Origin of the sequence: Pseudomonas sp. YQ_5 (assembly GCF_043103305.1) — a bacterium.
Lineage (GTDB): Bacteria > Pseudomonadota > Gammaproteobacteria > Pseudomonadales > Pseudomonadaceae > Aquipseudomonas > Aquipseudomonas putida_Y.
The window spans coordinates 1-48,398 of sequence record NZ_JBICJS010000008.1 but is presented as its reverse complement, the minus strand read 5'-3'; the positions used below and the strand labels follow the sequence as shown (position 1 = coordinate 48,398).

The 48,398-nt window shown below is 62.5% G+C and carries 41 protein-coding genes, 1 pseudogene and 1 riboswitch; of the genes and pseudogenes, 24 read left to right on the top strand and 18 right to left on the bottom strand.

Annotated elements, in window-relative coordinates:
- Positions 1-182: 182 nt before the first annotated feature.
- Together ACF8EA_RS01490 and gshB are read right to left on the bottom strand one after the other, a co-directional pair.
- Positions 183-1,088 (bottom strand): energy transducer TonB, encoded by a 906-nt coding sequence (locus ACF8EA_RS01490; protein WP_021783752.1) that lies wholly within the window; start codon positions 1,086-1,088, stop codon positions 183-185.
- Positions 1,089-1,179: 91 nt separating this feature from the next.
- Positions 1,180-2,133, bottom strand: coding sequence for a glutathione synthase (gene gshB / locus ACF8EA_RS01485; RefSeq protein WP_392520995.1), 954 nt, complete (start codon positions 2,131-2,133; stop codon positions 1,180-1,182).
- A 238-nt stretch (positions 2,134-2,371) separates the two neighbouring features.
- Between gshB and ACF8EA_RS01480 the strand changes: the two genes are divergently transcribed.
- The 7 genes from ACF8EA_RS01480 to ACF8EA_RS01450 all read left to right on the top strand — a co-directional run bounded on the left by ACF8EA_RS01480 (position 2,372) and on the right by ACF8EA_RS01450 (position 11,985).
- Positions 2,372-2,773, top strand: a complete 402-nt coding sequence (locus ACF8EA_RS01480) for a PleD family two-component system response regulator (protein WP_010955560.1) — start codon at positions 2,372-2,374, stop codon at positions 2,771-2,773.
- Between the two features lie 48 nt (positions 2,774-2,821).
- Positions 2,822-3,187 carry a twitching motility response regulator PilH gene (gene pilH / locus ACF8EA_RS01475; RefSeq protein ID WP_392520994.1) on the top strand — a complete coding sequence of 122 codons (366 nt, stop codon included), beginning with the start codon at positions 2,822-2,824 and terminating at the stop codon, positions 3,185-3,187.
- Positions 3,184-3,738, top strand: coding sequence for a chemotaxis protein CheW (locus tag ACF8EA_RS01470; protein WP_392520993.1), 555 nt, complete (start codon positions 3,184-3,186; stop codon positions 3,736-3,738). The genes pilH and ACF8EA_RS01470 overlap by 4 nt, the downstream gene beginning before the upstream one ends.
- A 47-nt stretch (positions 3,739-3,785) precedes the next feature.
- Complete coding sequence (locus ACF8EA_RS01465) at positions 3,786-5,810, top strand: methyl-accepting chemotaxis protein (RefSeq protein ID WP_392520996.1); 2,025 nt, start codon at positions 3,786-3,788, stop codon at positions 5,808-5,810.
- A gap of 12 nt (positions 5,811-5,822) precedes the next feature.
- On the top strand, positions 5,823-10,763 hold the full coding sequence (locus ACF8EA_RS01460; RefSeq protein WP_392520992.1) for an Hpt domain-containing protein: 4,941 nt from the start codon (positions 5,823-5,825) through the stop codon (positions 10,761-10,763).
- Entirely contained in the window at positions 10,756-11,229 is a 474-nt protein-coding gene (locus ACF8EA_RS01455) for a chemotaxis protein CheW (protein WP_021783758.1), read from the top strand. Before ACF8EA_RS01460 ends, ACF8EA_RS01455 begins: the two co-directional genes overlap by 8 nt.
- A 138-nt stretch (positions 11,230-11,367) precedes the next feature.
- On the top strand, positions 11,368-11,985 hold the full coding sequence (locus ACF8EA_RS01450) for a hemolysin III family protein (RefSeq protein ID WP_021783759.1): 618 nt from the start codon (positions 11,368-11,370) through the stop codon (positions 11,983-11,985).
- Between the two features lie 143 nt (positions 11,986-12,128).
- Here the strand turns inward: ACF8EA_RS01450 and ACF8EA_RS01445 are convergent, their stop codons facing one another.
- The 3 genes from ACF8EA_RS01445 to ACF8EA_RS01435 form a co-directional block, all read right to left on the bottom strand.
- Positions 12,129-12,848: a 16S rRNA (uracil(1498)-N(3))-methyltransferase gene (locus ACF8EA_RS01445; protein ID WP_392520991.1), complete on the bottom strand. Its 720-nt coding sequence runs from the start codon at positions 12,846-12,848 to the stop codon at positions 12,129-12,131.
- A 133-nt stretch (positions 12,849-12,981) separates the two neighbouring features.
- Positions 12,982-14,388, bottom strand: coding sequence for an adenosylmethionine--8-amino-7-oxononanoate transaminase (locus ACF8EA_RS01440; protein WP_392520990.1), 1,407 nt, complete (start codon positions 14,386-14,388; stop codon positions 12,982-12,984).
- Between the two features lie 79 nt (positions 14,389-14,467).
- Positions 14,468-14,959, bottom strand: coding sequence for a hypothetical protein (locus tag ACF8EA_RS01435; RefSeq protein ID WP_392520989.1), 492 nt, complete (start codon positions 14,957-14,959; stop codon positions 14,468-14,470).
- 210 nt (positions 14,960-15,169) lie between these two features.
- On the opposite strand from ACF8EA_RS01435, the pseudogene ACF8EA_RS01430 reads away from it, so the two are divergent.
- From ACF8EA_RS01430 to ACF8EA_RS01420, 3 genes and pseudogenes are all read left to right on the top strand, one after another.
- Positions 15,170-16,801 (top strand): annotated as a pseudogene (locus tag ACF8EA_RS01430) (flavin monoamine oxidase family protein); the annotation flags it as partial.
- A gap of 208 nt (positions 16,802-17,009) precedes the next feature.
- Positions 17,010-17,561 carry a cytochrome b gene (locus tag ACF8EA_RS01425; protein WP_103469610.1) on the top strand — a complete coding sequence of 184 codons (552 nt, stop codon included), beginning with the start codon at positions 17,010-17,012 and terminating at the stop codon, positions 17,559-17,561.
- A 32-nt stretch (positions 17,562-17,593) separates the two neighbouring features.
- The gene (locus ACF8EA_RS01420) at positions 17,594-18,172 is read left to right on the top strand and encodes a YceI family protein (RefSeq protein ID WP_003249350.1); all 579 of its coding nucleotides are present in this window, start codon (positions 17,594-17,596) and stop codon (positions 18,170-18,172) included.
- 140 nt (positions 18,173-18,312) lie between these two features.
- Here ACF8EA_RS01420 and ACF8EA_RS01415 read toward each other — a convergent pair whose 3' ends face one another.
- From ACF8EA_RS01415 to ahcY, 5 genes are all read right to left on the bottom strand, one after another.
- Positions 18,313-20,205, bottom strand: a complete 1,893-nt coding sequence (locus tag ACF8EA_RS01415; RefSeq protein WP_101196365.1) for a DEAD/DEAH box helicase — start codon at positions 20,203-20,205, stop codon at positions 18,313-18,315.
- Between the two features lie 218 nt (positions 20,206-20,423).
- Positions 20,424-21,212 (bottom strand): ABC transporter substrate-binding protein, encoded by a 789-nt coding sequence (locus ACF8EA_RS01410; RefSeq protein WP_274118730.1) that lies wholly within the window; start codon positions 21,210-21,212, stop codon positions 20,424-20,426.
- A gap of 168 nt (positions 21,213-21,380) precedes the next feature.
- Positions 21,381-22,457: a hypothetical protein gene (locus ACF8EA_RS01405; protein ID WP_274103390.1), complete on the bottom strand. Its 1,077-nt coding sequence runs from the start codon at positions 22,455-22,457 to the stop codon at positions 21,381-21,383.
- A gap of 93 nt (positions 22,458-22,550) precedes the next feature.
- On the bottom strand, positions 22,551-23,396 hold the full coding sequence (gene metF, locus ACF8EA_RS01400) for a methylenetetrahydrofolate reductase [NAD(P)H] (protein WP_021783767.1): 846 nt from the start codon (positions 23,394-23,396) through the stop codon (positions 22,551-22,553).
- A 165-nt stretch (positions 23,397-23,561) separates the two neighbouring features.
- The gene (gene ahcY / locus ACF8EA_RS01395; RefSeq protein ID WP_021783768.1) at positions 23,562-24,971 is read right to left on the bottom strand and encodes an adenosylhomocysteinase; all 1,410 of its coding nucleotides are present in this window, start codon (positions 24,969-24,971) and stop codon (positions 23,562-23,564) included.
- A 20-nt stretch (positions 24,972-24,991) separates the two neighbouring features.
- Positions 24,992-25,088, bottom strand: a riboswitch (S-adenosyl-L-homocysteine riboswitch).
- 178 nt (positions 25,089-25,266) lie between these two features.
- Here ahcY and ACF8EA_RS01390 point away from each other — a divergent pair.
- Positions 25,267-25,668, top strand: a complete 402-nt coding sequence (locus ACF8EA_RS01390; RefSeq protein ID WP_021783769.1) for an acyl-CoA thioesterase — start codon at positions 25,267-25,269, stop codon at positions 25,666-25,668.
- 111 nt (positions 25,669-25,779) lie between these two features.
- On the opposite strand, the gene ACF8EA_RS01385 is transcribed toward ACF8EA_RS01390, so the two are convergent.
- Positions 25,780-27,015, bottom strand: a complete 1,236-nt coding sequence (locus ACF8EA_RS01385; protein ID WP_135192825.1) for a sodium:proton antiporter — start codon at positions 27,013-27,015, stop codon at positions 25,780-25,782.
- Between the two features lie 192 nt (positions 27,016-27,207).
- Between ACF8EA_RS01385 and ACF8EA_RS01380 the strand changes: the two genes are divergently transcribed.
- Positions 27,208-28,041: an EamA family transporter gene (locus ACF8EA_RS01380; protein WP_084850243.1), complete on the top strand. Its 834-nt coding sequence runs from the start codon at positions 27,208-27,210 to the stop codon at positions 28,039-28,041.
- Between the two features lie 28 nt (positions 28,042-28,069).
- Positions 28,070-28,456 carry an MAPEG family protein gene (locus ACF8EA_RS01375; RefSeq protein ID WP_338444330.1) on the top strand — a complete coding sequence of 129 codons (387 nt, stop codon included), beginning with the start codon at positions 28,070-28,072 and terminating at the stop codon, positions 28,454-28,456.
- 110 nt (positions 28,457-28,566) lie between these two features.
- Here ACF8EA_RS01375 and ACF8EA_RS01370 read toward each other — a convergent pair whose 3' ends face one another.
- Positions 28,567-29,718, bottom strand: a complete 1,152-nt coding sequence (locus ACF8EA_RS01370; protein ID WP_021783773.1) for a murein transglycosylase A — start codon at positions 29,716-29,718, stop codon at positions 28,567-28,569.
- A 119-nt stretch (positions 29,719-29,837) separates the two neighbouring features.
- On the opposite strand from ACF8EA_RS01370, the gene ACF8EA_RS01365 reads away from it, so the two are divergent.
- The gene (locus ACF8EA_RS01365) at positions 29,838-30,296 is read left to right on the top strand and encodes a cytochrome c (protein WP_021783774.1); all 459 of its coding nucleotides are present in this window, start codon (positions 29,838-29,840) and stop codon (positions 30,294-30,296) included.
- Between the two features lie 124 nt (positions 30,297-30,420).
- On the opposite strand, the gene ACF8EA_RS01360 is transcribed toward ACF8EA_RS01365, so the two are convergent.
- The 4 genes from ACF8EA_RS01360 to ACF8EA_RS01345 form a co-directional block, all read right to left on the bottom strand.
- Positions 30,421-30,813, bottom strand: coding sequence for a DUF1090 domain-containing protein (locus ACF8EA_RS01360; protein ID WP_084850245.1), 393 nt, complete (start codon positions 30,811-30,813; stop codon positions 30,421-30,423).
- A 132-nt stretch (positions 30,814-30,945) separates the two neighbouring features.
- The gene (ligB, locus tag ACF8EA_RS01355; protein ID WP_392520988.1) at positions 30,946-32,646 is read right to left on the bottom strand and encodes an NAD-dependent DNA ligase LigB; all 1,701 of its coding nucleotides are present in this window, start codon (positions 32,644-32,646) and stop codon (positions 30,946-30,948) included.
- Between the two features lie 238 nt (positions 32,647-32,884).
- On the bottom strand, positions 32,885-34,075 hold the full coding sequence (metK, locus tag ACF8EA_RS01350) for a methionine adenosyltransferase (protein WP_003249375.1): 1,191 nt from the start codon (positions 34,073-34,075) through the stop codon (positions 32,885-32,887).
- A gap of 18 nt (positions 34,076-34,093) precedes the next feature.
- On the bottom strand, positions 34,094-35,086 hold the full coding sequence (locus tag ACF8EA_RS01345) for a metalloregulator ArsR/SmtB family transcription factor (RefSeq protein ID WP_338444324.1): 993 nt from the start codon (positions 35,084-35,086) through the stop codon (positions 34,094-34,096).
- Positions 35,087-35,338: 252 nt separating this feature from the next.
- Here ACF8EA_RS01345 and tkt point away from each other — a divergent pair, with 252 nt between their 5' ends.
- From tkt to ACF8EA_RS01300, 9 genes are all read left to right on the top strand, one after another.
- The gene (gene tkt / locus ACF8EA_RS01340) at positions 35,339-37,336 is read left to right on the top strand and encodes a transketolase (RefSeq protein WP_338444322.1); all 1,998 of its coding nucleotides are present in this window, start codon (positions 35,339-35,341) and stop codon (positions 37,334-37,336) included.
- A gap of 151 nt (positions 37,337-37,487) precedes the next feature.
- On the top strand, positions 37,488-38,549 hold the full coding sequence (gene epd, locus ACF8EA_RS01335; protein WP_021783779.1) for an erythrose-4-phosphate dehydrogenase: 1,062 nt from the start codon (positions 37,488-37,490) through the stop codon (positions 38,547-38,549).
- Positions 38,550-38,561: 12 nt separating this feature from the next.
- Positions 38,562-39,725 (top strand): phosphoglycerate kinase, encoded by a 1,164-nt coding sequence (locus ACF8EA_RS01330; protein WP_392520987.1) that lies wholly within the window; start codon positions 38,562-38,564, stop codon positions 39,723-39,725.
- On the top strand, positions 39,725-39,976 hold the full coding sequence (locus ACF8EA_RS01325; RefSeq protein WP_021783781.1) for a hypothetical protein: 252 nt from the start codon (positions 39,725-39,727) through the stop codon (positions 39,974-39,976). Before ACF8EA_RS01330 ends, ACF8EA_RS01325 begins: the two co-directional genes overlap by 1 nt.
- A 78-nt stretch (positions 39,977-40,054) precedes the next feature.
- Positions 40,055-40,384 (top strand): MliC family protein, encoded by a 330-nt coding sequence (locus tag ACF8EA_RS01320; RefSeq protein WP_103469613.1) that lies wholly within the window; start codon positions 40,055-40,057, stop codon positions 40,382-40,384.
- Positions 40,385-40,484: 100 nt separating this feature from the next.
- The gene (gene fba, locus ACF8EA_RS01315) at positions 40,485-41,549 is read left to right on the top strand and encodes a class II fructose-bisphosphate aldolase (protein WP_021783783.1); all 1,065 of its coding nucleotides are present in this window, start codon (positions 40,485-40,487) and stop codon (positions 41,547-41,549) included.
- A 211-nt stretch (positions 41,550-41,760) separates the two neighbouring features.
- Positions 41,761-43,887, top strand: coding sequence for a putative bifunctional diguanylate cyclase/phosphodiesterase (locus tag ACF8EA_RS01310; RefSeq protein WP_392520986.1), 2,127 nt, complete (start codon positions 41,761-41,763; stop codon positions 43,885-43,887).
- A 39-nt stretch (positions 43,888-43,926) separates the two neighbouring features.
- Positions 43,927-44,427, top strand: coding sequence for a M48 family metallopeptidase (locus tag ACF8EA_RS01305; RefSeq protein WP_003249394.1), 501 nt, complete (start codon positions 43,927-43,929; stop codon positions 44,425-44,427).
- 12 nt (positions 44,428-44,439) lie between these two features.
- Positions 44,440-44,736, top strand: coding sequence for a helix-turn-helix domain-containing protein (locus tag ACF8EA_RS01300; RefSeq protein WP_003249396.1), 297 nt, complete (start codon positions 44,440-44,442; stop codon positions 44,734-44,736).
- 33 nt (positions 44,737-44,769) lie between these two features.
- On the opposite strand, the gene ACF8EA_RS01295 is transcribed toward ACF8EA_RS01300, so the two are convergent.
- Positions 44,770-45,222 (bottom strand): GNAT family N-acetyltransferase, encoded by a 453-nt coding sequence (locus ACF8EA_RS01295; RefSeq protein ID WP_338444320.1) that lies wholly within the window; start codon positions 45,220-45,222, stop codon positions 44,770-44,772.
- A gap of 154 nt (positions 45,223-45,376) precedes the next feature.
- Here ACF8EA_RS01295 and ACF8EA_RS01290 point away from each other — a divergent pair, with 154 nt between their 5' ends.
- A complete protein-coding gene (locus tag ACF8EA_RS01290; protein WP_338444319.1) occupies positions 45,377-46,114 on the top strand; it encodes a transporter substrate-binding domain-containing protein in 738 nt (245 codons plus the stop codon).
- Between the two features lie 30 nt (positions 46,115-46,144).
- On the opposite strand, the gene yccS is transcribed toward ACF8EA_RS01290, so the two are convergent.
- On the bottom strand, positions 46,145-48,328 hold the full coding sequence (gene yccS / locus ACF8EA_RS01285; RefSeq protein WP_392520985.1) for a YccS family putative transporter: 2,184 nt from the start codon (positions 48,326-48,328) through the stop codon (positions 46,145-46,147).
- Between the last annotated feature and the right edge of the window lie 70 nt (positions 48,329-48,398).

The following is a 48,398-nucleotide window of genomic DNA, read 5'->3' as shown; positions in this document are numbered from 1 at the left end:
CGCATCGCGAGCTGCGCTCGCTCCTACGTTTGTTTCGGGCCAGTAACGCCAGTGACAGGCGCGCGCGACCGCCTGGCCGATACGACACAATATCGCGATATGCCCCAAAGCGCCCGCGCGCAAATCCCCCCAGAAATAATTGGCCCGAAACAAACGTAGGAGCGAGCATAGCTCGCGATGCCTCAGTTACTGGACAAACGGTCCCCACGGGCAAAGCGCCAGGTGCGGATGATCTCCAGCCGGTCAAACTCGGCCAGATCCCCGGTAAACGGTGCAAACGGCGCCGCCAGCCGCACGATGCGCTGCGCAGCCTGGTCCAGCACTGGCTGCCCGGATGACTCCAGCACCAGCACCTCGTACAGCGAGCCATCGCGGTTGATCGACACCATCATGCGCAAGTTGCCGTAGATCTGCTGCCGGCGCGCTTCGTCGGGATAGTTCAGGTTGCCCACGCGCTCGACCTTCTTGCGCCACTCTTCCTTGTACCAGGCGCCCTTGTCGCGCATGGTCGACGCGGCGTTCAGGCGATGGATGCGCGGGCGCTTGGCGTACATCTGCTGCTCGTTGGACAGCTCCGCCTCCAGGCTGGCGATCTGGCTGGACAGCTGCGAACTGTCGAAGTCTGGTGCCGGTGCGGCTGGCTTGGGCTGTGCTTTGCTTTCCTTGGGTTTGGGTTCGACCTTGTGCGGCTTGGGCGCCGTAGTCACCACCGCCGACTTTTTCGGGGTAGGGGGTGGAACCACCTCGGGCCTGGCCGCAGGCGGTGGGGTGATCTTGTTGATCTTGCTGTCCTGGAAAGGCGCCAGTTCGGTGGTCTTGGGCACCGCTTTCTTGTCCAGGGTGCCGCTGCCTTGCTGGTTGTCCTGGGCCTGGAAGTCAGCCTTCTCGGGCGGCTTCTCGCTCTTGAAGGTGGCCAGGGTGATGTCCATGGTGTGGCGGATTTCGGCAGGCTTGACCACGGTGAAACCCACGCCGAGGATCAGCGCCAGGTGCACCAGCGCAGCCAGGAACAGGGTGAAGCCGAGCCGGTCCGCAGGGCGAACACGGGGAGGCAGCAGGTCGGCAGGGACGTCAGCGGGCAGCGTCATCAGGTATCCAGCAACCGCAGGGCGGGGCAGCAGCTCAGTCGAATAGGACCGGCATCATACCCCACTCTACGGCTTTACTTCGCGTTGGCTGTCAGCGTGCCTTGAGCTTGCGATCAATGGCATCCATCAGCTTGCCACCGATATCGGTGTTGTAGGCGGCATCGATTTCGCGAATACAGGTGGGGCTGGTGACGTTGATTTCGGTGAGGTAGTCGCCGATCACGTCCAGGCCAACGAACAGCAGGCCCTTCTCGCGCAGCGTCGGGCCGACCTGGGCGGCGATCCAGCGGTCGCGCTCGGTCAGTGGGCGGGCTTCGCCACGCCCGCCAGCGGCCAGGTTGCCACGGGTTTCGCCGCTGGCCGGAATACGTGCCAGGCAATAGTCCACTGGCTCGCCGTCGATCATCAGGATGCGCTTGTCGCCGTCCTTGATTGCCGGCAGGTAGGCCTGGGCCATGATTTGCTGGGTGCCCAGCGCGGTCAGGGTTTCCAGGATCACCGACAGGTTGGGGTCGCCCGCCCGGTGACGGAAGATCGACGTACCGCCCATGCCATCCAGTGGCTTGAGGATTACGTCTGGATGCGTGGCAGCGAATTCGCGAATGATGTCCGGGCGGCGGCTGACCAAGGTTGGGGTGGTGCATTGCGGGAACAGCGTGGCGAACATTTTTTCGTTGCAGTCGCGCAGGCTTTGCGGGCGGTTTACCACCAGTACGCCTTCGGCCTCGGCTTGCTCCAGCAGGTAAGTGCTATAGACAAACTCCATGTCGAAGGGCGGGTCCTTGCGCATCAGGATCACGTCCAGTTCGGCCAGCGGGCTGTCCTGCTCCTCGCCCAGTTCGAACCAGCGCGCCGGGTCGGCAAACACCTTCAGCGGGCGCATGCGGGCGCGGGCCTTGCCTTCGCCCTGATACAGGTCTTGCTGTTCCATGTAGAACAGGCTCCAGCCGCGTGCCTGGGCGGCCAGCAGCATGGCCAGCGAGCTGTCCTTCTTGTAGGAGATGGACGCGATGGGGTCCATCACAATGCCGAGGCGAACGCTCATGGGGGGTCCTCTTGGCGGCAGGTGGCCGCGGTGGATCGAAAGAAAAGTGGCTCAGGGTGGCGCCGCGAACGCCGACGGTCAAGGGGCGCGGCAGATGGAATGGCCACCCGGAGTATGCTAAAAATGCAGCTGCAAGCCTTGAGCTACAAGCCTCAAGAAAAGAGCATCCATGCGCCGAGCTGCTTTCTTGCAGCTTGCCGCTTGCAACTTGCGGCTTCAATCCTATTGGTAGGCGTCTATGGAACAACCCCTGAAGGTGATGGTGATCGACGATTCCCGCACGATCCGCCGCACCGCGCAGATGTTGCTCGGTGAAGCGGGCTGCGAGGTGATCACCGCCAGCGATGGCTTCGATGCCCTGGCCAAGATCGTCGACCATCAGCCCAGCATCATTTTCGTCGATGTGCTGATGCCACGCCTGGACGGCTACCAGACCTGCGCGGTAATCAAGCACAACAGTGCCTTCAAGGACACCCCGGTTATCCTGCTGTCGTCCCGCGATGGCCTGTTCGACAAGGCCCGCGGCCGGGTGGTCGGTTCCGATCAGTTTCTGACCAAACCGTTCAGCAAGGAAGAACTGCTCGACGCGATCCGCGCCCATGTGCCCGGGTTTGCCGCACCTCAACAACACGCACCCTGACCGAGCCCCCGCCATGGCGCGGTCCTACTTTCCTGATGGGGAAACAGCATGGCCCGAGTTCTGATTGTCGACGACTCGCCGACAGAGATGTACAGATTGACCGAATGGCTGGAAAAGCACGGCTACCAGGTGCTCAAGGCCAGCAACGGTGCCGACGGCGTGGCTCTGGCCCGGCAGGACAAGCCCGACGCGGTGTTGATGGACATCGTCATGCCTGGCATGAACGGCTTCCAGGCCACCCGCCAGCTCAGCAAGGACCCGGACACCAGCGCTATTCCAGTGATCGTGGTAACCACCAAGGACCAGGAAACCGACCGTATCTGGGCCACGCGCCAGGGTGCCCGTGACTTCCTGACCAAACCGGTGGAAGAGGACGCGCTGATCGCCAAGCTCAAAGAAGTGCTGGGGGCTTGACCACCCGCCCGCAAGGCGCGTCGCTGACCGCCTTTGAGTTGTTGCTGGACATCGACCGGCGCTGCCGCCTGCTGGTCGCCGACCAGCCGCCGCAGGACAACCGCGTGCAGCAGTGGAGCGGCATTGGCTTTCGCATTGCCGGGCAGTGGTTCGTCGCGCCCATGGTCGAAGTGGCCGAGGTGCTGCGCGAACCGCGCAGTAGCCGCGTACCCGGCGTGCAGCCGTGGGTGTGCGGGGTGGCCAACCTGCGTGGCCGGCTGTTGCCGGTGATGGACCTGAGCTGCTTCTTCGGCCTGGGCCACGCCGCACCGGGCAAGCAGCGGCGAGTGCTGGTGCTGGATCACGACGACCTGTTCGTCGGCTTGCTGGTCGACGAGGTGCTGGGCCTTCAGCACTTTGCCCTCGACAGCCTGCAGCTGTCGCCGCCGCAGCCGCTGATCGCTGCCGCTGCACGCTTTGTGCAGGGGTATTTTCCGCGTGAACGTAACTGGGCGATCTTCAGCCCCTTTGCCCTGGCCCAGGCGCCGGGCTTTCTCGATGTGGCGTTATAGGACCTGCGAACGTGAACAAGCCTGCCACCCCCGTCACTGCCACCACCGTGAGCCCACGTACCCGCAGCATCGCGCAGATCACCGTGCTGTTCCTGATACTGATCCTCTCGATCATCTTGCTGTTTGCCAACTTTGCTTACCTGAATACCCAATCCAACTACGACAAGCAGTACATCGGCCATGCCGGCGAGCTGCGCGTGCTGTCGCAGCGTATCGCCAAGAACGCCACCGAGGCGGCCACCGGCAAGGCCTTGGCCTTCAAGCTGCTGTCGGATGCGCGCAATGATTTCGAGCAGCGCTGGGGCTACCTGCGCCAAGGGGACAAGTCCACTGGCCTGCCGCCTGCGCCGCCTTCGGTGCGTGACGAGATGGAATCGGTACGCCGCGACTGGGAAAACCTGCGCAAGAACACCGACATCATCCTGGCCAGCGAGCAGACCGTGCTGTCGCTGCATCAGGTGGCAGCGACCCTGGCCGAGACCGTGCCGCAGTTGCAGGTGGAATATGAAAAAGTGGTCGAGATCCTGCTGCAGAGCGGTGCCCCGGCCAGTCAGGTTGCAGTGGCTCAGCGCCAACTGTTGCTGGCCGAACGTATTCTTGGCTCGGTCAACACCGTCCTGGCTGGTGACGACAGCGCCGCCCAGGCGGCCGATGCCTTCGGCCGTGACGCCGGGCGCTTTGGCCAGGTGCTGGAGGGCATGCTCAATGGCAATGCGACGATCCAGGTAACCCGTGTAGAAGACGCCGACGCCCGCGCACGGCTGGCCGAAATCGCCGAGTTGTTCCAGTTCGTTGCCGGTTCGGTGGACGAAATCCTCGAAACCTCGCCCGAACTGTTCCGTGTGCGGGAGGCTGCGGGCAACATCTTCAGCCTGTCGCAAACCCTGCTCGACGAAGCTTCACACCTGGCGAACGGTTTCGAGAACCTGGCTGGCGGGCGCACCCTCGACACCGTTGGCGGCTATGCCCTGGGGCTGCTGGCGCTGGCCTCGATCATCCTTATCGGCCTGGTCATGGTGCGTACCACCAACCGCCAACTGCGCGAGACCGCAGAAAAGAACGAACGTAACCAGCAGGCCATCATGCGCCTGCTCGACGAAATCGAAGAGCTGGCAGATGGCGACCTGACGGTGACCGTATCGGTGACTGAAGACTTCACCGGCGCCATTGCCGACTCGATCAACTATTCCGTGGACCAGTTGCGCGATCTGGTCGCCACCATCAACCACAGTGCAGTGCAGGTCGCGGCCGCCGTGCAGGACACGCAGAACACCGCGCGGCAACTGGCCAAGGCCTCCGAGCACCAGGCCGCACAGATCAGCGAGGCGTCCGAGGCGGTGGGTGACATGGTCGAGTCGATTGACCGGGTTTCGGCGCATGCTTACGAATCGGCCAAGGTGGCCGAGCGTTCGGTGGCCATTGCCAACAAGGGCAACGAGGTGGTGCACAACACCATCAACGGCATGGACAACATTCGCGAGCAGATCCAGGACACCGCCAAACGGATCAAGCGCCTTGGCGAATCCTCTCAGGAAATCGGCGACATCGTCAGCCTGATCGACGACATTGCCGATCAGACCAACATTCTTGCCCTGAACGCTGCCATCCAGGCTTCGTTGGCCGGGGAAGCCGGCCGTGGGTTTGCCGTGGTTGCCGACGAGGTGCAGCGCCTGGCTGAGCGCTCATCGTCTGCCACCCGCCAGATCGAGGCGCTGGTGCGTACCATTCAGGCCGATACCAACGAAGCGGTGATCTCCATGGAGCAAACCACCGCCGAAGTGGTGCGTGGCGCACGCCTGGCCCAGGATGCCGGGGTGGCGCTGGCCGAGATCGAAGGGGTGTCGCAGAACCTCGCCGACCTTATCCACAGCATCTCCGACGCTGCCCAGTTGCAGACCTCGTCCGCCGGGCAGATCTCCCACACCATGGCAGTGATTCAGCAGATCACCGCGCAAACCTCCGCCGGCTCCGGCGCCACCGCCGACAGCATCCGCCACTTGGCCCGCATGGCGAGCGAGATGCGCCGTTCGGTGTCCGGATTCACCCTGCCGCCACCTACCGAGCCGCGTTGAGGAATAGTGACCATGGCGTCTGCAGTAAGCCCCGAGCGTCACGAAACAGTGGCGCTGGCCTGGACCAAGGCCGCCATTCTCGATTGCCTGGGTCAGGCACGGCAGGCGCTGGAGCGCTTTGCTGGCGAGACGGACGACCTTTCGATGATGGCTTTCGTGGTCGACAACCTGCATCAGGTGCACGGCTGCCTGCGCATGCTCGAACTGCGCGGCGCCACGCGCCTGGCCGAGGAGCTGGAGCTGTTCGCCAAGGCGTTGGCCGACGGCCAGGTCAGCCCCCGGGGTGATTGCCTGGGGGCGTTGTTCCGCGGCCTGGAGCAGTTGCCCTCGTATCTTGAGCGATTACGCGGTGCCCGCCACGACCTGCCGCTGGTGATGCTGCCGTTGCTCAACCAGCTGCGTGCCTGCCGTGGCGAGGAACCGCTGGCCCAGGCCAGCCTGATGACCGGTGCCGCCCAACGCTTTGCAGGTGACGATGACCTTGCCAACCTCGACCTGTCGCTGGGCAACTGGCGTGACCAGTTGCAGGCCGGGTCGGGGCGCGATGCGCTGCGTTCGGTGGTGACTGCACTGTGCGATGACTTGATGCGCATCAAGGAGCGCCTGGACCAGTACGGGCGCGGTGACCGTCAGCATCGCGAGCAGCTCGATGCGCTACTGGCACCGTTGCGCCACGTGGCTGACACCCTGGCGGTACTGGGCTTTCAGCAACCGCGGCGGGTTATCATCGACCAGGTGCTGGCATTGCAGGCATTGGCTCAGGGCGAGCGGGCGGTGGACGACGCGGTGTTGATGGATGTGGCGGGGGCTTTGCTGTACGTGGAGGCCTCCCTGAACGGCATGGTCGGCCCTTTGGAGGAAAACGGCCAAGGCAGCCTGCCGGGCTCGGACCTGGCCGAGATACGCCAGCTGGTGCTGAATGAATCGCTGAACGTGCTGCAGCAGGCCAAGGATCTGATCGGCGATTACCTGGAGTCCGACTGGCCCCGGCAACGCCTGCAGCCCTTGCCGGGGCTGTTGCAGCAGATCCGCGGGGCACTGGCCATGTTGATGCTGCCGGCCGTGGCCGAGCTGTTTGTCGGCTGCGCAAGCTATGTGCAGCGTTGGTTGCAGCACCTGGAAGAAGAGCCGCCGATTGATGAGCTGACGCACTTGGCCGAGGCACTGAGCGCTGCCGAATGCTACCTGCAATGGCGGGCGGCCGACCCGTTGGCCGATGGCCAACCCTTTATCGAGATGGCGCGGGCCAGCTTGGCGGCGCTGGGTGTGCAGTGCGCGGTGGTTGGGGCCAGCGCAGACCTGGACGGCAGTGGCGACGGCATCGATGACGAGCTTCGCGAGGTGTTCCTTGATGAAGCGGGTGAGCTGCTGCCGGAAATCGAGCGCCACTGGCTGCGCTGGCGTGCCGACAACCAGCAGCGCGAGGCGCTGGGCGAAGTGCGTCGCGCGCTGCATACACTCAAAGGCAGCGGCCGCATGGTGCATGCCGAGGCGGTGGCTGAACTGGCCTGGGGCGCCGAGCACCTGCTGAACCGGGTGCTCGAGGGCCGCAGCGTACTCAGCCCGGAAGGGGTTGTAGCGCTGCAGCAGGTGTTCGTTCACTTGCCTGACCTGATGGCCGACTTTGCTGCCGGCCAGCTGCCGCAACTGACTGAAATCGAGCAATTGGCCGGGCACTTGCACAGCCTGGCCGAAAACGATGCCCCGGCGGCTGCCGGTGTCGATGGCCTCGATCCGCGGTTGCTGGGCATTTTTCGCACCGAGGCGCAGGGTCATCTGGCCAATCTTGAGGTTTATCTGCAAAGCGCCGGCGGCCACGACACCCCGGTCAGCGATGACTTGCAGCGTGCCTTGCACACGCTCAAAGGCAGTGCCGCCATGGCCGGGGTGATGCCGGTCGCAGAACTGGCCACTGCCTTCGACCGTCTGGCCCGTGAGTACAAGGGGCATCAACTGCCACTGCAAATGGCCGAGATGGAGTGGCTGGAAGCTGCGCGCTCGTTGTTCCATCTGGGTTTGGCGCAACTCGATAGCACACCGCTGGCCGCCATCCCCGGCGCTGCGGAACTGATCGAACAGGTCGGCCAGGCAGTGGACGGCCGCCTGGCCAGCCTGCATGAAGACCCGCACCATGCCGGCCGGCGCAAGCATGATCCGCAGTTGATCGCCAGCTTCCTGGCGCAGGCCATGGACATTCTGCTCGATGCAGAGACGTTGTTGTCGCGTTGGCAGCAACAGCCTGCCCAGCGTGACGCACTGGATAATCTGCTCGACCAGATGACCACCCTGGGGCACGCCGCGCATCTGGCCGACCTGTGGCAGATGGATGAGGTGTGCGAGGCGTTGCTGGACCTGTATGGCGCTGTGGAGGAGGGCAGCCTGCCTGCCGATGCCCGCTTCTTCAGCCAGGCGCAGCGGGCCCAGGAGACCCTGCTGGACATGCTCGACGAAGTGGCCGCCGGGCAGGATATTCCGCCGCGCCCGGAGCTGGTCGACAGCCTGCGCAACTTGCTGGACCAGGCCCTGGCGCCGGATGCCACCGGCCTGGTGGGCATCGATACGGTCACACCACTGCACCCGGACATGGACCTGTCCGACACCTTGGGGTTGCCACACCCGCCGTTGCAACCGGAGGTGGCCGAGCCGCTTGCCGAGAAACCGGAAAGCCCCGGCGAAGAGCTGCTGGAAGTGTTTCTGGAAGAAAGCTCGGACATCGTCGAAAGCGCCGCGGCGGCCTTGGCACGTTGGCAGGCCGACCCGCGCAGCAGCGTCGAGGTGGACAACCTGATGCGCGACCTGCATACCCTCAAGGGTGTGGCGCGTATGGTCGAAATTACCCCGATCGGTGACCTGGCCCACGAACTGGAGTTTCTCTACGAGCTGTTGGCTGCCGGCAGATTGCCGCCAAGCGCGCCACTGTTCGCCCTGCTGCAGAACTGCCACGACCGTCTGGCGCATATGCTTGACGCTGTGCGCCTGGGGCAGCCGCTGCATGCCGCTACAGCGCTGATCGACTACATTCGCAACTTCAGCAGTGCGGCACTGACCGACAGTGCCGCGGGCCAGGGGCCGCCAGAAGCTGCAACCGCCGAAGCACCGGCAGCAGCGCCAGAGCGGGCACCAGGTGACATGGTCAAGGTCGACGCCGAGCTGCTCGACGACCTGGGTAACCTGGCCGGCGAGCACTCGATCATTCGTGGGCGCATCGAGCAGCAGGTCAACGACGCGCAGTTCGCCCTCAACGAGATGGAAACCACACTCGAGCGCATGCGTGATCAGTTGCTGCGTCTGGATGTGGAGACCCAGGGGCGAATCTCCAGCCGGCAGCAGTTCGAAGGCGATGCCTATGACGACTTCGACCCTCTGGAAATGGACCGCCACTCCCAGCTGCAGCAGCTGTCACGGGCCCTCTTCGAGTCTGCCTCGGACCTGCTCGATCTGAAGGAAACCCTGGCTCAGCGTGCTCAGGAGGCGTACAGCCTGCTGCAACAGCAGGCGCGGGTGAACAGCCAGTTGCAGGAGGGCCTGACCGCCACCCTGATGGTACCGTTCGAACGCCTGGTGCCGCGCTTGCAGCGCGTGGTGCGTCAGGTGGCCAGCGAGCTGGGCAAGCAGGTGGAGTTGGTGGTTGGCAATGCCGAGGGTGAACTGGACCGCAGCGTACTTGAACGTATGGTGGCGCCGCTGGAGCATATGCTGCGCAACGCCGTTGACCACGGGCTGGAAAGCCGCGCAATGCGCCTGGCCGCCGGCAAGCCGGAGCAGGGCACCATTCACCTCAATTTGCTGCATGAGGGCGCCGATATCGTCATCGAAATGACGGATGATGGTGCCGGCGTGCCACTGGAAGCGGTGCGGCACAAGGCCATCAAACGCGGCCTGCTGGACCCGCAGGCACAGTTGAGTGACCACGAGATCCTGCAGTTCATCCTGCGGCCAGGCTTTTCCACCGCCGAAAAGATCACCCAGATTTCCGGGCGCGGGCTGGGCATGGATGTGGTGCACGAGGAGGTCAAGCAACTGGGTGGCTCGATGAGTATCGAGTCGGCGCAGGGCAAGGGGGCGCGCTTCCTGATCCGCCTGCCGTTCACCGTGTCGATCAACCGTGCGCTGATGGTGCACCTGGGCGAAGAGCAATACGCCATTCCGCTCAATACCATTGAGGGCATCGTCCGCGTGCCACCTGCCGAGCTTGCGGCGTGCTACCAGCTGGACTCGCCCCGCTATGTGTATGCCGGCCACGAATACGAGCTGCGCTACCTGGGCGAGTTGCTGCAAGGCCTGCCGCGCCCGGCGCTGCTGGGGCAGAGCGTACCGTTGCCGGTGCTGCTGGTGCATTCCAAGGAGCAGTCGTTCGCCATTCAGGCCGACAGCCTGTCGCCCAGCCGCGAGATCGTGGTGAAAAGCCTGGGGCCGCAGTTTGCTGCGGTTGCCGGGCTATCGGGGGCGACATTGCTAGGCGATGGCCGGGTGGTACTGATTCTTGACCTGCTGGGCCAACTGCGCGGCCAGCAGCGACGGCTGGCCCGCCTGCCCGGTGGCGGCAGCCAACGCCAGTTGCTTGGCCCGGCACCGCGCCGTCCCTTGCTGGTGATGGTGGTGGACGATTCGGTAACCGTACGCAAAGTCACCAGCCGCCTGCTGGAGCGCCATGGCATGAGCGTGCTCACGGCCAAGGATGGCGTCGATGCCATGGCCCTGCTGGAAGAGCACCGGCCCGACGTGTTGTTGCTGGATATCGAGATGCCGCGCATGGACGGCTTTGAGGTGGCCACACGTATCCGCCGTGACGCGCGGCTCAAAGACTTGCCGATCATCATGATCACCTCGCGCACCGGGCAGAAGCACCGGGACCGCGCCATGGCCATCGGCGTCAACGAATACCTGGGCAAGCCGTACCAGGAATCGCTGCTGTTGCAGAGCATCGCACATTGGAGCCAGGCCCATGCTTGAACTGATTTCCGGCCAGCGCAGCAGCCTGACCGGGCTGTTGCTGCCATTGGGGGACCGCACGCTGGTGTTGCCCAACGTGGCGGTGGCCGAGCTGAGCGGGCAACGTAATCTGGTGTGCCAGCACGGCGACCCCGCCTGGCACCTGGGGTGGATCGACTGGCGTCAGCAACGCCTGCCGCTGATCGGTTTCGAGGCCGCGTGCGGTGGTGAGACGCCGTGCGGGGAGCGGGCTCGCGTGGTGGTGCTCAATGCCTTGGGCGATACCGGTTTGCGGTACCTGGCGCTGTTGCTGCAGGGCATTCCGCGCTCGTGCAAGCTCGACAGCCAGCTGAACTATGTGGATGTGGCGCTGGGCAGGCTGGAGCTGGCGGCGGTGCAGGTGGGTGAGCAGGTGGCGCGGGTGCCGGACCTGGTCGCATTGGAAAGGCTGGTGCGTGACGCGGATCTGCAACCTGATCTTGAGTAGGATGTGAGGCACAGGGCCTCTTCGCGGGTAAACCCGCTCCTACAATGGCTGCGCTCCGTTGTAGGCGCGGTTTTACCCGTGAAGTGATCATCAGCATCACTTCAGGAACCCAGCCCACCTCAGGAGGTCTGTGTTTGCATGTATTACGGTGAACGCTTCAACGCCTGGACCCACTTGGTCGGTGCTGTCCTCGCTGCTATTGGTGCCATCTGGCTGATCGTGGTCGCGGGCATGCAAGGCGACCCGTGGAAGATCGTCAGCTTCTCCATCTACGGCGGCACGCTGCTGTTGCTGTACAGCATTTCCACCCTGTACCACAGCACCCGTGGGCGGGCGAAAGTGATCATGCGCAAGCTCGACCATCTGTCGATCTATCTGCTGATTGCCGGCAGCTACACGCCGTTTTGCCTGGTCAGCCTGCGCGGCCCTTGGGGATGGAGCCTGTTCGGCGTGGTCTGGGGGCTGGCGATCATCGGCATGTTGCAAGAGATCAAGCCGCGCTCCGAGGCGCGGATCCTGTCGATCATCATCTATGCGGTAATGGGCTGGATCGTGCTGGTGGCAGTCAAGCCACTGCTGAACTCGCTGGGCACTGCCGGCTTCGCCTGGCTGGCTGCCGGCGGCGTGTTCTACACCGTCGGCATCATTTTCTTCGCCTTCGACAGCCGTTTCCGCCACTGGCATGGCATCTGGCACCTGTTCGTGATCGCTGGCAGCCTGATGCACTTCGTGGCGGTGTCGCTCTACGTACGCTAGGCCCTGCATGAAAAGCCTTGATACTCGGTGATGCTGCGTTGAAAACAGCCTCGGAATGCTCATTTACAACCCGTAAACTCCGCTTCCTCGGCTGTTTTCGCCTTGCCTGACCTTCGTCTCAAGGCTTTTCATGTAGACCCTGGTTAAAAATCGCCCCACAACTGCTGTGCCACCGACAGCGCCACCACTGGCGCGGTCTCGGTGCGCAGCACGCGTGGGCCAAGGCGGGCTGCGTGGAAGCCGGCGGCTTTGGCCTGCTCCACTTCGGCCTCGCTAAGGCCGCCTTCGGGGCCGATCACGAAGGCCAGGGTGGCGGGCTTTGCATGGCTGGTGAGCGGCTCGGCCACCGGGTGCAGGACCAGCTTCAGGTCAGCCTTGGTGCTGCTCAACCATTCGGCCAGGGGCACGGGTGGGTGGATGACGGGCAAGGTAGAACGCCCGCATTGTTCACAGGCGCTGATCGCCACTTGGCGCCAGTGGGCCAGGCGCTTGTCGGCGCGTTCGTCTTTCAGGCGCACTTCGCAGCGTTCGCTGACGATCGGGGTGATTTCGTTGGCACCAAGCTCGGTGGCCTTCTGGATCGCCCAGTCCATGCGCTCGCCACGGGAGAGGCCCTGGCCCAGGTGCACATGCAGCGGTGAATCGGCCTGGCCGGCAAAGGCCTGGTCAAGGCTGACGCGGACAGTTTTCTTGCCCACCTCAAGCAACTGACCACGGAATTCCTGGCCGCTGCCATCGAACAGCTGCACGGCGTCGCCGGGGGCCATGCGCAGCACGCGGCCAATGTAATGGGCCTGGGCCTCGGGCAGGTCGTGCTCGCCAAGGCTCAGGGGGGCGTCGATGAAGAAGCGGGACAGTCTCATGGTTCAGCTCGAACGGAAGGGGATCATGTGACCCTTGTAGGAGGGGGTTTACCCGCGAATGCGATGGTGGGATTACCGACGCATTCGCGGGTAAACCCGCTCCTACGGGGGGCTCGGCGGCGGGCTTGCGGGCCTAGCCCGGGTCGCGGAAGTCGGGGTGGAAGTTGGCCGGCACTGCGACACTGATGCTGTCGCGGGTGGCGATGTCGATGCCTTCGCTGGCGACCTCAGCGAGGAAGTCGATCTGCTCGGGGGTGATCACATACGGCGGCAGGAAGTACACCACGCTGCCCAGCGGTCGCAGCAGGGCGCCGCGGGTCAGGGCGTGCTCGAACACCTTCAGGCCACGCCGCTGCTGCCAGGGATAGGCAACCTTGCCTGCCTTGTCCTGAATCATTTCGATGGCCAGGGCCATGCCGGTCTGGCGAATTTCGGCAACATGAGCATGGTCGGCCAAATGTGCAGTGGCTGTGGCCATGCGCGTGGCCAGGGCCTTGTTGGCCTCGATCACATTGTCCTGTTCGAAGATATCCAGGGTCGCCAGCGCCGCAGCGCAAGCCAGCGGGTTGCCGGTGTAGCTGTGCGAGTGCAGGAATGCGCGCAGTGTCGGGTAATCGTCGTAGAACGCCTGGTACACCTTGTCGGTGGTCAGGCAGGCGGCCAGCGGCAGGTAGCCACCGGTCAGGGCCTTGGACAGGCACAGGAAATCCGGGCGGATGCCGGCTTGCTCGCAGGCGAACATCGTGCCGGTGCGGCCAAAACCCACGGCGATCTCGTCGTGGATCAGGTGCACGTCGTAGCGGTCGCAGGCCTCGCGCAACAGCTTGAGGTACACCGGGTGGTACATGCGCATGCCACCGGCACCCTGGATCAGCGGCTCGACGATCACGGCGCTGATCGAGGTGTGGTGTTCGGCCAGGGTCTGCTCCATGGCCTGGAACATGTTGCGCGAGTGCTCCTCCCAGCTCATGCCCTCGGGGCGCAGGTAGCAGTCAGGGCTGGGCACCTTGAGAGTGTCGAGCAGCAACGCCTTGTAGGTTTCGGTGAACAGCGGCACATCACCCACCGACATGGCGGCAATGGTTTCGCCGTGGTAGCTGTTGGTCAGGGTGACGAAGCGCTTCTTGTCCGGTTTGCCGATGTTCTGCCAGTAGTGGAAGCTCATCTTCAGCGCCACTTCGATGCATGACGAGCCATTGTCGGCATAGAACACCCGGTCGAGACCGGCCGGGGTCATGGCGACCAGGCGCTCGGACAGCTCGATCACGGGCTGATGACTGAAGCCGGCCAGGATCACGTGTTCGAGCTGGTCGACCTGGTCCTTGATGCGTTGGTTGATGCGCGGGTTGGCATGGCCGAACACGTTGACCCACCAGCTGCTCACCGCATCCAGGTAGCGTTTGCCCTCGAAGTCTTCCAGCCACACGCCTTCGCCGCGCTTGATCGGAATCAGCGGCAGCTGCTCGTGGTCTTTCATCTGGGTACAGGGGTGCCACAGGACCTTGAGGTCGCGTTGCATCCACTGATCATTGAGGCCCATGGGCACTTCTCCTGGCTTTGCGGCGTGATTCGACCGCGTAAGCCTAAGCAATGCCGCAGGGCAGGACAACCGCTGCCGTTCAATGGCGGTGGGTGCCGGTCCATTCCAGCTTGCGAATATGCACGGTGCCCGCGTGCGAGGTGGAGATGGTCAGGCGCCGAAAGGGGCCGTCAATCACCTGGTAGTAGGGGTGTGTAGCGATCGGGCCCGGGCGAGAGTCCCGGAAGCCGCTACCTTCGAGGGTGAGCCAGTAGAAAATGCGAGGGGATGGCGCAACCAGGTCATAGTCGATGTTCTCGGCATCGAACAACATGTGCAGGTCTTCGCCCAGAAAGTCGCTGACTACATAGTATTCCAGCCGCAGGGACTCGACCTCTTGAGCGAACGCAATCGAAATTTCGCTGTGTTCACCAATCACCAGCTCGGTACCGTCCTCGCCCTTGAAGGCTTCGTGAAAGCCGATCCAGGACGTGCTGCTGGAGTGGAAGCTCAGGCCTGAGGCTGTGCGAAGTGTCTGCCTGTGTAACAGAAGCTGCCGCTCCACTTGGTTGAAACGCTCCTCGAAGATCATGCGCAGCCCCCCCCTGGCGGGCGTTTGGCCATCTTCGCCAGCTTCGCCTACCACCCTGTGACATGGCTACTGGCAAAAATGTCAGTTGCCAAAAGGACTTGATGTCACTGCGCTGGCAGGGTGGTCGGACCTGACGTATTCTTAACGCATCTTCTTGGGGCATTCCTGCCTCTCCCCGTTTCTGTAACCCCTGACTCGGAGTCCGCCGACATGGCTGCTGCTTGGGTGCGTCTGTGCGCGTTGGTATTGATTGGTGTGTCCAGCGGCGCTGCGCTGGCAAAAGACAAGACGCCCACGGCAATTGTCGTGGGGGGGGGCCTGGCAGGCCTGACTGCAGCCTACGAGCTGCAGAACAAAGGTTGGCAGGTGACCCTGCTGGAGGCCAAGGCGGGCATGGGTGGGCGTTCGGGCCTGGCCACCAGCGAGTGGATCGGCAACGCCAAGGCACAGCCGGTGCTTAACCAGTACCTCAACCGTTTCAAGCTTGAAACACTGCCGGCGCCGGAGTTTGTGCGTACCCCCGGTTACCTGATCGACGGTGAGTACTTCAGTGCCAGCGACCTGGCCACCAAGCAACCGGCCACTGCCGAGGCGCTCAAGCGTTACGAGAAAACCCTCGATGACCTGGCCCGCTCGATTGATGACCCGCTGAACCCGCAGGCAACCAGCACGCTGTTCGCCCTGGACCAGATCAACGTCTCTACCTGGCTGAACAAGCTGCAACTGCCGGCCACCGCACGTCAGTTGATCAATCAGCAGATCCGCACCCGTTACGATGAGCCGTCGCGCCTGTCGCTGCTGTACTTCGCCCAGCAGAACCGCGTGTACCGCGGCGTCAGCGACCGCGACCTGCGCGCCGCGCGGCTGCCCGGTGGCAGCCCGGTGCTGGCCCAGGCTTTCGTCAAGCAGCTGAAAACCATCAAGACCAGATCGCCGGTTACCGCCATTGTCCAGGACAAGGATGGTGTCACGGTAAAAGTCGGCAGCGTCGGTTACAAGGCAGATTATCTGGTCATGGCCGTGCCTTTGCGCGCGCTGGCCAGGATCCAGATGACCCCTGGTCTGGACAGCCAACATCTGGCGGCGCTCAAGGGCACCAACTACGGTTGGCGCGACCAGATCATGCTCAAGTTCAAGAAACCCGTATGGGAAAGCCGTGCACGCATGTCGGGCGAAATCTTCAGTAACGCCGGCCTCGGCATGCTGTGGGTCGAGCCGGCGCTCAAGGGTGGTGCCAACGTGGTGATCAACCTGTCCGGCGACAACGCTCGCCTGCTGCAGGCCTTTGGTGACAAGCAGATGGTCGACCAGGTGCTGATCCGTCTGCATGCGTTCTACCCACAGGCCCGTGGTGCTTTCACCGGTTACGAGGTCAAGCGATACAGTGCTGATGTGGGCACTGGTGGTGCCTACCTGGCCTACGGCCCGGGGCAGATCAGCAAATACTGGCGCCTTTGGGAGCGCCCAGTGCAACGCATTACCTTTGCCGGTGAGCACACTGATGCCCTGTACCCCGGCACCTTGGAAGGGGCCTTGCGCAGTGGCCAGCGTGCGGCCAGCCAGGTTCAGGACCTGTTGGTCGGCAAGTCGTTCGACCCGGCCAAGGTGGCGCCGGTTGCTGCGACGGCAGGTGCGGCGGCCGCCAAGGAGAGCAAAGGAGGGTTCTTCTCCAATATGTTCGGCGGTTCGTCCGACAAGGGCGACAAGGCTGACAAGGCGCCGGTCAAAGCTGAGCCGAAGCCGTCCGAGGAAGCCAAGCAGGACAAGCCTGGCTTCTTCAAGCGCTTGTTTGGTGGAGCGGACACGCCCGAGGTGAAGGCTGCATCCAATACCCAGGCCAAGGCTGGCTGATTGATCGACAGTGCCGGCCTGTTGGCAGCCTGAGGGCCGGCACTGTAACTCTCACTCTCCGACTATCGTTAATGTTTTCTTAATGGTGAGCCAACAGAATAAATATCGGATTCCTCGATAATCCGAAGCAATTTTTTCCGCTTTTCTTCGATAAGTTTCGCGTTAGTCTGTGCACAGCTTTCACGGGGAAACACGCAACATGCAACTGCGCAATTCACCTTCTCGCTACGGCGTGGTCAGCATCATCCTGCACTGGGGCGTGGCACTGGCAGTCTTCGGCCTGTTCGGCCTGGGCCTGTGGATGGTCGGCCTCGACTATTACAGCCCTTGGCGCAAGGCCGGCCCGGACCTGCACAAGAGCATCGGCCTGGTGCTGCTGGCGGTGATGCTGCTGCGGATGCTATGGCGTTTCATCAGCCCGCCACCACCGGCTCCGGCCAATCATGGTGCGCTCACGCGCCTGGCGGCCAAGATGGGCCATCTTGTCCTGTACTTTGGGCTGTTTGCAGTGATGGTTGCCGGTTACCTGATTTCCACTGCCGACGGCGTCGGCATTCCGGTGTTTGGCCTGTTCGAAGTGCCGGCATTGATCAGCGACCTGCCCGACCAGGCAGATGTGGCGGGTGTGGTTCATTTGTGGCTGGCTTGGGGGCTGGTGATTTTTGCCGTGCTGCATGCCCTTGCCGCGCTCAAGCACCATTTCATCGACCGTGACGCGACCCTGACTCGCATGCTGGGCCGCAAAGCTTGACTCTCAACCTCAATTACACAGGAAGGAACAGGATGTTGAAAAAGACTTTTGCCGCTCTGGCGCTCGGTACCGCTCTGCTCTCTGCTGGCCAGGCCATGGCTGCCGAGTACAAGATCGACAAGGAAGGCCAGCACGCGTTCGTTGACTGGAAAATCAGCCACCTGGGCTACAGCTTCATCCACGGTACCTTCAAGGATTTCGACGGCAACTTCAGCTGGGACAGTGCCAAGCCTGAAGCCAGCAAGATTAGCGTCGACTTGAAAACCGCCAGCCTGTGGTCGAACCACGCCGAGCGTGACAAGCACATCGCCAGCGCCGACTTCCTCGATGTGAAGAAGTACCCGGACGCCAAGTTCGTCTCCACCAGCGTCAAGTCGACTGGCGACAAGACTGCTGACGTGACTGGCGACCTGACCATGCACGGTGTCACCAAACCGGTGACGTTCAAGGCTACCTTCAACGGTGAAGGCAAGGACCCATGGGGTGGTGAGCGCGCTGGCTTCAATGCCACCACCACGCTGAACCTGAACGATTTTGGCATCAAAGGCCCGGGTGCTACGTCGCAGACCCTGGACCTGGATATCAGTGTTGAAGGTGTGAAGCAGAAGTAATTTCTGCCAGCTGAAGACCGAGGGGGCCGCTTTGCGGCCCTATCACGACATAAGGCCGCTCCTGCAGAGATCAAGAAATCCTCTACAGGAGCGGCCTTATGTCGTGATAGGGCTGCGAAGCAGCCCCCTCGGTATTTCTATCAGCCCTTGCGGGTCAGCAGCGCCGGGCGCTCGCCGCGTGGGCGGCTTGGCAGGTCATCCAGTTGTTCAGGCGTCGGGAAGCGGTCCAGCTTGGACTCCTTGCGAATGATCACAGGCTGTTTTTCCGGCTGACGCGGGTTGCGCACGGCCGGCTCTTGCCGGGCAGCATCGTCACGCGCAGGGCGACCACGGCCACCGCCGCCATCACGACGGCTACCGCCACCGTTGTTGGCGCGGGGCGGGCGTTTTTCTCCGCCGGCACCGCCACCACTGCGTGGCTGGCCGCCATTGCGGGCTTGGCCCTGGCCGCCAGCGTTGCTGCGCTGGCCATTGCCTTGCCCCTGACCTTGGCCAGCACCACCTGGGCGACGGTTGCGGCTCTGGTTCTTGCCCTGGTACGGGCTGACATAGTCGGCGCGGTTACCGAAGTTGTCGAGTTCGTCGTCCAGGAATTCTTCCGGGTCGCGGTCTGCCGGCGGCTTCGGCACGCTGCTATTGCTGGCCTGCTGCTGGCGTGGCTTCTTGTCACGCGGCTTGCGCGGTTGCTGCTGCTTGTCGCCGCTCCTTTCCTTGTCTTCCGGCTTGGCCGCAGCTTGCTGCCTGGCTTTGCCTTTATCCTTGCCTTTGTCCTTGCGGCCGCCGTTGGTGTCTTTACCACCTTCGCCACGGGCTTGCTGGTTGCGGCCACCGCGACCGTTGTTCTGCGGGCGCTCGCGTGCTTCGGGCTTCTCGGCTTCTACCTGGCTGGCGTCGAAGCCCATCAGGTCGCCATCCGCGATGCGCTGCTTGGTCACCCGTTCGATGCTCTTGAGCAGCTTCTCTTCATCTGGCGCGACCAGGGAAATTGCTTCGCCCGAACGACCGGCACGGCCGGTACGGCCAATGCGGTGGACGTAGTCTTCCTCGACATTCGGCAGCTCGAAGTTGACAACGTGGGGTAACTGGTCGATGTCCAGGCCACGGGCAGCAATGTCGGTGGCGACCAGTACGCGCACGCTGTTGGCCTTGAAGTCGGCCAAAGCCTTGGTGCGGGCGTTCTGGCTTTTGTTGCCGTGGATCGCGGCGGCGGTCAGGCCTTGCTTTTCCAGGTATTCGGCCAGGCGGTTGGCGCCATGCTTGGTTCGGGTGAACACCAGCACCTGTTCCCAGGCGCCCAGGGTGATCAAGTGCGCCAGCAGGGCACGCTTGTGGCTGGCTGGCAGGCGATACACCCGCTGCTCGATACGCTCGACGGTGGTGTTCGGCGGGGTGACCTCGATACGCTCCGGGTTGTGCAGGAGCTTGTCGGCGAGGTCGGTGATGTCCTTGGAGAAGGTGGCCGAGAAGAGCAGGTTCTGGCGCTTGGCCGGCAGGCGGGCGAGGACCTTCTTGACGTCGTGGATGAAGCCCATGTCGAGCATGCGATCGGCTTCATCCAGTACCAGGATTTCCACGTGGGCCAGGTCGACCTTGCCTTGGCCGGCGAGGTCGAGCAGGCGGCCTGGGCAGGCGACCAGCACATCAACGCCTTTGGCAATGGCCTGAATCTGCGGGTTCATGCCAACGCCGCCAAAGATGCAGGCGCTGACCAGTGGCAGGTCACGGGCATAGACCTTGAAACTGTCATGCACCTGGGCTGCCAGTTCGCGGGTCGGTGTCAGGACCAGAACGCGAGGCTGGCGCGGGCCGTGGCGTTGCGATTTGTCGGGATGGCCGGCCGGGAACAGGCGCTCGAGAATCGGCAGGGCGAAGCCGCCGGTTTTACCCGTCCCTGTCTGTGCGGCAACCATCAGGTCGCGGCCTTGCAACACGGCGGGAATTGCCCGCTGTTGCACGGGGGTCGGCTGGGTGTAGCCCGCAGCCTCGATAGCGCGGACAAGAGCCTCGGAGAGACCGAGGGAAGCAAAGGACATGGGCGATCCTGTTCTCGTGTGGGCTGGGCCCGTTGGGATGTTCTGCCTGGCGCGACGGGCATCGGTGAGATGCGATCGCGTCCGGTCCAGCTGGGCTTTCACTGCACATCCGGGAAACGGAGGCTGGACGCGAAGAGGCGTCGGTGCCGATCGGGATGCCTGTTGCGAGGCCGAGCGTCCGGGCGTGAGCCGGGCGGGAAGGCCCGAGTATAACAGAGCTATCGCGCTGTGCTGCTTTCCTGCTGCTCAACGGCGTTGAGAATGTTTCCGGTGTCGCTTGTGTAGCGGTTGCTGATCGCTGCATAGGCCGGCTCCTGCTTGAACCGCTGCAGCTCTTCGGCAAAGGCCAGTGCCAGTGCTTCCCGGCCAGGTTTGCGCACTAACCCCAGGTACTGTGTTTGATGGCTTATTACCAGCGGCAACTCCTCGACTTGCCGCTGCAGGCCAAGTTGGTGAAGCAGGTGGTGCCCAACCCTGCGGTCGGTGATCGCCAGGTCGATACGGCCCAGCATCAGCTTGCCAAAGTTGGCTTCGAGGGTAGGTGCGGCTTCGCGCTTGAAGTAAGAGGCCTCGCTGAACGCGGCGCCATAGGTATAGCCTGGCGATGTGCCGACGGTAAGGCCGGAAAGGTCTTTCAGCTGGGTGACGGCATGGCGGCGTGCTTGAGCCTGGAACAGGACGAATTCGACGTCCGACAAGGGCTCGGGCGCATAGACCAGGTAAGGCTGGCGCGATTCGATCTGGAAGATGTCGAGGATGCCGTCGGCCAAGCCTTGCTTGATCATTGCCAGACAGCGTTTCCACGGCAGGAACTGCAACTCGACCTCGACCCCCAGGCGCTTGAACACCTGAGTTGTGACCTCGTAGTCGATACCGCGTGGCTGGCCTTCATGCTGATACACGTAGGGCGCCCAGTCATCAGTCACCAGGCGCAGTCGCTCGCCCAGAGCCAACGGGCTCAGGCTGGCGAGCAGCAGGATCCAGAACAGACGGGCGATATGTGGCATGGCCGGAGATTACGCGCTCGGCCGGTGTACGGTAAAGGCATGCACGATCGATATGGGAGCAGGCGTGCCCGCGAACACCGGCGAAGCCGGTGCCAACTATCGGGTTGCTCCCTTCGCGGGCACGCCCGCTCCCACAAACCGCGCAAGACAATGAATTTTGCGGGCACATCAGGCTTGAGTGGTTCGCAGCAGATGCGCCTCGATATCCTTGCGCCGCTCGCCCAGCGATAACCGCAACCCCGGATGGCGCAGGCACTGACGCAGCCGCTCGGGCTCCATGTGGCCATGGCGGTCGTTGAGGTTTTCTAGGGCCTTGTCCCACCAGGCGGACGCGCAGGCGCGGTCGAACTCATTGGGGTAGGGATAGCAGCCATACAACAACTCGCGGGCGAACTGGCGCTCGTGGCTGGGCAGGGTCAGGCTCAGCGCCTTGTAACCCAGGCGGTGCAGGGTTGGTGGCCGCGGCAGTTGGTCGTTGACCTGCGCAACATCGGCCAAGGCCGAGGGGCTGAGTGGGTCATGGTCGTGCTTGCGCAGCCAGGCCTGGATCTTGGCGCGGAACTGCGCCTTGCGGCTCCAGTAGTGATGGATGACATCGGTACACTCGGCCAGCTCCAGGTTGCGGTAGGCCGCCACGGCCAGGCAGAACTCCTCAAGGGTATAGGCCTCGCGAGCCAAGGGGTAGAATTCATCCATCATGGCGATGGAGCGGTCGAGGGTGCCGCAGTCCTCGGCAGTGAGGCCTATAACGCCGGAATTGACGAGCGGCATCTGACAGTCTGCCAGCCCCCTGGACTCGAGAATGGCCAGCAGGTTCTTGTACAAGAGGCACTTCTGGTCAGCGCCGTAGCGCGCACCGATGGCGTTGCACAGCAGGCGGTTGGGCGCTACACGGGCGAACAGATTCAGCGGCGAAGTGCGGAAAAAGGTGTCTGTATCGATCAGCACTGCCAGTGGGTGTTCCTGCAGTACCTGGCGCAACAGCACATGCTTGCTGCGAAAGTGATAACCGTGCGGGGCGTTCCATGCCTGGCGCGTGGCCTCGTCCAGCAGGTGTACGGTGACGGGCAGCTTGGCATAGGGCTGTGCAGTGTCCGTGTAGACCTGGATGTCCATCGCCTCGCCGGCTGCGCTGCCCAACTGGGCAAGGGCGCTGACGATGCTGAAGCAGGCTTCCTGATGGTAGGTTGCCGGGCCAAAAGCCAGGTATACAAGCTGTGGGCGCGAAGGTTGGTGGTGCTGCATGGCAGGCGAGACCTGTTTAACCCGAAAATGAATAAGGCTTTAGTCTATGACTAAAGCCTTATTCATTTCTTCAACAGACTTTGCCAAAAGATTTCAGCGCGGCAGCTTAAGGTTGTTCCAGATCGCCAGGCTCGGTTCAGCCTGGTTCAAGGTATAGAAGTGCAGGCCCGGCGCGCCGCCTTGCAACAGCTGTTCGCACATGCGGGTAATCACTTCTTCGCCGAAGGCCTGGATGCTGGCGGTGTCGTCGGCATAGGCTTCCAGCTGCTTGCGGATCCAGCGCGGGATCTCGGCGCCACAGGCATCGGAGAAGCGGGCCAGCTTGCTGTAGTTGGTGATTGGCATGATGCCCGGCACCACCGGAATGTCCACACCCAGCTTCTGTGCCCGCTCGACGAAGTAGAAGTAGCTGTCGGCGTTGAAGAAGTACTGGGTAATGGCGCTGTCGGCACCGGCCTTGACCTTGTGCACAAAGTTGGCCAGATCGGCCTCGAAGTTGCGCGCCTGCGGGTGCATTTCCGGGTAGGCAGCCACTTCCAGATAGAAGTGATCAGCGGTTTCCTGGCGGATGAACTCGACCAGGTCACTGGCATAGCGCAGTTCCCCACTGGCCATGCCCATGCCCGACGGCAGGTCGCCACGCAGAGCGACGATGCGTTTGATACCGGCGGCCTTGTACTCGGCCAGCAGGGCGCGCAATTCTGCCTTGGTGTCGCCCACGCACGACAGGTGCGGCGCGGCAGGGATTTTCACTTCGCTTTCCAGCTGCAGCACGGTATTGAGCGTGCGGTCGCGGGTCGAACCACCGGCACCGTAGGTGCAGGAGAAGAAGTCCGGGTTATAGGTGGCCAGCTGGCGGGCGACGCCCATCAGCTTTTCGTGACCGGCGTCGGTCTTGGTCGGGAAGAACTCGAAACTGTAACGGCGTTCTTGTGACATCAGGCGTTCCTCAAGCAGCAAGCTTCAAGCGGCAAACTGCAAGTAAAAGCCAGATCGGTGATGGCCGACCTGGCTTGGCATCGTTCAACATCGTTGGTGCTTGAGCTGCAAGCGGCAATGGCACTGTCTGCCTCATCTTGCAGCGTGCAGCTCAAGGCTTGCCGCTTAGTAGCGGTAGGCGTGCGGCTTGAACGGGCCTTCGACGGTCACGCCGATGTAGTCGGCTTGCTGCTTGGTCAGCTGGGTGACCACGCCGCCGAAGCCGCGGACCATTTCCAGGGCCACTTCTTCGTCGAGTTTCTTCGGCAGCACTTCAACGGTCAGGCGCTCGGCTTTCTTTTCTGCCGGCAGGTCAGCGAACTTCTGCTCGAACAGGAAGATCTGTGCCAGAACCTGGTTGGCAAACGAACCGTCCATGATGCGGCTTGGGTGGCCAGTGGCGTTGCCCAGGTTGACCAGGCGGCCTTCGGCCAGCAGGATCAGGTAGTCGTCGTTCTGCGGGTCGAAGCTGCCAGCGCCGGTACGGTGGATCTTGTGAACCTGCGGCTTGACCTCTTCCCAGGCCCAGTTCTTACGCATGAAGGCGGTGTCGATCTCGTTGTCGAAGTGGCCGATGTTGCAGACCACGGCACGCTTTTTCAGGGCCTTGAGCATGTTGGCGTCGCAGACGTTGACGTTACCGGTGGTGGTCACGATCAGGTCGATCTTGCCCAGCAGAGCCTTGTCGATGCTGGCTTCGGTGCCGTCATTGATACCGTCGATGAACGGCGAGACCAGCTCGAAGCCGTCCATGCAGGCCTGCATGGCGCAGATCGGGTCAATTTCGGAGACCTTGACGATCATGCCTTCCTGACGCAGGGACTGGGCCGAGCCCTTGCCCACGTCACCGTAGCCGATCACCAGGGCCTGCTTGCCCGACAGCAGGTGGTCGGTACCACGCTTGATGGCGTCGTTCAGGCTGTGACGGCAGCCGTACTTGTTGTCGTTCTTGCTCTTGGTGACCGAGTCGTTGACGTTGATCGCCGGGACTTTCAGCTCGCCCTTGGCCAGCATGTCCAGCAGGCGGTGGACGCCGGTGGTGGTCTCTTCGGTTACGCCGTGCACACGGTCCAGTACCTGCGGGTACTTCTTGTGCAGCAGTTCGGTCAGGTCACCACCGTCGTCGAGGATCATGTTGGCGTCCCATGGCTGGCCATCTTTCAGGATGGTCTGCTCCAGGCACCACTCGTACTCTTCTTCGGTTTCGCCTTTCCAGGCGAACACCGGGATACCGGCGGCGGCGATCGAGGCAGCGGCCTGGTCTTGAGTCGAGAAGATGTTGCAGGACGACCAGCGCACTTCGGCACCCAGGGCAACCAGGGTTTCGATCAGCACGGCGGTCTGGATGGTCATGTGGATGCAGCCCAGGATCTTCGCACCCTTGAGCGGTTGCTCGGCCAGGTACTTGCGACGCAGGCCCATCAGCGCAGGCATTTCCGATTCGGCAATGATGGTTTCGCGACGGCCCCAGGCGGCCAGGGAGATGTCGGCGACTTTGTAATCGGTAAAACCAGCAGGCATGTTTGCAGCGCTCATGAGAGCCTCCATTCGTAATGTGCGAATGGGCGCCGTTGTGCGTTAAGCGCTCGCGGGAGCGAGCAACGCCCCATCCGAGCCTGACAGGCCTAGCCTGCTGCAGCGCCCCTCGGACAGGTGGCGGGCATGGCACCGCTGTGGGCAACCATGTAAAACGGCGCAGATTATAGCTGCCCCCGCCGGCTTGCCCAAGGTTTTCCGTCGATTAATCGCGACGATAGTCGATGTTCAATGGAGCGAAGGCAGCCGCTCTGCCATCATTGCTACACGTTAGCCAAGCAGGTCAGGAGTACAGATGAACTTTCACACCCGCAAGTGGGTTAAACCCGAAGACCTCAACCCCAATGGCACCCTGTTCGGTGGCAGCCTGCTGCGCTGGATCGATGAAGAGGCGGCGATCTACGCCATCGTCCAGCTGGGCAACCAGCGTGTGGTGACCAAGTACATGTCGGAAATCAACTTCGTCAGTGCTTCGCGTCAGGGCGATATTATCGAGCTGGGCATCACCGCTACCGCGTTCGGCCGCACCTCGATCACCCTCAAGTGCGAAGTGCGTAACAAGATCACCCGCAAGAGCATTCTGACTGTCGACAAGATGGTGTTCGTCAACCTGGGTGAAGACGGCCAGCCGGCGGCCCATGGGCGCACCGAGATCAAGTATGTGCAGGACCAGTTCCCGGATTCGGCAGTCGAATAGACCCTGGTTGCCATTGCCGGCCCTACGCGGGTAAACCCGCTCCTACAGGGGTACGCGATCCTGTAGGAGCGGGTTTGCCCGCGAATGGGCCGCAAAGCGACCCCGGCATTCTCAAGGCTGGGCGCTGACCTTGCGCACCACCCGGCCAATGCTCAACCCCTGCACCAGAATCGACGACAACACCACGATGTAGGTGATCGACAGCAGCAGGTCCCGTTCCTCGCCCAGCGGTAGCGACAGTGCAAGTGCCACCGACACGCCACCGCGCAGGCCACCCCAGGTCAGCACCCGCACCGTGCCTTTGGGCACCGGGCGCCAGCGCCGCAGCAGCACGATCGCCGGGGCCACGGTCAGCAGGCGCGACAGCAGCACTGCCAGTGCCAGTACGCCGCCAGCCGCCAGGTGCATCCAGTTGAACGGCAGCAGCAACAGCTCCAGACCGATCAATGCGAACAGCAGGGCATTGAGCATGTCATCGATCAGCTCCCAAAAACCGTCCATGTAACGGCGTGTCATGTCATTCATCGCCAGGTTGCGCCCCAGGTTGCCGATGATCAGGCCGGCCACCACCATGGCGATCGGCGCCGACACATGCAGCTCGTAGCACATCGCCGAGCCACCGATTACCAGTGCCAGGGTCAGCATGACTTCCACCTGGTACTGCTCGACGCTCTTGATCATGCGGTAGGTGGCATAGCCGATCAGGCCACCGAACACCACACCGCCAATGGCCTCGCGGGCGAACAGGATTGCCGTGTCGGTCATGCTCGGTGTTTCACCCAGCCGGATGATACCCAGCAACACGGTGAATACCACGACGGCCGTGCCGTCATTGAACAGTGACTCGCCAACGATGGTGGTTTTAAGCGGTTTTGGCGCATTGGCAGTACGCAGCGCACCGAGCACGGCAATCGGGTCGGTCGGTGAGATCAATGCACCGAACAACAGGCAGTAGATCAGTGGCACCTGCCAGCCGAACAGGGCAAACACCCAATGCGACAGGTAGCCGATGACCACGGTGGCGATCAGCACGCCCAAGGTAGCCAGCAGGCCAATGGGCCAGCGATAGCTGCGCAGATCACTGAGGTTGACGTGCAGGGCGCCGGCAAACAGCAGGAACGCCAGCATCCAGTGCATGAGCAGGTCGTTGAAATCGATCTGGTTCATCAGCCCTTCGACGCGTTCTTCCAGGCCAGGGAAGCCGACAAGGCTCAGCCCCTGCAGCAACAAGGAAAACAGCAGCGCCGTGACCATCACGCCGATAGCGGGGGGCAAGCCGATGAAACGGTAATTGACATAGGTAAGAAGGGTGGTGAGGCAAATAAACGCGGCAACGAGTTCAAGCATCCTGAATCCTGTAACAGTGGCTTCCAAGTCTTATCCCGAATGGCTCGGGCAGTTCTTTGATGACCTGGCTCGGGGTTCGGGGCACAGGGTTTGACCAAATTCCTTTGAGACGTTCCCGAACAAGAAGCGCGCAGCGGCGCCTGGGAACGCTATATATTCAACCTCCAAAAAACCTCACAAGGATTACAAGGCGTGTTGGCAACATCTCTGGTGCTGGTTGCCGCCCTGCTGCATGCAACCTGGAATACCTTGATCAAATTCAGCGGCGAGCGCTTGCTGGTAATTGCCAGCATGGACACGGTAGCGCTGGCCTTCGCGGTGCTGGCGGTGCCCTTCGTCGATGTTCCGCCTGCTGAAGTCTGGCCCTGGCTGGTAGCCTCGGCACTGGCTGAGCAGTTGTACCGCTATCTGCTGATACAGGCCTACCGCGTGGGCGACCTGGGGCTGGTCTATCCTCTGATGCGCGGGCTGTCACCGCTGGTGGTGCTGGGGCTGACCCTGGCCTTTGCCGGGGAATCGCTGAGCCAGCAGCAGATCATCGGTATCCTGTTGATCCCCTGTGGCATGGCCTGCCTGTTGTGGCAGGGCGGGGGTGGTGACCGGCTGCCTTGGTCGATGTTGCCGGTGGTTGCCTTGATTGGCCTGTGCATTGGTTGCTACACCTGGTTCGACGGCCAGGCCGTGCGCCTGTGGGGCAAGCCGTGGGATTACCTGGTGTGGCTGACCCTGCTCAGCGCCTGGCAATTTCCGTTGTTGGCGGGCGTAGCGCGGCGGGCGCCATTCGTTCTGTTCTGGCGAACCCAGTGGCGCCTTGGGTTGGCGGTAGGGTTCTGCGTATTGTTCAGCTATGCCCTGGTGCTGTGGGCCATGCACCTGGGGTCAGTGGCCGAGGCGGCGGCACTGCGGGAGTTGAGCGTGATCCTGGTGGTGCTGCTGGGTATGCGCTACCTCAAAGAACCTTTTGGCGGGCCGAGACTCCTAGCTTGCGGGCTGGTGTTGGCCGGCATGCTGGTAATGAAGCTTTGACCTGAAGACTGAACAAGGAGTCCTGTCCATGACTGTTGCCCTGTGGTGCATCCTGATTGCGTTGCTGTTGAACCCGCTTTGTGCCTTGATCGCCAAGGCGAGCAGTGGCCGCTTCGGCCTCAAGGACAATCACGATCCGCGAGCCTTCCTCGATACCTTGTCGGGCCTGCCACGGCGTGCCCATGCTGCGCAGCAGAATGGCTACGAAGCGTTTCCGGCATTTGCTGCGGCGGTGCTTGTGGCGGATATCGTCGGCAATGCAGAGCAGGTGACCCAGGACGTACTGGGGGTGATGTATATCACCAGCCGCTTGCTTTACATCATCTGCTACCTGGCCGACTGGGCTGCCTTGCGATCGCTGATGTGGCTTGCCAGCTTGGCACTGATCGTGTCGTTCTTCGTGGTTTCCATCTGAACCGAGTGGCCTTCTTCGCGGGCTTGCCCGCTCCCACAGGTACACCACAGTATTCAAGGGCTGTGGTGTACCTGTGGGAGCGGGCAAGCCCGCGAAGAATCCACCGCCGATCAAGGTACCTTAGGTACCTCAGGTAGCGGCTGGCCTTTAGGCCAGAGCATCCAGATCTGCCCCTGCTGCTTCATGTTCCCCGCCAGCTCGCCGGCTTCCGGCCCGGTGCCCCAGAACAGGTCGGCACGCACTTCGCCGGTAATCGCCCCGCCAGTGTCCTGCGCGCCAACCGGTCGTACCACCGGAGAGCCGTCCGGGCGTGTGGTAGACAGCCACAACAAGCTGCCCAATGGAATCACCTTGCGGTCGATGGCCACGCTGTAGCCGGCGGTAAGCGGCACGTTCAGCGAGCCGCGCGGGCCTTCGTTGCTGTCCGGGCGGGTGCTGAAGAATACGTAGCTGGGGTTGCTCGCCAGCAGTTCTGGTACGCGCTGCGGGTTGGCCTGGGCCCAGGCATGAATGGCGCCCATGCTCACGTCTTCTTTTTTCAGTTGGCCCTGTTCCACCAGCCAGCGGCCGATCGGCCGGTAGGGGTGGCCGTTCTGGTCGGCGTAGCCCAGGCGCAGTTGACGGCCGTCTTCCAGTTGCACCCGGCCAGAACCCTGGATCTGCAGGAATTGCAGGTCCATCGGATCGGTCAGCCAGGCCAGCACCGGTGCCTTGACGCCGTTACGGTTGATGACTTCGGCCGTGTCGTAGGGCTTGAGCACCCGACCATCAAGACGGCCGCGCAGGCGTTTGCCCTTCAGTTCGGGGTACACACTGGCCAGGTCGACCACGATCATGTCATCAGGGATGCCGTAAACCGCCACATGGTTGGTTGCCGAGGGGCTCAGGCTGCCCGGGTAGACCGGCTCGTAGTAGCCGGTAATCAGGCCGTTGGCATTGTTCTCTGCAGAGCGCAGGCCGTACACCTGCAGGTTCTGCTCAAGGAAGGTACGCACTTGGGCGGCGCTGGCTGTGGCGCTGCCGGCCGCTTCGCAGGTGGCTGCCCACACCGGGTCGCGCTTGAGCTTTTCGCAGCCGTTGCGCCAGGCATAAAAGCCGGCCAGCAGGTCTTCATCGCTGACGGCCGGCAAGTCTTTCCAAGTGGCCGGGGCATAGGTGGCGACAGCGTGGGGCTCGGGCTTGGCGCTCTCGCCGCCGTTGCAGCCGGCCAGTAAAGCCAGCACCGGCAGTGTCCAGGCCAGGTGGCGCAGGGCAGATTTCATGTGTGCATTCCTGTCATGAGCGAACATGAAGGTTCGCCCCTGTCTTTTATGTGGCTATTGGTGTTTGGCCCAGGGGCAGCGATACTGGCCGCCCATTTGCGTAGGCCGAAGTGAGCGTGATGTTGAAGCGATTGACCGTTGTTCTGCTGGCAGCACTTGCCCTGGGAGGGGCTTTGACTGGTTGTGACCGGGTTGACCCGAACTCGCCGCTGGGCAAACGCAAGGTGATCTTCAAGGACATGCTCAAGACCAGCGAAGATCTGGGCGGCATGCTGCGTGGCCGGTTGCCGTTTGACGGGGTTAAGTTTGCTGACGGTGCGCTGAAGTTGGACAGCCTGTCGCATCAGCCGTGGCAGCATTTTCCACAGGTGCGCGATGGTGGTGACAGTGCCGCCCGCGCCGAAGTGTGGGAGCGCCAGGCGCGGTTCCATGACCTGGCCCGGCAGCTTGAAGGCGTCACCGGCGAACTGGTTGATGTCACCCGCAATCAGCCACTGGATGCTGCGCAACTGAAGGCACCGATGGACAAGGTCGAGGCTGCGTGCAAGGCCTGTCATAGCGAGTTTCGTAATCATTGAATGACTGTGCAGGCCACATTGGCCCTTGTAGGAGCGGGCTTGCCCGCGAAAATTGGCGAAGCCGGTGCATGCCCCGCGTCGCACTCTTCGCGGGCAAGCCCGCTCCTACAATGACCGCGTCTGTTTAGCGGTCGAGGTCGTCGACTGCTTCCTGCAGCTCTTTACGCGACTCGGCCAGCTTGTCCTTGCGCTTGTTGATCTTCTCGGCGTCGCCTTTCTTCTCGGCCTTCTTCAAGTCCTTTTCCCGCTGCGCCACTTCGTGACGCGCATCGAGCACTTTCTGCTCACGCTCTTTGCGCAGGCTGGCGTCGGTGCAGTTGTCCACACCGCGCAGGGCTTCTTCCAGCCCTGCAACCTGGTCGCTGTTGCCGTGATCACGGGCAATTTTCAGCTGGTTCTCGATAGCGCTACGCTTGGCAGCGCAACCGGTCAGGCCCGGGTCCGGCTGGGCAGCTTGCACGCTGCCCGCAGCCAGACCCAGTGTTGCGAGCAGGAAAAGAGTCGAAATACGTTTCATGAAAAGCCTCTTGAACGGGGCGGGGCAGCAAAAGTTGGTGGAAATCCTGCCTTGGTTTTGCCCATTTAGAAACCCTTGGTGAGGTTTTCTGCCTGAGTCTCAGGTTTTTCCTACGCATTATTTGGTAAAAAATCATTGCTCAATGCGCTGGGGTGGGGGCAGGAACCCTTCTATGCCGGTTTCTGCCAGCTGTGCGGCAATGGCTTGCACCTCAGCGGCGGTGAAGAACTCCACAAGTTGGCGCGAGCGTTTTGCGCCGATGCCGGGCACAGTTTGCCATTGCCCGGCACTGCGGGAAGCCAGCTCTTGCCAGTTGCCAGTCAGTGGCAAATGCTTGCCAATGGGCACGCCAAGGGCGCGCAACCACTGATCGAACGGGCGTGAGCGGGCTTGGTCGAAACTGCCCAGCAACTGTGTTGCAGTGAGTCTGCTGATTCCGGGGGCCTGCTGCAGGCGCTCGGCATCGAGCTGCAGCCAATCGGTCATGGACGTTACCAGGCCCGCTTCGACCAGCCGACGCCATGTGCCGGGCCCGGTGCGCGGCAAGGCCAGGCCCTGTTTGCCGCCAAGCCAGGTGAGGCGGGCAATGAACTGCTCATCACAGCCCTCGCTGGCCTGCCAGCAGCTGTGGGCGTGATGCTGGTCGGGTGCTGGCGCGGTTATCGGTTGGCGCTCTACAGTGCGGTGCACGACGTGATCGAGCCGCGGAATGGTCAGCCCGGCGAGGCTGATGGCCACCTGATCGCCGGGCCGAATATCCAAGCTTTGCCAGCGCGCCAGTGACCCAAGGCTGACTTGGGTAATGCGCCGGTCATCGAGGGTAACGGGTTGCACTTGCAGAACGGGCGTGACCCTGCCAGTGCGGCCGACCCGAAAGCGCACCTCGCGTACTTCAGCCAAGGCTTGTGCATAAGGGTACTTCCAGGCCGCGATCCAGTAAGGTGCCTTGGCCTGCCAGCGCTCGGCCGGCGGCCGGTGGCCCTGGCGCAGGATCACCCCGTCGGTGGCGAAGGGCAGAGCAGAGCGGTACCAGTGTTCACGCCAGTGTGCTGCGTCCTCCAGCGTGTCGATGGCGATGCTGTAGCGCTGGCTGTCCGGGAACCCCAGTTGTGCCAGCTGGGTGAGGCGATCGGCCTGTTGCTCGGGGCCGTGCGGCCAGCCCCACACGAACAGGCCGATAGCGTTGCCTTGCGTACCGGTCAGTTGCTTGCGTGCGAGCAGCCCTGCCACGGTACCCCGGGCGTTGGCGCTGCCTGCCTTGGCTTGCACATGTTCGTCCAGGCGCAGATACAGCTCACCTTGCAAGTGCAGGTCGACCGCCTCAGGCAACTGCCGAGTGACAGCGCCGAGTTGTGCAATGTGTCGGCTCCAGTCATGGCCATGTACACCGTCCCCCCGGCTGGTCAGCTGTACCAATCGGCCCTGCTGGTAAGTGAGGGAAACTGCAACACCGTCGACCTTGGGCTGTACCCACACGCCGGTCTTGCCGGCCATCCATCGCGCCACGGCCTGGCGGTCTGCCAGCTTGTCGACGCCGGTATGCGGCACGGGGTGGGGGACCGGGCCGCGAGCACTGGCCAGGGGCGAGGGGCTGGTGCCAACTGCGAAGCACTGCTGCAGGTGATTCAGGCGCTCGCGGCTCTGGTCGTACAGTTCGTCGGCCACCAGGGCTATGCCTTGGCGATGATAGTGCTCGTCCCATCGGGCAAGCGTGGCGCGCAGTTGCGCAACTTCGGCCTTGGCCTGTTGCGGGGACCAGTGTGGGCATGAGGCAGCCCTGGTCGGTGGGGCGTTCAGCGCAAATAGCAGTGCGAATAACAGCAGATACTGCATGGCCTGGCATCCTTGCATGGCGTGGAAGCGCTTAGCGTAGGCGGGTAGCGGGGCGGTTGGTGTGTGCAGTTGTCAGGTGATATTTCGCAGGTGCTCGTCTTCAATCCCGGGCAGGGGCAAGAAACCAGCGCCGCGTGGGCGGCGGTCGATCTCACAGGCGATGAAAATGCCGTGACAGGCACAAAAAAGCCCCTGCCGGTCACTCGGCAGGGGCTTTCGTCTGGCGCTGCAGGAAAATTTACAGGCCGGCAGCGTCACGCAGCGACTGGGCGCGGTCGGTGCGCTCCCAGGTGAAGGTGGTGAAGGTGTCGTCGCCGACAGTCTTCTGCTGCGGGGTGCGGCCGAAGTGGCCGTAGGCAGCGGTTTCCTGATACATCGGGTGCAGCAGGTCGAGCATGGTGGTGATGGCGTACGGACGCAGGTCGAAGCACTCGCGCACCAGCTGGATGATCTTGTCGTCGGAGACCTTGCCGGTGCCGAAGGTGTTGATCGAGATGGACGTTGGCTGGGCCACGCCAATGGCGTACGACACCTGGATCTCGCAACGCTCGGCCAGGCCGGCGGCGACGATGTTCTTGGCCACGTAGCGGCCGGCGTAGGCGGCGGAACGGTCGACCTTGGACGGGTCCTTGCCGGAGAACGCGCCACCACCGTGGCGGGCCATGCCGCCGTAGGAGTCGACGATGATCTTGCGGCCGGTCAGGCCGCAGTCACCCACCGGGCCACCGATGATGAAGTTGCCGGTCGGGTTGATGTGGTACTGGGTGCCCTTGTGCAGCAGTTCGGCAGGCAGGGTGTGCTTGACGATCAGCTCCATCACGGCTTCCTGCAGGTCTTTCTGCGAAACCTCCGGGTTGTGCTGGGTCGACAGCACCACGGCGTCGATACCGACCACTTTGCCGTTCTCGTAGCGGCAGGTGACCTGCGACTTGGCATCCGGGCGCAGCCATGGCAGTAGGCCGGACTTGCGCGCCTCGGCCTGGCGTTCTACCAGACGGTGCGAGAAGCAGATCGGTGCAGGCATCAGGACTTCGGTTTCGTTGCTGGCATAGCCGAACATCAGGCCCTGGTCACCGGCGCCCTGGTCTTCCGGCTTGGAGCGGTCCACGCCCTGGGCGATGTCTACCGACTGTTTGCCGATGATGTTCATCACGGCGCAGGTGGCGCCGTCGAAGCCAACGTCGGAACTGTTGTAGCCGATGTCGATGATGACTTTGCGCACCAGGTCTTCCAGGTCGACCCAGGCCGACGTAGTGACTTCGCCGGCGATGATGGCGACACCGGTCTTGACCAGGGTTTCGCAGGCTACGCGGGCGTATTTGTCCTGGGCGATGATGGCATCAAGGACAGCGTCCGAAATCTGGTCGGCGATCTTGTCCGGATGCCCTTCGGACACGGACTCGGAGGTGAAAAGGGAGTATTCGCTCATCTCGAAGGTTCCTGAAATTTACCGATGGTGTATGTCGCCAGCCGTCCGCTGGAAATGGCGGACCTGGATCTGGAAACCGTTACGCAGGCCCACGTACAGGCTGTCCGCATGGGCCAGCCCGGCATCGTTGGCCCAGCGCGCCAGGTCGTCCTGTTCGAAGCCCAGCCAGAGGTCGCCGCAGGCTTCGCGCGCCCACCCCTGGTCATGGCTGCACAGTTCGGTGACCAGCAGGCTGCCGCCTGCCTTCACCCGTTTGGCCAGCTGGCGCAAGGCCAGGGCCGGGTCGCTGAAATGGTGCAGCACCATGTTCAGCACAACGCAGTCGGCGGCCACATCCGTTGCACCCAGTGCATCGGCCAACTGCAGGTTCACGTTGTCGAGCCCTTCGCGTTGGCACACCTGGCGCGCAAGCTCGAGCATGGTAGGGCTGTTGTCCAGGGCGGTGACCTGGGCGAAGCGCCGGGCCAGGTCGGGCAGGAAGCCGCCGTCGCCGGGGCCGACTTCCAGCGCGCTGGCGGCCGGGTCGAAATGCAGTTTGTCGAGCAGCGCCAGCAGGCTGTCGCGGTACTGCGGAAGGCCGGCGATCAGGTCCTGCTGGGCACGGAACTTCTCTTCCACGCGCAGGAAGAAGTCCTGGCTGGTGGCCGCCCGGCGCTGCTGGACATGGGCTATGCGGGCCTGCACATCGGGCGGCAGGGCCAGATCGTCGACTTCTTCGAGCAGCGCCGCGTGCAGCCGGCCACCCAGGCGCAGGCCATCGGGCAGGGCACGGCGGTAGAAGATGGCGTTGCCTTCGCGGCGGGTTGCCACGAGGTCGGCCTGCGCCAGCACCTTAAGGTGGTGGCTCATGCCCGACTGGCCGATGTCGAAGATCTGCGCCAGTTCCAGCACGCCGAACGAGTCGTTGGCCAGGGCGCGCAATACGTTCAGGCGCAACGCATCGCCACTGGCTTTGCACAGGGCGGCCAATGTTTCGCGTTGCTCGGGGATCGATTGCGCACGCAGATTCATGGGGCGGCAGTCTAGACAGGCATTGATGCCCGAGCAAGGCCAATATCAAAAAGTTTTGATATTGGCGATGAGCTGCAGGCCGAAAGCTTCAAGCAACAGGCTTTGGAGCGGTCCGAACCGTGCTCTGCCTCTTCACTTGCAGCTTAAAGCTTGCGCTTGGCGCTTAAATGTTTGCCCCAAGCCCCCCCAGTGGGCGAAAATGGCCGCCTTTTTTCGTGATACCACCTCTTCAAGCCCCCTAGGAGATCAGCGATGCCCAGCCGTCGTGAACGTGCCAACGCCATTCGTGCCCTCAGCATGGATGCCGTGCAAAAGGCCAACAGCGGCCACCCAGGTGCCCCGATGGGCATGGCGGATATCGCCGAAGTGCTTTGGCGCGACTACCTGAAGCACAACCCGAGCAACCCGAATTTCGCCGACCGTGACCGCTTCGTACTGTCCAACGGCCACGGTTCGATGCTGATCTACTCGCTGCTGCACCTGACCGGCTACGACGTCACCATCGATGACATCAAAGGCTTCCGCCAGCTGCACAGCCGCACCCCTGGCCATCCGGAATACGGCTACACCCCAGGCGTGGAAACCACCACCGGCCCGCTCGGCCAAGGGATCGCCAACGCCGTGGGCTTCGCCCTGGCCGAAAAAGTGCTGGCTGCCCAGTTCAACCGTGACGGCCACAACATCGTCGACCACAACACCTATGTGTTCCTCGGCGATGGCTGCATGATGGAAGGCATCTCCCATGAAGTCGCCTCGCTGGCAGGCACTCTGGGCCTGAACAAGCTGATCGCCTTCTACGATGACAATGGCATCTCCATCGACGGCGAAGTGCACGGCTGGTTCACCGACAACACCCCGGCGCGCTTCGAAGCCTACAACTGGCAGGTGATCCGCAACGTCGACGGCCACGATGCCGAAGAAATCAAGATGGCCATCGAGACCGCCCGCAAGAGCGATCGCCCGACCCTGATCTGCTGCAAGACCATCATTGGTTTCGGCTCGCCGAACAAGCAGGGCAAGGAAGATTGCCACGGTGCACCGCTGGGCAACGACGAAATCGCCTTGGCCCGTAAAGAACTGAACTGGAACTACGGCCCGTTCGAAATCCCTGCCGACATTTATGCCGAGTGGGATGCCAAGGCCGCTGGCGCCAAGGCCGAAGCCGAGTGGAACCAGCGTTTCGACGCCTACGCCAAGGCCTACCCGGAGCTGGCTGCCGAGTTCAAGCGCCGTGACAGCGGCGAGCTGCCGGCCGACTTCAGCGAGAAGGCCCAGGCCTACATCAACGAAGTGGCTGCCAAAGGCGAAACCATCGCCAGCCGCAAGGCCAGCCAGAACGCCCTGAACGCCTTTGGCCCGCTGCTGCCGGAGTTCCTCGGTGGTTCGGCGGACCTGGCCGGCTCCAACCTGACCCTGTGGAAAGGTTGCAAGGGCGTCGAAGCCAATGATGCCAGCGGCAACTACGTGTTCTACGGCGTGCGCGAGTTCGGCATGACCGCCATCATGAACGGCGTTGCCCTGCACGGTGGCCTGGTGCCTTACGGCGCGACCTTCCTGATGTTCATGGAATACGCCCGCAACGCCGTGCGCATGTCGGCCCTGATGAAGCAGCGCGTGATTCACGTGTACACCCACGACTCCATCGGTCTGGGCGAAGACGGCCCGACTCACCAGCCAATCGAGCAGCTGACCAGCCTGCGCAGCACGCCGAACCTGGACACCTGGCGCCCGGCCGACGCAGTGGAATCCGCCGTGTCCTGGAAAAACGCCCTGGAGCGCAAGGATGGCCCTTCGGCGCTTATCTTCTCGCGTCAGAACCTGCAGCACCAGGCGCGCGATGCCCAGCAGATCGCCGACATCAGCCGTGGTGGCTATGTGCTCAAGGACTGCACCGGCGAGCCGGAGCTGATCCTGATCGCCACCGGTTCCGAAGTGGGCCTGGCTGTTCAGGCCTTCGACAAGCTGACCGAGCAAGGCCGCAAGGTGCGTGTGGTTTCCATGCCGTGCACCAGCGTGTTCGATGCCCAGGACGCAGCCTACAAGCAGTCCGTGCTGCCGCTGGAAGTCGGTGCGCGCATCGCCATCGAAGCTGCCCACGCCGACTTCTGGTACAAGTACGTTGGCCTGGAAGGTCGTATCATCGGCATGACCACTTACGGTGAGTCGGCGCCGGCTTCGGCACTGTTCGAAGAGTTCGGTTTCACCCTGGAGAACATCCTCGGTACAGCCGAAGAGCTGCTGGAAGACTGATTTAAAGATCTGCGGGCGGTGTCGCCCTCATTCGCGGGCAAGCCCGCTCCCACAGAGGTTGCATGAAACCCTGTGGGAGCGGGCTTGCCCGCGAATGCCACACCGCAAATTCCGCAGGCTGACGACAAACGAACTGTCTCGTGAGCCCCGAATGCCCCACCTGCGTCCCTACAAAGTTGCACTCAACGGTTATGGCCGTATCGGCCGCTGTGTCCTGCGCGCGCTGTTCGAGCGGGGGGCAAAGGCCGGTTTCGAGATCGTCGCGCTGAACGATCTGGCCGATCAGGCCAGCCTGGAATACCTGACACGCTTCGACTCCACCCACGGGCGTTTTCCCGGCGAGGTCAAGGTCGACGGCGACTGTCTGCATATCAATGGCGACTGCGTGAAGGTTATGCGCAGTGCCACCCCCGAAGGCATCGACTGGGCTGCGCTGGGCATCGACCTGGTGCTGGAGTGTTCCGGTGCCTATAACACCCGTGCCGATGGCCAGCGTTTTCTCGACGCCGGTGCGCCAAGGGTGCTGTTCTCGCAGCCCATGGCCAGTGAGGCCGACGTTGACGCCACGGTGGTCTACGGCATCAACCAGGCCTGCCTTACCGGCAGCGAGCGCCTGGTGTCCAACGCTTCGTGCACCACCAATTGCGGTGTGCCGCTGCTGCGTGTGCTGGATCAGGCGTTCGGCATCGAATATGTGCAGATCACCACCATCCACTCGGCGATGAACGACCAGCCGGTGATCGATGCCTATCACCACGAAGACCTGCGCCGCACGCGTTCGGCCTTCCAGTCGGTGATTCCCGTGTCCACTGGCCTGGCGCGTGGCATCGAGCGCCTGCTTCCGGAACTTGCCGGGCGAATCCAGGCCAAAGCGGTACGTGTACCGACCGTCAACGTCTCGTGCCTGGACATCACTCTGCAGACCGCCCGCGACACCACTGCGGCCGAAGTCAACCGAGTGCTGCGCGAGGCCGCGCTGGACGGCCCGCTTAAAGGCTTGCTGGCCTACACCGAGTTGCCGCACGCCAGCTGTGATTTCAACCACGACCCGCATTCTGCGATCGTCGATGCCAGCCAGACTCGTGTTTCCGGCCCCCGCCTGGTAAACCTGCTGGCCTGGTTCGACAACGAATGGGGTTTTGCCAACCGTATGCTCGACGTTGCCGAACACTTTTTGCACGTCGTTCACCCAACCCGCAACAAACAGCCCTGAAGGACTGCATTCATGACCGTGTTGAAGATGACCGACCTCGATCTGCAAGGTAAGCGCGTACTGATCCGCGAAGACCTCAACGTGCCTGTGAAGGACGGTGTGGTAGCCAGCGACGCACGTATCCTGGCAGCGCTGCCGACCATCAAGCTGGCCCTGGAGAAGGGCGCAGCGGTAATGGTCTGCTCACACCTGGGCCGCCCGACCGAAGGCGAATTTTCTGCCGAGAACAGCCTCAAGCCGGTCGCCGATTACCTGAGCAAGGCCCTGGGTCGTGACGTGCCGCTGGTTGCCGACTACCTGGACGGTGTCGCGGTACAGGCCGGTGATCTGGTGCTGTTCGAGAACGTGCGCTTCAACAAGGGCGAGAAAAAGAACGCCGACGAGCTGGCGCAGAAATACGCTGCCCTGTGCGACGTATTCGTCATGGACGCTTTCGGCACCGCACACCGCGCCGAAGGTTCGACCCATGGCGTCGCCAAGTTCGCCAAGGTTGCCGCTGCCGGCCCGCTGCTGGCAGCCGAACTGGATGCCCTGGGCAAGGCCCTGAAGGCCCCGGCCAAGCCAATGGCGGCCATCGTTGCCGGCTCCAAGGTATCCACCAAGCTGGACGTGCTGAACAGCCTGAGCAGTGTTTGCGACCAGTTGATCGTTGGTGGCGGTATTGCCAACACCTTCCTGGCCGCTGCTGGCCACCCGGTCGGCAAGTCGCTGTACGAGGCTGACCTGGTCGACACCGCCAAGGCCATTGCGGCCAAGGTCAGCGTGCCGCTGCCAGTCGACGTGGTGGTTGCCAAAGAGTTCGCCGAGAGCGCCGAAGCTACCGTCAAAGCCATTGCCGACGTAGCTGCCGACGACATGATCCTGGATATCGGCCCGCAAACTGCGGCCAACTTCGCCGAGCTGCTGAAGTCGTCGAAAACCATTCTGTGGAACGGTCCGGTGGGCGTGTTCGAATTCGATCAGTTCGGCAACGGCACCAAGGTACTGGCCAAGGCCATCGCTGACAGCGCCGCGTTCTCTATCGCCGGTGGCGGTGACACCCTGGCAGCCATCGACAAATATGGCGTCAGCAAGGAAATCTCCTACATTTCTACCGGTGGTGGCGCCTTCCTCGAGTTCGTCGAGGGCAAGGTCCTGCCAGCTGTCGCAATCCTGGAAGAGCGGGCCAAAGCCTGATGACGTCGGCGCTTGGCAAAGGGAGTGGCCTGGTGGTCAAGCAATTGCCTGTGATGATGCTGGCCGGTCTGCTGAGCGCTTGTGCTGGCAGCCCGGCCTCGGATGCCGACCCGGCGCGATCGCACAAGGGCGGATGCTACCAGTCCGAATGGCAGGCCGAGACTGTGCCGGTCATCAGCAAGCGCGTGGGCCCGGAAGGCCTGGAAAAGTACGACGAAGACCACCAGCGCAAGGCGCCGGGTTGCCCTTGATCGGGTAATAGGCAACCTGAAGGTTGATTTGTGGTCTTGAAGAAGGGCTGCACAGCAGCCTCAAATCGAGGAAACTGAATGAAAGCGCTTTTGGCCGTGTCGGCCTTGGCGACACTGGCAGGATGCTCACTGCTGCAGCCGGCGCAACCCGCCCCGGCAGACAACTGGACCCGTTGGGTCTGCGACACCCAGGCTGAGGTGCTTTGGCGCTTTGCCGATGCCCAGCGCGACCAGGTTGATGTACGCCTTGGCGGCGGTGATCAGGTCTATCGGCTCAAGGCTGAACCGGGTGCTTCGGGTGCGCTTTACAGCGATGGCATGCTGGCCTTCCACACCAAGGGCGAAGAAGGCCTGGTGTACTGGGTGGCAACCAACGATCTGATTGGGCGGGGTTGCAAGGCACCGTGACTGGCCGGGCCGCGAGGGTGGCCCACACTACTTGAACAGCAACCGCCCCTGCGGCAGGCTTGCACGAAACAAACGACGCTTGTCGGGAGAGAGATACACAATGGCACTCATTAGCATGCGCCAGATGCTGGACCACGCCGCCGAGTTCGGCTACGGCGTTCCAGCTTTCAACGTCAACAACCTCGAGCAGATGCGCGCCATCATGGAAGCGGCCGACAAGACCGACTCTCCGGTGATCGTCCAGGCTTCGGCCGGTGCCCGCAAATACGCCGGTGCCCCGTTTCTGCGCCACCTGATCCTGGCTGCCATCGAAGAGTTCCCGCACATTCCGGTGTGCATGCACCAGGACCACGGTACCAGCCCTGACGTCTGCCAGCGCTCGATCCAGCTGGGCTTCAGTTCGGTGATGATGGACGGCTCGCTGGGTGAAGACGGCAAGACCCCGACCGACTACGAATACAACGTCCGCGTTACCCAGCAGACCGTTGCCATGGCTCACGCCTGTGGCGTTTCGGTTGAAGGCGAGCTGGGCTGCCTGGGTTCGCTGGAAACCGGCATGGCCGGTGAAGAGGACGGGATCGGCGCCGAAGGCGTGCTGGATCACAGCCAGATGCTGACCGACCCGGAAGAAGCCGCCGACTTCGTCAAGAAGACCCAGGTCGACGCCCTGGCGATCGCCATCGGTACCAGCCACGGTGCCTACAAGTTCACCAAGCCACCAACCGGTGACGTGCTGGCCATCGATCGCATCAAGGAAATCCACAAGCGCATTCCCAACACCCACCTGGTGATGCACGGTTCGTCCTCGGTACCGCAAGAGTGGCTGGCGATCATCAACCAGTACGGCGGCGACATCAAAGAAACCTACGGTGTACCGGTCGAAGAAATCGTTGAAGGCATCAAGCATGGTGTGCGCAAGGTCAACATCGATACCGACCTGCGTCTGGCGTCTACCGGTGCCATGCGCCGTCTGATGGCGCAGAACCCGAGCGAGTTCGACCCGCGCAAGTTCTTCGGTGAAACCATCAAGGCCATGCGCGACGTGTGCATCGCCCGTTACGAAGCTTTCGGCACCGCTGGCAATGCCTCGAAGATCAAGCCGGTCTCTCTGGAAGGTATGTACCAGCGTTATCTGAAAGGTGAGCTGGCCGCCAAGGTCAACTGATCGACAGATAACACTGAAAAACCCGCAGCGATGCGGGTTTTTTATGGGCGATGAAAGCCTGCACGTAATGTCGGCGGATCGACCGTTAGTCGGCTAACGTACAGTTTAGCCACTGATAGCGTTCTGATTGCATTGCGTGTTGCAGCCTCAGGTCTAGAGTACTAATGGATCCAACCGTATTTTGAAGTCGGTCACATAACAGAGAAGCAGCATGGATGGCGCTTACCTTCAACAACAGCCACTGGATGGCAGCTCAGTTCTTCTGGTAGTAGACGACTACCCCGAGAACCTCATCAGCATGCGGGCCTTGTTGGCCCGGCAGGATTGGCAAGTATTGACGGCTAGCTCTGGGATTGAAGCCTTGAGCGCGTTGCTTGAGTACGAAGTCGACCTGGTGTTGATGGATGTACAGATGCCGGAAATGGACGGCTTTGAAGTCGCCCGGCTGATGCGCGGCAATCAGCGTACCCGACTGACCCCGATCATTTTCCTCACCGCCAACGAACAGTCCGAAGCGGCCGTGCTCAAAGGCTACGCCAGCGGCGCTGTGGATTACATGTTCAAACCGTTCGACCCGCAAATCCTCAAGCCCAAGGTCCAGGCTTTGCTCGACCAGCAGCGCAACCGGCGCATGCTGCAGCAGCTGAGTCGCGAGCTGGAGGCGGCCAGGGCATTCAATGCGTCCATCCTGGAAAATGCCGCCGAAGGCATTCTGGTGGTTGATGCCCATGGCATCATCAGTTTTGCCAATCCGGCCATTTCCCGTTTGCTGGCGGCACCGGTGCAACAACTGCAGGGCACCCAGTTGCTCGACGTTATGCAGCTGGGCAGTGCCAGCCTGTGGCGCGATTCGGACTTCTACAAGGCCTACCAAGGGCGACGGATCTTCCGCGTACACGATGCCCAACTGCGTATCCATGGAGGGGAAGCTGTGCCGGTGGCGCTGTCCTGTGCGCCGTTGCCGGCCGACCAGCAGGCCATGGTGGTGACCGTGCTGGACATGTCGGTGGTGCATGACTTGCACCAGCAACTGGAATATCAGGCCATTACTGACCCGCTCACCGGCCTGCTCAACCGCCGTGGTTTCTACCAGGCTGCTGAAGGTGCTCTGTTGCGCAACGAGCGCTCGGGCAAGGCGCAGGCGCTGATGTACATGGACCTGGATGGCTTCAAGCGCATCAACGACTCCCTCGGCCACGACGCTGGCGACCGGGTGTTACGCTGGGTGGCCGAGCAGCTCAAGGACTGCCTGGGCAGTGAGGCCTTGCTGGCGCGCATGGGCGGCGACGAGTTCACTGCACTGTTCGACAGCTTGCCCTACCCGGAGCAGGCCGGGCGTTATGCCGAACGGTTGCTCGAGCGTGTTTCCATCAGCCATGAGGTAGACGGGCTCGATGTGTGCCTTGGGGTCAGCATCGGTATTGCCACCTACCCTGACTGCGGCGCCAATGTCGAAGGCCTGCTACGTTCGGCCGATACAGCGATGTACGCAGCCAAGCAGGCTGGGCGTCAGCAATACCGCTTCTACGACCAGGAACTCAATGGACGGGCGCGCTCGCGGCTGATGCTCGAGGACAGCGTGCGTATGGCCATCGAGCAGCAGGACTTTACCTTGGTGTACCAGCCACAGGTAGCTTTCCACGATGGTCGCCTGCGTGGTTTCGAGGCCTTGCTGCGCTGGCAGCACCCCAGCGTTGGCGATGTACCGCCGGGGCTGTTCATCCCATTGCTGGAAGAAGCGCGCCTGATCAACCGCCTGGCCAGCTGGATCTACCGCCAGGGGGCCGCACAGCGGCAAGCCTGGTATGACCGCTTTCCGGCGGACCTTGTGCTCGGCATCAGCCTGAGCCGCGCGCAGTTCGTCATGCCTGGGTTGGTCGAAGAGCTGCAACGGGTCATCCAGCTTTACCAGCTTGTCCCGACGCAGTTGGAAGTGGAAGTGGCGGAAACCTCGCTTATGTATAACATCGATGCGGCTGTCAAGCAGATACACCGCTTGCGTGACCTGGGCGTGAGGGTGGCTCTGGATGACTTCGGTGCGGGGGACTGTTCGTTGCGCATGCTGCGCGACCTGCCTATCGATACCCTCAAACTCGACCGTCATCTGGTGGCACGGCTGCCCGATTCGGCGGTAGATGCTGCTTTGGTTCGCAGCGTGATCGGCCTGTGTGCCGACTACCGTATCACGGTGATCGCCGAGGGCGTGGAGACCCCGGCACAGGCAGCCTGGCTCAAGGCCAATGGCTGCGAATACGTTCAGGGCTTCCTGGTGGCTTATCCGATGACTGCTGCTGACGCCAGCGGCTTCCCGGCAATTTTCTCCTGGCCAGGGCCGTGATTGGCTAGAATCGGTATTCGTTACGCCGAATACAGCGCCATGACCGTACTACGTTACTTGCAAGCCTACCCCCCGCACCTGCAGGCGCAGGTGCGGCAGATGATCGACAGCGACCGCCTGGGTGAATACCTGCAGCGCCGTTACCCTGACCGCCATGACGTGCAAAGCGACAAGGCGCTGTATGGCTATGCCCAGGATCTACGCCAACAGTACCTGCGAAGTGCGCCAAACCTGGACAAGGTGCTGTTCGACAGCCGCCTCGACCTGACGCATCGGGCCCTGGGCTTGAATACGGCGGTATCGCGGGTGCAGGGCGGCAAGCTCAAGGCGAAGAAGGAAATCCGCATTGCCTCGCTGTTCAAGGAGGCCGCGCCACAGTTCTTGCGCATGATCGTTGTGCACGAGTTGGCGCATCTGCGCGAGCGAGATCACAACAAGGCGTTCTACCAGCTCTGCCAGCACATGGAGCCGGACTATCACCAACTGGAATTCGACCTGCGCGTCTACCTGACCTACCGGGAGCTGCCGGGCAACCTCTAAGGAACATGCAGCATGGAAGTAAGCAAGACCAAGAGCAGCTTCTACCGCCGCCTGTACGTGGCCTGGCTGATCGACAGCCAGACCGCGACCAGCGTGCCCGCCCTGATGGAGGCCACCGGCATGCCCCGTCGCACAGCCCAGGACACTATCGCCGCGCTGGCCGACCTGGACATCGTCTGCGAGTTCGAACAGCAGGAAGGCGCACGCAACCACGCCGGGCATTACCGCATCCATGACTGGGGGGCGATCGACAAGCAGTGGATCATCCGACACTTGCGGCAGATCCGCGAAGTGCTGGGCTACCCCTGATTTGAAAAGCTGGCGCGGTCCGTGGGGGCGGCCTCAACCCTTTCGCATTCCGATAGTCGCGATGCCGTCCACCAGAGACTCCCCGCTCACCACCGCAAACCCATGGCGGGCATAAAAATCCTGCAAATGCGCCTGAGCCGACAGATACACCGGCACCCCCGGCCAACCGTGCTCCGCCGCCTCCAGCCCTTTGAGCAGCAAGCTTTCCTCGAGCTTCAAACCTCGCGCTTGCGGTGATGTCACCAAGCGTCCGATCACCACATCCCCTCCTTGTGACTGCGGATCCAGTAGGCGCAGGTAGGCCACCAGCTTGTCTTCCTGCCAGGCCATAAGGTGCAAGGTATCGCCAGTCAGGTCCTGACCATCGACTTCCTGATAGGCGTGGCGCTGCTCCACCACGAATACCTCAGTGCGTAATTGCAAAATGGCATAGAGCTGCTCCTTGCCGAGGGCGGTGTGGTGCTTGCAGAGCCAGTCGATTGACATTGGCACGAACTCCTTGGATGGGGCTGGATCATCGCATGCTGCATGTGCTTCGGCCAAAATAGAGGCTAAATGACACTATTGGCCGCTGCCCTCGGTAACAGCTTTGTGTAATCTCACTGCCAGTGTTGCCCTCCATATGCGAAAGGACGTGAGCATGCGGCCACTGCTTTGTGTTCTGGGATTGCTGGCAACGATGCTGGCAACACCCGCCCTGGGTCGCGACAAGCTACGGCTGGTGGCTGACAACTGGCCACCGTTCACCGATGCCAAGATGCCGGGCGGCGGCCTTGCGACCTCCATCGTTACCACGGCGCTAGCCCGTGCCGGCTACGCCAGCGGCTATGAAGAGGTGCCGTGGGCGCGTGCGTTGCTGGGGGTAGGTGAAGGGCGCTACGACGTGCTGATCAATGCCTGGTACAACGATTCGCGCGCCAATATCGGGCAGTTCTCCAACGCCTACCTCAGTAATCGAATTCGGCTGCTGCAACGTAAGGGCGAGACGTTTAGCTACAAGCAGCAGTCTGACCTTTATCCCTACAGCATTGCTGTAGTGCGCGATTACGCCTATTCACCGGAATTCGACGGGGATCCCCGTCTGCACAAGGTGGCGGTGCGCAACTTTTCTTCTGCGGTACGCATGTTGGCGGCGGGGCGGGTAAGCCTGGCGGTGGAAGACGAGTACGTGGCCCGCTATAACCTGCAACGTGAGCCGCAGGAAGTACGTGATGGAGTGATGCTGGTGGAGCCGCCGCTATGGGAGAACACCCTGCATATTCTGGTCAGCCTGAAGCACCCGGAGCATAAGCGGATCGTAGAGCGCTTTGAGCAGGCGATTGCGGCGATGAAGGCGGATGGAAGCTATGCCCGGCTGCTGCGTCAGTATGGTTTTTGAGCGCAGCGGCCAGCACAGGCAATAAAACTATCAGGCCGGGGCACCTTCTTTGATCAGGTGTGCCGCCAGGGTCCGCAATGGCCCCAGCTGGCGGCATATCAACGCCAACTGCGTCTGCACCAACCGCTGATGCTCATCCAGATCTTCCGGCATCTGCTCCAGGGCATTGGCCAGCGCCTCTTCGCTATCACTGTGAATCGCCACCGGCAGCCGTGCGGCCAGGCCGTTGGCAATCTCGTCCAGGCTGTTGGCCAGGCTTTGCCCGGCGCCTTCGATCAACTGCTCCTGTACCTCCGCCGGCAACGCCGTGTCGCGGTGCGCGCCTAACCCCGAGAGGTAGCTGAGCAGGGTGTGCGACAGCACCAGGAAGCGAAAGCCAACGTCGGCTTCCTTACGGAAATGCCCCGGCTCCATCAGCATGTTGGCCAAGGTGGTGGACAGCGCCGCATCAGCGTTGTGGGCATTGCGCCGGGCCAGGCGGTAGGCCAGGTCGTCGCGCTTGCCGTGGGCATACTGCTGCATGATCTGGCGCAGGTAGACGCTGGCGCAGGCCAGGGTATTGGCCAGCGCCTTGTTCAGCCGTCGGCCCTGCCAGTCAGGCAGGAACAGGAATACCGCGAGGATGGCAATCAGGCTGCCCACCAGGGTATCGAACAGGCGTGGCAGGAACAGGCCGTAGCCATCGCCGATCTGGTTGAAGCAGAACAGCACCATCAGGGTGATCGCGGCAGTGGCCAGGGTGTAGCGGGTCGTGCGGTTGACGAAGAACACCACCCCGGCAACCACGGCGAACAATGACTGGATGACCGGGTTTGGGAAAAGGTCGAACAAGGCCCAGCCCACTGTCAGGCCAACGGCAGTGCCGAAGATTCGCTGCACCAGCTTGCGCCGGGTGGCCCCGTAGTTGGGCTGGCACACGAACAGCGTGGTGAGGATGATCCAGTAGCCCTGGGTCGGGTGAATCAGGTGCACCATGCCATAGCCGATCGACAGCGCCAGCGGCAGGCGCAAGGCATGGCGGAACAACAGCGAGGTCGGTGTGAGCTGGGTGCGCAGGCGCGTCCATACGTCCTTCAGCGAGCGTGGCGAGCGGTCGAGCAGGCTGCTGTCGCTGGCATCGGCCAGGCTGTCCGGGTTGCTGGCGGCACTGAGCAGGCGGTCCAGCGTTGCCAGGTTGGCAGCCAGCGCCCGCAGCGAGCGCAGCAGGCCGCGCCAGGCCGGGTTGCTTTGAATGCGCAGGTGTTCGAGCGAAGCGTTGAGGTCCTCGAGGGCTTCTGGATAACCGCTGGCCAGCACGAACGGTTGGCGCAGGCGGATCGAGCGGGCCAGCTCCTGGCAAGATGAGCCCTGCTTACGCAGCAGGCGCTGGCAGCGGAACATGACGTCACTGTGGAAAAACGCCTCGGTCAGAGCGTTGTAGGGGTAGTGCGAGGCACTGACACGCTCGTGGATGTCCTGGGCCAGGAAGTACAGCTTGAGGTAGCGGCTTACCTTCGAGTTTGGTTGGCTGTTGCCCACCCGGTGCAGGATGATTTCCTTGGCGGCGTTCAGCGCTGCCACCACCTTGCCGTTCTGCTGGGCCAGTTCCAGGCGCCGGGCCTCGACGTCGAGCGTGCGGACCGGTTCGAACAGGCTGGCCTTGAGCTTGAGGTAGCTGCCCAGCTCGAAGAACAGTTTGGCCAGGCTCTGTTGTACCGGCTGGTTGGAAAACAGCGCCTGCCACAGCACCGACAACAGCCCGTACCAGGCCGCACCTGCCACCAGCAGCAGCGGTTCGTGCCAGAAGTCGGTGACCTGGCCGCCGCGCTGGTCCACGCCGATCATGGTGTAGACCGCAGTGATCAAGGTGGCCGAAGCGATGGCGCCGTAGCGCTCGCCCAGCGCTCCGAGCATGGTCAGGCCAAAGGCGGCCAGGGCCAGGGCAATGACGAAGATCCAGGGGTAAGGGAACAGCAACTCGACCGCCAGTGCAGCGATGGCGAAACACACCAGGGTAACGGCCAGGGCGCTGAGGCGGCCCTGCCAGCTGTCGTCGGTTTCGGCCAGGGCGCTGGCGATGATGCCGAGGAACAGTGGAATCAGCAGGGCCATCTCGTTCTGGTACCAGCACAGGGCCAGACTGCCGGTGAGGGCAATGGTGACCCGGATGCTGTAGCTGAACTTGTCTTGGCCCCACAGGCGACGCAGTGACTGACGGAACGAGCTCGATGACATGATGGCCTGCCAGGCGGTGATCAGAAGAATACCTTTCAGGGCCGGTTATTGGGGCCGCTTCGCGTCCCTT

Coding starts and splice junctions, on each gene's coding strand:
- ACF8EA_RS01490 (WP_021783752.1), bottom strand. CDS start 1,088: ATGACGCTGCCCGCTGACGTCCCTGCCGACCTGCTGCCTCCCCGTGTT.
- gshB (WP_392520995.1), bottom strand. CDS start 2,133: ATGAGCGTTCGCCTCGGCATTGTGATGGACCCCATCGCGTCCATCTCC.
- ACF8EA_RS01480 (WP_010955560.1), top strand. CDS start 2,372: ATGGAACAACCCCTGAAGGTGATGGTGATCGACGATTCCCGCACGATC.
- pilH (WP_392520994.1), top strand. CDS start 2,822: ATGGCCCGAGTTCTGATTGTCGACGACTCGCCGACAGAGATGTACAGA.
- ACF8EA_RS01460 (WP_392520992.1), top strand. CDS start 5,823: ATGGCGTCTGCAGTAAGCCCCGAGCGTCACGAAACAGTGGCGCTGGCC.
- ACF8EA_RS01455 (WP_021783758.1), top strand. CDS start 10,756: ATGCTTGAACTGATTTCCGGCCAGCGCAGCAGCCTGACCGGGCTGTTG.
- ACF8EA_RS01450 (WP_021783759.1), top strand. CDS start 11,368: ATGTATTACGGTGAACGCTTCAACGCCTGGACCCACTTGGTCGGTGCT.
- ACF8EA_RS01445 (WP_392520991.1), bottom strand. CDS start 12,848: ATGAGACTGTCCCGCTTCTTCATCGACGCCCCCCTGAGCCTTGGCGAG.
- ACF8EA_RS01440 (WP_392520990.1), bottom strand. CDS start 14,388: ATGGGCCTCAATGATCAGTGGATGCAACGCGACCTCAAGGTCCTGTGG.
- ACF8EA_RS01435 (WP_392520989.1), bottom strand. CDS start 14,959: ATGATCTTCGAGGAGCGTTTCAACCAAGTGGAGCGGCAGCTTCTGTTA.
- ACF8EA_RS01425 (WP_103469610.1), top strand. CDS start 17,010: ATGCAACTGCGCAATTCACCTTCTCGCTACGGCGTGGTCAGCATCATC.
- ACF8EA_RS01420 (WP_003249350.1), top strand. CDS start 17,594: ATGTTGAAAAAGACTTTTGCCGCTCTGGCGCTCGGTACCGCTCTGCTC.
- ACF8EA_RS01415 (WP_101196365.1), bottom strand. CDS start 20,205: ATGTCCTTTGCTTCCCTCGGTCTCTCCGAGGCTCTTGTCCGCGCTATC.
- ACF8EA_RS01410 (WP_274118730.1), bottom strand. CDS start 21,212: ATGCCACATATCGCCCGTCTGTTCTGGATCCTGCTGCTCGCCAGCCTG.
- ACF8EA_RS01405 (WP_274103390.1), bottom strand. CDS start 22,457: ATGCAGCACCACCAACCTTCGCGCCCACAGCTTGTATACCTGGCTTTT.
- metF (WP_021783767.1), bottom strand. CDS start 23,396: ATGTCACAAGAACGCCGTTACAGTTTCGAGTTCTTCCCGACCAAGACC.
- ahcY (WP_021783768.1), bottom strand. CDS start 24,971: ATGAGCGCTGCAAACATGCCTGCTGGTTTTACCGATTACAAAGTCGCC.
- ACF8EA_RS01390 (WP_021783769.1), top strand. CDS start 25,267: ATGAACTTTCACACCCGCAAGTGGGTTAAACCCGAAGACCTCAACCCC.
- ACF8EA_RS01385 (WP_135192825.1), bottom strand. CDS start 27,015: ATGCTTGAACTCGTTGCCGCGTTTATTTGCCTCACCACCCTTCTTACC.
- ACF8EA_RS01375 (WP_338444330.1), top strand. CDS start 28,070: ATGACTGTTGCCCTGTGGTGCATCCTGATTGCGTTGCTGTTGAACCCG.
- ACF8EA_RS01370 (WP_021783773.1), bottom strand. CDS start 29,718: ATGAAATCTGCCCTGCGCCACCTGGCCTGGACACTGCCGGTGCTGGCT.
- ACF8EA_RS01365 (WP_021783774.1), top strand. CDS start 29,838: ATGTTGAAGCGATTGACCGTTGTTCTGCTGGCAGCACTTGCCCTGGGA.
- ACF8EA_RS01360 (WP_084850245.1), bottom strand. CDS start 30,813: ATGAAACGTATTTCGACTCTTTTCCTGCTCGCAACACTGGGTCTGGCT.
- ligB (WP_392520988.1), bottom strand. CDS start 32,646: ATGCAGTATCTGCTGTTATTCGCACTGCTATTTGCGCTGAACGCCCCA.
- metK (WP_003249375.1), bottom strand. CDS start 34,075: ATGAGCGAATACTCCCTTTTCACCTCCGAGTCCGTGTCCGAAGGGCAT.
- ACF8EA_RS01345 (WP_338444324.1), bottom strand. CDS start 35,086: ATGAATCTGCGTGCGCAATCGATCCCCGAGCAACGCGAAACATTGGCC.
- tkt (WP_338444322.1), top strand. CDS start 35,339: ATGCCCAGCCGTCGTGAACGTGCCAACGCCATTCGTGCCCTCAGCATG.
- epd (WP_021783779.1), top strand. CDS start 37,488: ATGCCCCACCTGCGTCCCTACAAAGTTGCACTCAACGGTTATGGCCGT.
- ACF8EA_RS01330 (WP_392520987.1), top strand. CDS start 38,562: ATGACCGTGTTGAAGATGACCGACCTCGATCTGCAAGGTAAGCGCGTA.
- ACF8EA_RS01325 (WP_021783781.1), top strand. CDS start 39,725: ATGACGTCGGCGCTTGGCAAAGGGAGTGGCCTGGTGGTCAAGCAATTG.
- ACF8EA_RS01320 (WP_103469613.1), top strand. CDS start 40,055: ATGAAAGCGCTTTTGGCCGTGTCGGCCTTGGCGACACTGGCAGGATGC.
- fba (WP_021783783.1), top strand. CDS start 40,485: ATGGCACTCATTAGCATGCGCCAGATGCTGGACCACGCCGCCGAGTTC.
- ACF8EA_RS01310 (WP_392520986.1), top strand. CDS start 41,761: ATGGATGGCGCTTACCTTCAACAACAGCCACTGGATGGCAGCTCAGTT.
- ACF8EA_RS01305 (WP_003249394.1), top strand. CDS start 43,927: ATGACCGTACTACGTTACTTGCAAGCCTACCCCCCGCACCTGCAGGCG.
- ACF8EA_RS01300 (WP_003249396.1), top strand. CDS start 44,440: ATGGAAGTAAGCAAGACCAAGAGCAGCTTCTACCGCCGCCTGTACGTG.
- ACF8EA_RS01295 (WP_338444320.1), bottom strand. CDS start 45,222: ATGTCAATCGACTGGCTCTGCAAGCACCACACCGCCCTCGGCAAGGAG.
- ACF8EA_RS01290 (WP_338444319.1), top strand. CDS start 45,377: ATGCGGCCACTGCTTTGTGTTCTGGGATTGCTGGCAACGATGCTGGCA.
- yccS (WP_392520985.1), bottom strand. CDS start 48,328: ATGTCATCGAGCTCGTTCCGTCAGTCACTGCGTCGCCTGTGGGGCCAA.